A 54,190-nucleotide genomic window follows, 5' to 3' on the forward strand; every position below is an offset into this window, starting at 1 on the left:
GGTCGAGGGCGATCCGCAGGGTCTGCTCGGCGGCGGGGAGCCCGGCCTCGCCGGGGATGTCGAAGCACCAGCGCAGCGCGATGCCGAAGTCGGCCTCGGCCCGCTTGCGGGCGTCCTCGATCGCCTCGCAGAACGCCTCCGCCGGGATGCCCCGGTGCACGTGCGAGTAGGGGGTGACGGTCAGCTCCGCGTACCGGACCTGCTGGCGGGCCAGCTCCCGGGCCACCTCGTGGGTGAGCAGCCAGACGTCGTCGGCGTCGCGGATCAGGTCCACCACGCTCAGGTAGACCTCGATGAAGTGGGCGAAGTCGCGGAACGCGAAGTAGTCGGCGAGCGCCTCCGGGTCGGCCGGGACGGGGCTGCGCCCCTCGTGACGGGCGGCCAGCTCGGCCACGATCCGGGGCGAGGCGGAGCCGACGTGGTGCACGTGCAGCTCCACCTTGGGCAGTCCGGCGATGAAGGTGGGCAGGTCGGTCACGGGTTCTCCTCTGCGCGGGCGCCGGTGCGGGCCACCACGAAGATCCGGCGGAACGGGAAGTACACCTGACCCTGCCGTACCGGGTACGCCTCGGCGAGGCGTACCCCCAGCTCGGTGCGGAAGTCGGCCCAGTCGGCGGCGGCCAGGGCGGCGCGGACCGGACGCAGTGCCGTGCCCTCCATCCAGGCCAGCACCGGGTGGTCCGCGCCGTCGGCCGGCAGCAGGTGCACGTAGGTAGTCTCCCAGGCGTCCACCGCGCAGCCCGCGCCGGTCAGCAGCGTGGCGTAGCCGACCGGCTCGTCCACCGGGGCCGCGCGCAGCAGCCCGGCGAGCCGGTCGCGCCAGCGGTCCCGCCCGGCGACCTCGCGCAACGCCCGGTGCGACGGCGCGGCGAAGTTGCCCGGCACCTGGAACGCCAGCCACGCGCCCGACGGCAGGTCGGCGGCCCACCGGGTGAGCAGCTCGCGGTGGCCGGGCACCCACTGGAGCACCGCGTTGGCGACCAGCACGTCCACGTCCGGCTCCGGCCGCCAGTCGCGGACGTCGCCCACCGCGAAGGCGACCGGGGCGCCCAGGGACCCGGCCCGGTCGATCATCTCGGGCGACGAGTCCAGGCCGGCCAGCCGGCTGCCGGGCCAGCGGTCGGCGAGCGTGGCGGTGAGCGTGCCGGGGCCGCAGCCGAGGTCGACGACCGCGCGGGGGCGCTCGGCGCCGACCCGGGCCAGCAGGTCGTGGAAGGGCCGGGAGCGTTCGTCGCCGTAGCGCAGGTAGGTGCGCGGATCCCACATGGCAGCCTCCTAAACCGTACGTACGTCTTGTTTGACGGTACGGCCCGACGGGCGCGACGGCAACCCGCTGACTAGGCTCGACCGGGTGGAACAGCGCAGCTTCGACCGGCTCGGCCGGCACGTCGGCATCATCGGACTCGGCGCCTGGCAGCTCGGCGCCGACTGGGGCGAGGTCAGCGAGGGCGCGGCGCTCGACGTGCTGGCCGCCGCGGTCGACGCCGGCGTCACCTTCCTGGACACCGCCGACGTCTACGGCGACGGCCGCAGCGAGCAGCTGATCGGCCGGTTCCTGCGCTCCCGGCCCGGGCACGGGCTGACCGTGGCCACCAAGATGGGCCGGCGGGTGCCGCAGACGCCGGAGGCGTACACAGTGGACAACTTCCGGGCCTGGACCGACCGGTCCCGGGCCAACCTGGGCGTCGAGACGCTCGACCTGGTGCAGCTGCACTGCCCGCCCACCGCGGTCTTCGCCGACGACCGCGTCTTCGACGCGCTGGACACGCTGGTCGCCGAGGGGCGCGTCGCCGGTTACGGGGTCAGCGTGGAGACCTCCGAACAGGCGCTCACCGCGATCGCCCGGCCCGGCGTGGCCAGCGTGCAGATCATCGTCAACGCGGTCCGGCACAAGCCGCTGGAGCGGGTGCTGCCGGCCGCCGCGGCGGCCGGGGTGGGCATCATCGCCCGGGTGCCGTTGGCCAGCGGCCTGCTCTCCGGCCGGTACGACGAGCAGACCACGTTCCCGGAGAACGACCACCGCACCTTCAACCGGCACGGCGAGGCCTTCGACGTCGGCGAGACGTTCTCCGGCGTCGACTACGACAGCGGCCTCGCCGCCGTACGCCGGCTCGCGCCGCTGGTCGGCGACGACCGGACGATGGCCCAGTTCGCCCTGCGCTGGGTCCTCGACCAGCCCGGCGTGACCGTGGTGATCCCCGGCGCCCGCTCGGCCGAGCAGGCGCGGCGCAACGCCGAGGCCGCCGGCCAGCCGGCACTGACCGACGTGGAGCTCGCGGCCGTGCGGGCCACCTACGACGAGCTGATCCGGCCGCAGGTGCACGACCGGTGGTGACCCCGACGGCGGGCCCGGCCGGCGCGGCGCCGTCGACGGTCGGCGTCACCGGGCATGCTGGACCGGGGCGGACGTCGGAGGGAGCGCGATGAGGGGTTGGTTCCGGCTCACCATGGGGCTGCTGGCCGTGGTGCTCGGCGCGCTCTGGACCGTGCTGGGCCTCGGCTACGTCGAGGGCAGCGCGCTGTCCGACCAGCGGGTCTGGGCGCTGGTCGGGCCGGCGACCGTCCTGGTCGGACTCGTCGCGCTCTGGTTCGGCATGCGGGCCCGGCGCCGCTGAGTCCCCGGTCGGGACAGGGAGAAGCCCCGCCTCCCGTGCGGGATGCGGGGCTTCGCGCGCCGACCGGCGTGGCCGGTGCGGTGTCAGCTCAGATGGGGCGGACCTGCTCGGCCTGCGGACCCTTCTGACCCTGGGCGATCTCGAACTCCACCCGCTGGTTCTCCTCCAGCGTGCGGTAGCCGCTGGTCTGGATGGCCGAGAAGTGGACGAACACGTCAGCACCCCCGCCGTCGACGGTGATGAAGCCGAAGCCCTTGTCAGCGTTGAACCACTTCACGGTTCCCTGCGCCATGTGTATCTCCTTCTAAAACTGGCGGCCGAGCACGCCGTGCGGCCGATTGGCCGTTTTCGAGCAGCGGCGCCTGAGGCGGCCCCCACGGAGGAGACTTCTCTCAACCCACGCGTCTCTCAACAGCGTGAGAAAGCAAACCACGTACGCAAAAACTCTGCACAGCCTAACCGACGAAATTCTCCGACATGTGACCTGAAGGTTGCGCGCAGACCGCCGGGCGGCCCGGTAGGCGCACGCGAAAGGCCCCTTTCCCACACTCGGGAAAGGGGCCTTGAGCTGCTCGCGGTCAGTCCGGCCAGTGGCCGGTCAGCCGACGGACGCCGACCGCGCCGCCGCGGTCCACCGCCGCCCGGACCGCCGAGAAGATCGCGCCCTGCAGGGCCGCGGCGGCCAGGACCTCGCCCCAGCCGCGCTCCTCGTCGGTGGCGCTCGGGGCGTCGTCGTCACCCGCCGCCAGCTTCCACACCTGGCGGAATACCATCCCGGCGACCGCACCGGCGGCCAGGCCGAGCAGGACCCCCACCGGCTTGTACGCCGCCTTGCCGATCTTGCCGCTCACCTGCGCCTCCCTCGGACGATCGCCAGCACCACCACGGTCACCACGGCGCCGGCCGCGATGGCCGCCCACGGCAACGGGTTGCGCCCGACCGCCCCACCCTTCTCGTACGCCTGCGCCCGGACCAGCCGGGCCCGCTCCGCCGCGCGCCCGCGCACCCGGGCCGCGGTCAGCGCCGCCTGCTCGCGCATCCGCGCCTTCGCCTGCTCGGCGGAGTGCCGCACCAGCGCCTTCGGATCGGCCCTGGCGGCGAGCAGCTCCATCGTCTCACCGAGTTCCACCCGGGTCCGGCGGATCTCCTCACGGAGCGCCGCCACGTCCCCGGTCCCGTTGCCGGTCATGCCCGCCTCCCGTCCTTCACCGCGGCGGTGACCGTGTCGACGTCGGCCCGAACGCTGCGGACCGCCGCCTCCGGCACCGGCGGGACGGCACGGCTGACCTGCTTCTTGCCCACGAGCGCCAGAATGCCGGCGAGCAGGAACAGCGCCACCGCCACGATCAGGGCGGCCAGCCACGCCGGCATGACCAGCGCCAGCAGCAGGATCACGGTGGCGACCAGCGCGCCGGCGCCGTAGAGGGCCATCACCCCGCCGCCGCCGAACAGACCGATCCCGATCCCGGCGTGCTTGCCCTTCTGGGTCAGCTCCGCGCGGGCCAGCGCCAGTTCGTCCCGCACCAGGCGGGTGACCTGCTCGGTGGCCCGTTGCACCAGTTCCGCGGTGGACGGCTCGTTCCCGGTCCGGGACGTGCTGCGACTCGCGACGTCAGCCATGCTGTCCTCCTTTCATCATCACCGCGCTGTATGCCCGGAGTCGCCGCCCGTCAATCCTGCGCGGGGCGGCCGGTCGGCCCGGCCGCCCGCCGCCGGGCCCGGCGTGGCCGGAGTCCGGGGCGTGCGCAGCAGGTCCCCCGGAACGGGCCGGTCAAACCCGACACCGGCGGTGAACCCGTCCGGCAGGCACAACGCGCCGTGCCGGGCCGGGGTCACGACCGCCGACGCGCGGAGCCCCCGGCCACGCCGAGGGCGGCCGGGGGCTCCGATCGGGTACGCGGTCAGCGACGCGCCTCGGCGTGGTCCTCCCGGCCCACGAACACCTCGCTGCGGGCCTCGCCGTCGTCGCTGCCGCCGAAGACGCGCGCGTCGTCGGGGGCCTCGGTGTCGGTCGTGCGGCGCACCGGGCGGCGCGGCTGCACCGACTGCCAGGGAAGCGGGCCGGTGGCGTCGCCCACCTCGGTGCGCAGCCGGGGCAGGGCGGTCGGGCGGTGGTCGCGTACCCAGGTCACCAGCTGCTCGCGGACCAGGCAGCGCAGGTCCCAGAGGCTGCCGGCGTCGGCGGCGCTGACCACCGCCCGGACCTTCACCGTCCCGCCGGTGGCGTCGGTCACCTGGAGCACGCAGACCCGGCCGTCCCACAGCTCGGTGCCCTCGCAGAGCCGCCGCAGCTCCTCCCGCATGGCCTGCACCGGAACGGCCCAGTCGAGGTCGAACTCGGCGGTGCCGAGCACCGCGGCCTCGGTGCGGGTCCAGTTCTGGAACGGCTTGCTGGTGAAGTAGGAGGTGGGCAGGATCAGCCGGCGGTCGTCCCAGATCTGCACCACCACGTAGCTGAGCGTCAGCTCCTCGATCCGGCCCCACTCCCCCTCGACCACCACCACGTCGTCGAGGCGAACCGCGTCGCTGAACGCGAGTTGCAGGCCGGCGAAGACGTTGCCGAGCAGGCTCTGCGCGGCCAGCGCGGCGACGACACCGACCACACCGGCGGAGGTCAGCACGCCCGCGCCGACACCGCGTACGGCCGGGAAGGTCATCAGCATCACGCCGACCGCGAGGATCACGATCACCGCGATGGTCAGCCGGCGCAGCAGCACCACCTGGGTGCGGACCCGTCGGGCGTGCCGGTTGTTCGGCACGTCCACCCGGAAGCGGGCCAGCGCGGTGTCCTCGGCCACCACGAGCAGCGAGGCCACCAGCCAGGCGAGCGCGGCGATCATGGTCAGCACCAGCGTGTGCAGGACGAACCGCCGCCACGGGCTGCCCACCGCGTAGAGCGTGGTGAACCGGACCGCGATCTGCACGGCGACCACTGTCGCGGCGACCTGGAACGAACGGTGCGAGTGCTCGGTCAGCTCGGTCATCAGCAGCGACCGGCGACCGAGCCGCCGGGTGACCCGGTGCACCACCTGGACCAGCACCAACGCGACCGCCGCCGCGGCGAGCGCGGCGGCGACGGTCACGACGTAACTCTGCACGGAAATTGTCTCCCTCCGACCCGGGCGGGAATCGGGCAAAGGCCCAATGGTGCCCGGCGGTCCGGATATCGACCAGGCTCAGACCTTGCGATACCGGGACTGGAAGAAGCAGTAGACGCCGAACGCGGCGATGCCGAGCGCCATCAGCGCCAGCAGCCACGGCCCGTACGGCTGGTCGCGCAGCGTCCGCAGGGCGGCGTCGAGGCCGCGCGCCTTCTCCGGGTCGTACTTGACGGCCGCGACCACGATGAGCAGGCCGGTGATGGCGAAGACCGAGCCCCGGGCGGCGTAGCCGGCCATGCCGAGACGACGGGTCAGCCGGTGGGTCTTCGGGCTCATCTCGCCGGTCTTGAGGTTGCGCTCGAACTTCTTCTTCAGGCCGTAGACCACCATGCCGATGCCGACCGCGGCCAGCACCAGACCGGCCAGGCCGACCAGCCAGCGGCCGCCGTCGGAGGCCATCAGCTTCTCGGTGAGCTGCTGCTGCCGGTTGGAGGCGTTGGCGCTGGCGTCCTGGACCACCTTGATCGCGGTGTAGCCCAGCCAGACGAAGACCACGACCCGGACCACCGAGGCGATCCGCTCGAAGACCTTCTCCTTGCCGGTCTTGGACTGGTGACCGATCACCGCCTGGAAGGCCTGCCAGAGCGCCATGGCGAAGAGGCCGACGGCGATCGCGATCAGGACGAACTTGCCCAGCGGCTGCTCGCCGAGGGTGCGCAGGGCGCCGTTCTGGTTGCCTTCCTCGCCGGAGCTGCCGAAGGCGATCTGCAACGCCAGCCAGGCGAACAGGAGGTGCACGATCCCGTAACCGATGAAACCGACACGGGTCAACAGTTCGAGCCACCTGCTGTTCTTGGCCTGGGCGGCGGTGGCTCCGGGGTTCCGGGTGAGAGACATGGGCCCTCAATCTCCCGGCGGGCGGTTTTCCAAACGTGACCGCCCGCCGCCGCAGGCCGATAGCGATCAGCCGTTGGCGTTGCGCGCCACCCGCAGCACGACGTTCTGGTCGGTGACGCTGTCCAGGCTGACCTGGAAGCCGCCGACCTCGGTGGCCTGCTGGCCGGTGGTGAGCGAGAGCTGCTCCCCGGCCACCTCGACGGTGACCTGGTCGTCCTGGGTGCCGATGAGCTTGGCCTCGACGCCGAGGATGGTGGCGCTGGCGTCCACGCCCCGGTCGAAGGTGATGGTGCAGGCGTCCAGGCCGCAGTCGGTGTCGGCGCCGTTCGAGCTGCAACCGGCGAGCAACGCGGCGCCGAGGGCGAGACCGGCGAGCATCCCGGCGGCGCGTCGGGCGGGGGTCAGGGCGGAAGTGGCGCGTCGGTTCGTCACCTCCCCAAGGGTACGTGGCTCCCACCACCACCCGGCCGGGTGCGCGCTAGGGTGCCGGGATGGCATTCGACGTGGCCCGGGTGCGGGGGCTCTACCCCGCGCTGGGCGAGGGGTTCGTCCACTTCGACGGCGCCGGCGGCACCCAGACCGCCGCCCCGGTGATCGAGGCGGTGGCCGACGCCATGCGCGCCGCGACGGGCAACCGGAGCGCCGCGTTCGCCCCCGGCCGACGCGCGCTGGACCTGGTCGCCGGGGCCCGGGCCGCCGTCGCCGACCTGCTCGGGGTGGACCCGTCGGGGGTGGTGCTCGGCCCGAGCGCCACCGCGCTGACCTACACGTTGGCCCGGACGCTGGGCGCGGCCTGGCGGCCGGGCGACGAGGTGGTGGTCTCCCGGCTCGACCACGACGCCAACGTCCGCCCGTGGGTGCAGGCCGCCGAGGCGGCCGGCGCGACGGTGCGCTGGGCCGAGTTCGACCGGACCACCGCCGAGCTGCCCGCCGGCCAGTACGCCGACCTGGTCACCGAGCGCACCCGGCTGGTGGCGGTGACCGCCGGCAGCAACGCGACCGGCACCGCGCCGGACGTGGCGACGATCGCCAAGACCGCGCACGCGGCCGGCGCGCTGGTCTGCGTGGACGGGGTGCACTCGGTCCCCCACGGTCCCACCGACCTGTCCTCGCTCGGCGCGGACTTCCTGGTCACCAGCGCGTACAAGTGGTCCGGGCCGCACCTGGCGGCGATGGTCGCCGACCCGGCCCGCTGGGAGTCGTTGCGCCCGGCGAAGCTGATCCCGTCGGCCGACGCGGTCCCCGACCGGTTCGAGTACGGCACGCCCAGCTTCCCGCTGCTGGCCGGCGTGACCGCCGCGGTGGACCACCTGGCGTCGCTCGACCCGGCCGCCGGCGGTGACCGGCGGGAGCGGGTACGCGCCGGCCTCGCCGCCGCCCAGGCGCACGAGGAGGCGGTCTTCGACCGGCTGCTCGCCGGGCTGACCGCGCGTTCCTTCGTGACCGTGTACGGCGCGCCGGCCCGGCGCTGTCCCACGGTGTCGTTCCGGGTGGCCGGGTGGACGCCGGCGCGGACCGCGGCGGCGCTGGGCGGGGCCGGGCTCTGCCTGTCCTCCGGCGACTACTACGCCTACGAGTACTTCCAGGCCATGGGCCTGCGCGACACCGGCGGCGCGGTGCGGGCCAGCGTCTACCACTACAACACGGTCGACGAGGTGGACCGGCTGCTGGCCGAACTGGACCGGCTGGCCGAGACCGAGGGGACAATGGTCCGGTGAGCTACCTGGTCGAGGAGAACGCCGCCAAGCACCGCTTCGAGATCCTGGTCGACGACGCGCTGGCCGGGTTCACGGCCTACCTGCCCCGGGGAGAGGTCCTGGTCTTCACGCACACCGAGGTCGACGACCGCTACCAGGGGCAGGGCGTGGGCGCGGCGCTGATCAAGGACACGCTGGACCAGGTCCGGGCCCGGGGCGGCCGGGTGGTGCCCCGGTGCCCGTTCATGGCCGCGTTCATCGAACGTCACAGCGACTACGCAGACCTGGTCGTCGACGCGCCCTGAGACCCGGCCCGACCGGGGGACCTCCCCGCCCGGTCGGGCCGGGGGTTCAGCGGGCGCCGGCCAGCAGCTCGGCGGCGGCCCGGGCCGCCGCCGCGGTGGCGCCGTGGGTGGCGAGGTGCACCGCGCCGGTGACCAGCTCGGGCACGCCCAGTTCGACCACCACCGCGTCCGGCCGGGCGGTCAGGGCCCGGGTGACCGCGTCCCGCATCCAGTCGTGCCGGTGCAGGTCGCGCACGACCAGCACCAGCGGCCGGCCGGCCGGTCCGCCGGCCGGGTCGGCGGGGATCGCGTCGGCGGCGTACCGGGCGGTGGTGGTGCCGGGCGCGAGACGGGTCAGGGGCGCGGCGATGCCCCAGGGCGTCTCCTCGCCGATGGCGATGTTGCGCGGCGGCGCGAACTCCACCACGTGCGCCGGCCCGGCCAGCGGCAGCAGCCGGGAGTCTCCGCTGACCCGCACCGCCCGGCGGGCGGCGGCCAGCCCGATCGGCGAGTCGCCGCGTGACGGCGGGCCGGTGACCCGGTGGGCCCGGGCGGCGACGCTCCAGGCGGCGAGCTGACCGACCCGTTTCGCGGCCTCGGCCAGGCGCTCCTCCGGCAGCTCGCCGCTCACCACGGCGGCCACGATCGCGTCGCGCAGCTCACGGGCGTCGGACTCGGTGGCCCGCTCCCCGCCCACGCAGATCGCGTCCGCGCCGGCGGCCAACGCGCGCACCGCGGCGCCGGCGAAGCCGTACCGGTCGGAGACCGCCCGCATCTCCACCGCGTCGGTCACCACCACACCGCCGAAGCCCATCTCCTCGCGGAGCAGGCCGCCCAGGATGCGCGCGCTCAGGGTGGCCGGCAGCTCCGGGTCCAGCGCGGGCACCAGCAGGTGGCCGGTCATCACCGCCTGCGCGCCGGCCGCCACCGCGGCCCGGAACGGGGCCAGCTCGACCGCGTCCAGCCGGGCCCGGTCGCCGCCGATGCGGGGCAGGTCGTGGTGCGAGTCGACCCGGGTGTCGCCGTGCCCGGGAAAGTGCTTGGCGCAGGCGGCGACGCCGCCGGCCTGCAGGCCGCGGACCCAGGCCGCGGTGTGGCGGGCGACCAGGTCCGGGTCGGCGCCGAACGAGCGCACCCCGATGACCGGGTTGGCCGGGTTGGAGTTGACGTCGGCGTCCGGGGCGTAGTCGAGCGTGACGCCGACCGCGGCCAGCTCGGCGCCGAGGTCGCGGGCGACCTCCTCGGTCAGCGCCGGGTCGTCGACCGCTCCGAGGGCGAAGTTGCCGGGCCGGGAGCTGCCCCGGGCCGACTCGATCCGGGTGACGTCGCCGGCCTCCTCGTCGATCGCCACGATCACGTCCGGCCGCTCCGCCCGCAGGTTCGCCGTCAGCGTGGCGACCTGCTCGTGGTCGACGACGTTGCGGGCGAACAGGACCACCGAACCGAGCCCCTCGCCGAGCCAGCGGCAGACCCACGGCGGCGGCGTGGTGCCGACGAACCCGGGTTGCAGGACGGCGGCGGCGAGCGCCGCCAGGTCTCCGGTCGATCCCACGGTCCGCTCGCTCATGCGCTGTCGTACCCCCGTCTCCCCCACGGACCCGCCAGGGCCGGCGGGTGCTGACATGGTCACACCGCGCAGCGAAATAGTCAACAATCCTTACTGTTAGGCGGTGGCGATCGACGGACACCCGTGGGAGAGTGCGTCCATGCCCGCCCTGCCGCTCGCCGACGCCACCAGCGCCGCGGACATCCCCGGCGTACGCCTGCTCGGCCTGGTGGTCGGCGCCCTGTTCCTGCTGATCGCGATCCGGGCCATGTTCCGCCGCTGACCCCACCGGGTTTAACGCCCCGCCCGGGGGTACGGCTTGCGGTGTCCGGACCCGGCGGAGGGGGCACCATGAAGATCGGCTATTTCCTGTCCAGCGAGGAGTACACACCGGCGGAGCTGCTGGCCCAGGCGCGCGGCGCCGAGCAGGCCGGCTTCGAGGCACTGTGGATCTCCGACCACTACCACCCGTGGGTCGACGCGCAGGGGCAGAGCCCGTTCGTCTGGTCCACCATCGGCGCGCTCAGCCAGGTCTGCCGGCTGCCCGTGACCACCGCGGTCACCTGCCCCACCGTGCGGATCCACCCCGCGGTGATCGCCCAGGCGGCGGCCACCAGCGCGGTGCTGCACGAGGGGCGGTTCGTGCTCGGCGTGGGCACCGGGGAGGCGCTCAACGAGCACATCTTCGGCGACGCCTGGCCGCAGGCCGACGTCCGGCTGGCGATGCTGGAGGAGGCGGTCGAGGTGATCCGCGAGCTGTGGCGCGGCGACTTCGTCAACCACCACGGCCGGCACTACACGGTCGAGCACGCCCGGATCTACACCCGGCCCGAGACGCCCCCGTCGATCTACGTGTCCGGCTTCGGTCCGAAGTCGATCGAGCTGGCCGCCCGGATCGGCGACGGCTACGTCAGCACCATGCCCGACGCCGACATGGTCCGCCGGTTCCGCGAGGCCGGCGGCGGCGACAAGCCGTGCCAGGCCGGCTTCAAGGCCGCGTACGCCGACACCGTCGACGAGGGCGCGCGGATCGCGTACGAGCGCTGGCCGAACGCGGGCGTGCCCGGCGAGCTGTCCCAGGTGCTCCCCTCGCCGCGCCACTTCGAGCAGGCCGCGCAGCTGGTCCGGCCGGAGCAGGTGCGTGAGGCGTTCGTCTGCGGGCGGGACGCCGACGCCCACCTGGAGATGATCGACCGCTACGCCAAGGCCGGGTACGACGAGGTCTACGTGGCCAACACCGGTCCGCACTGGCAGGGGTTGTTCGACCTCTACCAGCGCGAGGTCCTGCCCCGGCTGCGCTGATCCCGGCGCCGGTTTCGGGTCCGGACGCCGGGGGTAGCTGAGGCGCTTGATGAAACTGACCACGCACTCCACCAGCCTGCGCCGCGCGGCGAGGAACCTGTTCGGCTGGACCGCGCTGCGGCCCAACCAGCTGGCCGCCATGCGCGCCGTGATGAAGCGCCGTGACGCCCTGGTGGTGCTGCCCACCGGCGCCGGCAAGTCGGCGATCTACCAGATCCCGGCCAGCCTGATCCCCGGCCCGACAGTGGTCATCTCGCCGCTGCTCGCGCTCCAGCAGGACCAGATCGCCGCGCTCAACGAGCGGCAACGCCCGGAACTGCGCGCGGTGCGGATCAGCTCGGACGAGAGCGCGACCCAGCAGGCGCAGGCGATCGAGGAGATCCGGGCCGGGCGGGCCGAGTTCCTCTTCATCACGCCCGAGGCGCTGAGCAACCCGGACCGGCTCGCCGAGGTCCGCTCGCTCGGGCCGGCCCTGGTCGCGATCGACGAGGCACACTGCATCTCGGCCTGGGGCCACGACTTCCGGCCGGACTACCTGGCGCTCGGCCACCTGATCGACGGCCTGGGCCGGCCGCCGGTGGTGGCGCTGACCGCCACCGCCTCCCCGCCGGTCCGCGACGACATCATCGCCCGGCTGCGGCTGCGCGAGCCCGAGGTGGTGGTCTCCGGGCTGGACCGGCCCAACCTGTTCCTCGAGGTGGCCTACTGCCCCACCGACGACTACCGGTGGCGGCGGCTGGTCGCGCTGCTGCGCGACGACGAGCGGCCCGGGATCATCTACGTGCCGACCCGGCGGGCGGCCGAGGAGCTGGCCGGGCGGCTGACCGACGCCGGTTTCCCGGCCGAGTTCTACCACGGCGGCATGCCCACCGCCGCGCGTCACGAGCTGCACGAGGCGTTCCTCGCCGACCGGGTGCCGATCATGGTGGCGACCTCGGCGTTCGGCATGGGCATCGACAAGCCGAACATCGCCTGGGTGGTGCACATGGCGCTGCCCGACTCGCCGGACAGCTACTTCCAGGAGATCGGCCGGGCCGGCCGGGACGGCTCGCCGTCGCGGGTCCTGCTGCTCTGGCGGTCCGAGGACGTCGGACTGCAGCGCTACTTCAGCGGCGGGCTGCCGGACGAGAAGGAACTGTGCGAGTTGGCCGCGGTGCTGCGGAGCAAGCCCCGCACCCGCAAGGAGCTGCGCGAGCTCACCGGGCTCGGCCCGCGCAAGCTCGGCCAGTACCTGTCCCTGCTGGAGCAGATCGGCGCCGCCGAACCGCGCGCCAAGCAGCGCGTCGGCGCCCCCCGGTACGCCCCGGACGCCGCCGAGTCCGGTCGGGCCGCGCTGGCCGAGGCCGAGCGGCAGCAGACCGTGACCCGGTCGCGGACGGACATGATGCGCGCCTTCGCCGAGACCACCGGCTGCCGGGGGCAGGTGCTGCTGGCCTACTTCGGCGAGCAGATGACCGAGGTCTGCGCCCACTGCGACAACTGCCACGCCGGCACCAGCGTGGCCAACGACGGCGCGGTCGGCCCGTTCCCGGTGCACAGCCAGGTGCGCCACCCGGAGTGGGGGTCCGGACTGGTGCTCAACTACGAGGAGGACCGGATGACGGTGCTCTTCGACGAGGTGGGCTACAAGACGCTGTCCGTGCGCGTGGTGTCCGAACAGGGCCTGCTGGAGCTGGACTAGCCTGACCCGGGCACCGCGTGGTGCCCGTCGACAACGACGACCACGGCGAAAGGGGCCTGATCGTGATCGAGCAGCCGGCGTACACCCGGTTCGGTGTCTCCGACGAGGAGTGGGGGCTGCTGGTCGGTCTGCCGCAGGCGGTGCTCACCGCGGCCGCCGCGGCGGAGTCCGACGGCACCCGGCGCACCATGGCGGAGAACGCCGCCGGGTTGGAGACCATCGCCGCGGGGCGCGAGTCGGCGAGCCCGCTGGTGGCCGCCGTGGCCGGCGAGGTCGTCTCGCGGGTGGGCGACCCGGAGACCGGCGCGGAGCTGCCGGTCATCACGCCGGACGACCCGAAGACCATGATCGAGGACGTGCTCGCCCGGGCCGGCCAGGCGTCCGCCCTGCTCGCCGGCCGGGTGGACGAGGGGCAGGCCGGCGCCTACCGGCACTGGCTGGTGGAGATCGCCGAGCAGGTGGTGGGCGCCGCCTCCACCGGCGGGATCCTGGGGATCGGCGGCGACGTGGTGAGCGACTCCGAGCGCCGGTTCCGGGACCGGCTGTCGCACGTGCTCAACGACTGAGTGACGGAGGTCACGCCCCGCGGTTGCCGCCTTGCCCGGCCCGCGGGGCGTCGTGCTTCATGAGATACGACGAACCCCGGGGGTCGCTCATGGACACGGCGTTGACACGGCAGGTCTTCGACACCGAGCAGGTGCCGGCCGCCGACCGGTTCGGGTTGTGGCTGGAGATGCTCGCCCGGACGCCGACGCTGATGCGGGTCCGCACCGCGCACGCGGACGACTTCACGGCGCGGGCGGAGTTCCTCGAACTGGGCCCGATGCAGCTCATCCGGCACCGTTACCCCCCGCTGCACGGCGTGCGGACCCGCAAGCTGATCCAGCGCTCCGAAGGGGACTGCTACCTGCTCGCGTTGACGCTGCGCGGCACCGGCGTCGCCAACCAGGACGGGCAGCGCGGCATCTGCCCACGGGGCGACTTCACGTTCTACGACTGCGCCCGACCGCAGGAGCTGATCCACCACGCCGACCAGGACGAGCGGGCCGCGTCGATCGTCGCGCTCATCCCGTACGACGCGCTGCCGCTGCCGCACCGCCGGCTCGCGCCCCTGTTCGCCGGTCGGATGTCCGGCGCCGAGGGGATCGGCGCGCTGCTGGCCGACTACCTCATCCGCATCACCGGCCACCCCGAGCAGTACCACGCCGCCGACGCCGAGCGCCTGGGCGGCGTCGCCCTCGACCTGGTCGCCACGCTGCTGGGCCGGAACCTCGTCTCCGAGGACGCCGTGCCCACCGAGATCCGACGCCGCGCCCTGCTCAACCAGGTGCGCGCGTACGTGCGGCAGCACCTCGGCGACGCCACGCTGGACCCCCGGCGCATCGCCGAGGCGCACCACCTCTCGGTGCGCTCCCTGCACCGGCTCTTCGAGGCCGAGGAGACCACGGTCGCGGCGTTCGTCCGGGACGAACGGCTGGCCCGGTGCCGCCGCGACCTCGCCGACCCGGGCCTGGGCGACCGGCCGATCCAGGTCATCGCCGGTCGGTGGGGGTTCCGGGACAAGGCCCACTTCAGCCGCGCCTTCCGGGCCGCGCAGGCGGAGACGCCGCAGGCGTACCGGGCCCGCCACCTGGAACGGGCACGGATCGTCAACACCACGGCGTCCGAAGTCAACCCGGCCCGGGCAGACTGAGGACGGGCCGACGCCGGCAACCGGCCTCAGCCCACTGGTAACGGGGGGCCGTGGCGCGGCGCCCGCGGTGGGTCCCGCCGCGGGCGACCGCCCCCGGTGGTCGCCCGCCACCGTTCAGTCCGCCTCCTCCTCCAGCAACGCCAGGACGGACTTCTCCACCGCCTCCCGCGGCATCTCCGGCTGCACCGGCGCCAGCACCCCGTCGTGGTAGAGGTCGACCACGCGTGGGTCCACGTAGGACGTCCGGGCCACCGTCGGGGTGTTGCCGAGCAGCTCGGCGACCGACCGCATGACCGCGGCGACCGCCCGCCGGCGGCCGGTGACGGACCGCTGCGGGCCCGCCGTGGCCAGTTCGGCGGCGGCCAGGACGGTGGCGTGCCAGGTGCGGAAGTCCTTCGCGGTCATCTCCCCGCCGCTGGCGTCGCGCAGGTAGTCGTTGACCTCGTCGCTGCGCACGTCCCGCCAGGACCGCCCGTCCCAGTAGCCGAAGAGCCGCTCCTGGGCGTGCCGCCGCCGGCGCAGGTTGAGCAGCACCTGGCACAGCTCCGCGTCCTCGATCCGGCGGACCTGCTCGATGCCGCCCTTCGCCGGGAACTCGAAGACCACGCACCCGCCGCGCGAGCGGGCGTGCTCGGGGCGCAGCGTGGCCACGCCGAACGTCGGGTCGTCGCCGGTGGCGTACTGGTCGCTGCCCACCCGGAACGCACCCATGTCGAGCAGCCGGGCCACGGTGGCCAGCACCCGCTCCCGCCGCAGCCCGCGCAGCGCCAGGTCGTGCGCGACCCGGTCGCGCAGCGCGGGCAGCCGGTGGGCCACCTCCAGCACGTGGTCGAACTTCGCCTCGTCCCGCTTGCGACGCCAGTGCGGGTGGTAGAGGTACTGCTTGCGGCCGGCCGCGTCGATGCCGGTGGCCTGGATGTGCCCGTTCGGGAACGGCGAGATCCACACGTCCCGCCAGGCGGGCGGGACGACCAGTTCGCGCAGGCGCGCCAGCTCCGCCTCGTCGCGCACCGGCTCGCCCTTCGCGTCCAGGAAGAGCCAACCCTTGCCGCGCCGCCGGCGCCCGTAGCCCGGCCGGCCCGGGTCGCTACGCCGCAACCGCACCGGAGACCCGTTCCACCTCGGCCACCGCCGCCACCACCTCGTCGATCCCGATGGCACCCAATGTCGGGTGGGTTCCTACCCCGGCGAAACCCGCTGAATCCGGGTCGGGTCCGGCAGCCCGCGTGCCGCCGAGCACCCGGTGCCGGGGCCGGTCGGCCGGCGGACCCCAGCGCGCCGCCGGCACCGGACCGAACAGCACCACCGACGCGGTGCCGTAACCGGTGGCGAGGTGGGCCACGCCGGTGTCGCCGCTGACCACCAGCCGCGCGTCGGCCACCAGCGCGGCCAGTTCGGCCAGGCCGGTGCGGCCGGCCAGCACCGCCTCCGGCGGCAGCCCCGCGTCGCGGGCCACCCGGGCGACCAGCGCCCGCTCGTCCGCCGACCCGGTGAGCACCACCCGGTGCCCGCGCGCGGTCAGCGTCCGGGCCAGCCCGGCGAAGCGGTCCGCCGGCCACCGCTTCGCCGGGACCTTGCTGCCCGGGTGCAGCACCGTCACCCCGGCCGGTACGCGCGGCCCGGCCGGGCGGCGCAGCGCCAGGTCACCCGGGTCGGCCGGCAGCGCGTACGCGTGCAGCAGCCGGCACCAGCGGCGTACCTCGTGCTCGTCGTCGTCCCAGGCCGGACCGGTCGGGTGGCCGCCGGCCGGGTTGCGGTAGGCGAGCAGCCGGTCCGGCCGGATGGCGGCCAGCGCCCGGTGCGACTCGGGCCCTCGGCCGTGCAGGTTCACCGCCACCTCCGGCGGCGGTCCGGTCCAGTCGACCCGGTCCGGCCCGTCGGTGGGCAGCACCCGGTCGACCGCCCCGGTCAGCGCGGCCAGCGGCGCCAGCCAGGCCGGCGCGGCGAGCACCAGCTCCCGTCCGGGCAGCCCGGCGCGCAGGCCGCGCAGCGCCGGGACGGCGGTGGCCAGGTCGCCGACGCCGAGCGCCCGCAGCACCAGGATCACGGGTACGAGGACTCCTGCTCGGCGCAGACCACCATCTCCCGGACCGCGCAGCCGGCCGGTTGGGAGAGCGCGAACATGACCGCGGCGGCGGTGTCGGCGGGTTCGTTGAGCACGGCGTCCGGGCCGGGACGGTACTGGGTGTCCCGCTCGTCGAAGAAGGCGGTGCGCATGCCGCCGGGGATCAGCAGGGTCACCCCGACCGCGCCGGCCAGCTCGGCGGCGAGGGCGCGGGTGAAGCCGACCACCCCGAACTTCGCCGCGCAGTAGGCGGTGGCGTCGCTGACCGCCTTGACGCCGAGCGTGGAGGCGACGGTGACGATGGTCCCCCGGGACGCCTCCAGGTAGGGCAGCGCCGCCCGGATCACCGCCGCCGTGGCGAGCAGGTCCACCGTGACGATCCGCTCCCAGGTCTCGGCCGGCACGTCGATCAGCTTCCCGGGCACGTCCATGCCGGCCGCGGTGACCACGGCGTCCAGTCCCCCGGAGCGTTCCGCGAGGTCCCGCGTGGCGGCCTCGGCGGCGCGGGTGTCGGCCAGGTCGCACTCGGCCCACGGCACCCCGTCGGCGGGACGCTGCCGGTCCAGTACGAGCGGTCGGCCGCCGGAGCGGGCCACGGCGGCGACGACGGCCGCGCCGAGCCCGCTGGACCCGCCGGTGACCAGGACGGTGGGACCGGCTCCGGGCAGGCCGGCGCTCATGCCGCCGCCCGCCGTCCGGTGGTGCCGGACCGGATGCCTCGCTCGCTCATCGTGCTCCCTTCGCCGTGGACCGGACGGTCGTCTCGCCGACGGCCTCCGCCGGGGTCACCGTCGCGGCCGGCCAGCCGCCGTGCCCGCGGCCCGCGCGGGCCGCCGCGATCATGTCGGTGGTGGAGCGCCCGTCCAGGTACGGCACGACCACCGTGTGCCCGCCCCAGCGGGCGAGGACCTCCGCCTCGGGCAGCGTCTCGGTGCCGCCGCCGCTGGCGTAGTCGCCGCCCTTGACCCAGATGTCCGGGCGCAGCCAGGACAGCGCCGCCTGCGGCGTCGACTCGTCGAAGATCAGCACCGCGTCCACGCAGCCCAGCGCGGCCAGCAGCCGACCCCGGTCGCCCTGCGGCACGACCGGGCGCTCCGGCCCCTTGAGCCGGGCCACGCTGGCGTCGGAGTTCAGGCAGACCACCAGGCAGTCGCCGAGCTGCCGGGCCGCCTGGAGGGTCGCCACGTGCCCGGCGTGCAGCAGGTCGAAGCAGCCGCCGGTGGCCACCACGGTGCCGCCGGCCGCGCGTACCCGGGACACCACCTCGCCGGCCGCGCGGGCGCCGATCCGCTCCCCGCCCACGGTGACCACCGCCGGGGCGGCGGTCCGGACCGGCGCCGGCAGCGCCGTCGCCACTCCCCCGTCGGCCACGTACGCGGACGCCTCGGCGACCGCCTCCTGCACCGCCTCGGACACCAGCGCGCCCCGGGCCAGCGCCAGCGTGGCGGTGGCCGCGAACCGGTCCCCGGCGCCGCAGGTGTCCCCCTCGGCGGCCGGCGCCGGCACCACCAGCGGGGTGGAGCCGGCGTGGCAGAGCAGCGCGCCGTCCCCGCCCAACGTCACCGCGACCGCGCCCGCCTGCCAGCGCCGGCGCAACGCCTGCGCGCTGCGGGACGCGGTGGAGAGGCGGGAGCCGCCCGGCGGAACCTTGGCCAGGTCGCGGGCCTCCGGCTCGTTCGGGGTGGCCAGGTGCACGCCCGGCACCGCCGCCGGGCCGCGCGGGTGCGGGTCCCAGACCACCGGCGCCCGGGTGGCGGCGAGCGCGGCACGCAACGCCGGTAGCCCGGCGACCCCCCGGCCGTAGTCGCTGACCAGCACCGCGGACGCGGCGGCGAGCAGCCGCAGGACGGCCTCGCTCGGCTCCCCCGGCACGCCGGTCGCCCCGCCCCGGTCGTGCCGCAGGAGCACCCGCCCCCGGGCCCGCAGCCGGATCTTCTCCGGCGTCGCGCCGGCCAGCGGGAGCGCGTACAGCCGCACCCCGGCGGCGGCGAGCAGGGTGCCCAGCCGCGCCCCGCCGGCGTCGTCGGCGACGGCGGTGACCAGCGCGACCTCGGCGCCCTGCGCGGCCGCGAAGACCGCGGCCAGGCCGGCGCCGCCGGGACGGTCCACGGACGTGGTCTCGTCCAGTACCGGCACCGGGGAGTCCGGGCAGAGCCGGTTCACCAGCCCCTCGACGTCCCGGTCCAGCAGCGTGTCACCGAGCACCACCACGGGTCCCGCCATGCTCGACCTCCTCATCGGGTCTGCACCTCCGGATCCGGGTCGTCGAGCACCACCTCGACGCCGGCGCGCACCGGTCCGGCCGGGGCGCGGGCGGCGAGCGCCGCGGGCAGCGCCCGGTCGACGTACTCGCAGAGCACATGCACGGCCACCAGGTGCAGCTCCTGCACCACCTGCCCGTCCGGCGAGTCGATGGCGAGCCGTTCGTGGCAGAGGTCGGCGAGGGGGTTGGGGGCGGGGCCGGTGAAGGCCCAGCAGCGCAGTCCGCTGTCGTGGGCGGCGTGGGCGGCGGTGAGGAGGTTGGGGCTGGTGCCGCTGGTGGACAGGAGGAGAAGGAGGTCGTCGGGTCGGCCGTGGGCGCGGACCTGGCGGGCGAAGATTTCGTCGTATCCGTAGTCGTTGCCGATGGCGGTGAGGGCGCTGGTTTCGGCGTGCAGGGCGATGGCGGACAGGGGTTGGCGGTCGTGGCGGAGTTTGCCGACGAGTTCGGCGGTGAGGTGTTGGGCTTCGGCGGCGCTGCCGCCGTTGCCGGCCACCAGCAACCGCCCGCCGGCGGCGAGCCGGTGCGCCACCTCCTGACCCCAGCGGGCCAGCAGGTGCTCCGCGTCCCGCAGCGGCAGCAGCGCGGCGGCCAGCCGGGTCAGGTGGTCCTCCAGCACCGTCCCGCCGGCGGCCGGCGCGGCCGCCATCAGGCGACCACCCGGGTCGGCCGGCGCACGGTGGCCACCTCGCCGTACAGCTCGCCCAGCCGGTCGGCGGCGGTGGCCCAGGAGTAGCGAGCCCGGGCGCGCTCCAGCGCCGCGGTGGCGTAGGCGAAGCGGCGGATCCGGTCGCCGAGCAGGCCGCGGATCGCCGCGCCGAGCGCCGCCGGGTCGCGGGCGGGCACCAGGTCGCCGGTACGTCCCGGCACCACCGTGTCGATCAGCCCGCCGACCGCGGTACCGACCACCGGCACGCCGCACGCCATCGCCTCCAGCGGGGTGAGCCCGAACGGCTCGTACCAGGGGGCGGCGACCAGCACGTCCGCCGAGCGGTACCAGCGCCCCATCTCCTCGCGGGGCACCGCGCCGACGAGGCGGACCCGGTCGGCGAGGCCGAGCGAATCGGCCAACGCCCGCAGGCGCAACGCGTACGGGTCGGTCTCCAGCAGGCCGGCCGGAGGTCCGCCGACCACCACGCACTCGGCGTCGGGAACCGACGCGACGGCCTGGATGACGTCCTGGAAGCCCTTGCGCTCGACCAGTCGGCCGACGGTGAGGATGCGGGCCCGGCCGCCGTCCCGCTCGGCGACCGGGCCGAGCGGACCGAAGGTGGACAGGTTCACCCCCGACGGCACGACGGTCATCCGGGAGCGGGGCACGCCCATCCGGACCAGCTCGGCGACCTCGTCCTGGCACTGGGCGACCACCCGGTCCACCGCGCGGCCCAGGTCCCGTTCGTGGTCGATCCGGCCCGGCGGGCTGGTGTCCTGGGCGCCCTGGTGGCGGCGCTTGACGGTGCCCAGCGCGTGGTAGGTCTGCACCACCGGCACGCCGGTGCGCCGGGCGGCGGCGAGCCCGGCCAGTCCGCTCATCCAGAAGTGCGCGTGCACGACCTCGGGCTGCCAGTCGCCGGTGCGCCACCGCTCGGCCAGCCAGTCGGAGAACGCCGGCATGTACGGCAGCAGGTCGTCCTTGGCCACCGGCTCGGCCGGGCCGGCGGGCACGTGGACCACCTCGTACCCGTCCGGGGCACGGACGGTCACCGGCAGGTCCACCGCGTCGAGCCGGGTGTAGACCCGGACGTCGTGACCGGCGGCCGCGAGCGCGGCGGAGAGCTCGGCGACATGCGTGTTCTGGCCGCCGGCGTCCTCCCCGCCGAGGACGGCGAGCGGGCTGGCGTGTTCCGAGATCATCGCGATGCGCATACTTCCTCCTCCAGCAGCCGGTCCCAGTCGGCGAGGAATCGCTCCAGGCCGTAGCGGTCACGGGCGGCGGCCCGGGCCGCGGCGCCCGCCCGGCGGGCGGCCGCCGGGTCGTCCAGCAGGCCCCGGGCGGCGTCGACCAGCACGTCGACCCGGGTGGAGAGCGCGCCGGCGGCGGGTGGCACCGCCTCCACCGCCTCGGTGGTGGCCAGGGCCACCACCGGCATGCCCATGGTCATCGCCTCGATCAGGCTGAGCCCGAGTGAGGTCCAGCGGCACAGGTGCAGGTAGGCGCGGCGTCGGGCCAGTTCGGCGTGCATGGCGTGCTGGGGCACGTCGTCGTGGCCGGTCAGGCGGTCCTCGGGCAGCCCGAGGTGGGCGGCGAGCCCGGCCACCTTCATGCCGTAGACGTCCAGCGGCGCCAGCGCGGCGAACCGGGCGAGCAGGTCGGTGCCGGTGACCCGCCAGCGGCGTACCGGCTCGTTGATGACCACGGCGAGGCGGTCGAGTTCGCCGGTCCATTCGACGGTGGGGGTGACGACGCCGTGTTCGATGACGGCGGTGCGGGTGGCGCCGTTGTCGTAGAAGAGTTCGTTGAAGTGGGTGACGTGGGTGAGTAGGAGGTCGTCGCGGTCGGCCATGGGGTGGCGGGTGTTGGGCACGTCGCCCTTGGGGGTGTTGTGTTCGACGTAGATCGCGGGCAGGTCGCGTCCGGGGCGGCGGCGCAGCCATTCGGTGGCCAGGTCGAGTTCTTCGGGGCGTTGCAGGATGACCAGGTCGACGTGGGTGTGGGCGAGGTCCTCGGGGGTGATTTCGACGGCGTTGTCGGGCCAGGGGTAGGTGCGGGCGCGGCCGAGTCCGTAGGGGCCGCGGTCGGGGGTGACGGGCACCAGGTAGCGGTGCTTGCCGTGGACGAACGAGGTGGTCCACGAGCCGTGCACGTGCCACAGCAGGATGTTCATCCGACCACCCCGCCGGGGACGGGCGCCGGCACGGCGGCGGGTACGCCGAGCAGTCGCAGCGCCTCCAACACCCGGCCCGGCTCGACCGCCGACAGGCAGGGGTGGCCGGGGACCGGGCAGGCGGTGGCCCGGGTGTCGCGGCAGGGCGCGGCGGCGTCGCCGAGGCGGACCGTGGGCACCCGGTAGGGCCCCCACTGCCCGAACGGGACGGTCGGCGCGAAGAGGCTGACCACCGGCACGCCCAGCGCCGCGGCCAGGTGCGCCGGGCCGGTGTTGCCGACCACCAGCGCGCCGGCCCGGGCGATCACGCCGGCCAGCTCGGCGAGTCCGGTACGCCCGCCCAGGTCGACCCCGCCGGCCGCGGCGACCCGGGCGGTCAGCTCCCGCTCGTCGGGACCGCCGGTGACCAGCACCCGGTGCCCGGCCGCGCCGAGCACCCGGACCACCCGGGTGGCCAGCTCCACCGGGCAGGCGCGGGTCTCCACCGAGGACCCCGGGTGCAGCACCACGTAGCCGGGCGGCCCGGCGGCGGCCGGCGCCGGCGGCAGCCGGTCGGTGCGCAGCCGGAGTCCGGGTTGGTCGTCGGGGGGCAGCGGGTAGCCGGCGGCGGCGGCGAGGGAGAGGGCGCGTTCGGGTTCGGGTACGCCGGCGGGGACGCGGTGGCGGACGTCGAGCAGGGCGCCGGGGTAGTCGTCGCTGATGGCGCTGATGTGGGCGACGCCGGCGAGGCGCAGCAGCAGGGCCAGGGGCAGGGGTGACTGGTGGAAGCTGGTGAATATGACGGCCTCGTCGGCGCCGACGGCGGCGAGCCGGGCGGTGAGGGCCTGGATGGCGTCGGGGTCGACGGGTGGGGCGGGGGCGTCGATCCACGGCAGCGGCCATTCGATGATCTCGTCGACGCCGGGCAGCAGCTCGGCGGCGGCGCGGCCACGGGGGCCGCACAGGAGCACCACCCGGTCCGCGCCGGCCGCGACCGCGCGAATGCCCGGGCCGGTGACCAGCACGTCCCCGGCCGCGTCGCTGCGGACCACCAGCACGGTCCCCCGGGCCGCCCGACGCGCGGGCGCCGGGGCGGCCACCAGCCGCATCCGGGCCAGCACGGTGTCCACCGCGTCCGGCAGGTCGGCGGCGACCGTCGGCGCCGCGGCCACCTCGGCCGCCCGGGTGGCCGGTGTGGGCACCAGGACGGCGGCGGCACCGGCCGCGGCGGCGGCGGACATGTCGGCGCCGATGTCACCGATCAGCACGCACCGCGTCGGCGTGGTGCCGAGCACGCGGGCGGCCGCGTGCACCAGGCCGGGCGCGGGTTTGCGGCAGGCGCAGCCGTCGGCCTCCGCGTGCGGGCAGATCGCCCAGTGGTCGAACGGACCGAGCAGCTCCTCGACCCGGGCGTGCACCCGACGCATGTCCTCGGCGCTGAAGTACCCCCGCGCCAACCCCGACTGGTTGGTCACCACGGCCAACCGCAACCCGGCCGCCCGCAACCGGTCCAACGCCTCCCGCGCCCCCGGCACCGGCCGCACCTTCTCCGGATCCCCGTTGTACGGCACGTCCTCCACCAGCGTGCCGTCCCGATCCAGCAGCACCGCGTCGTACAGGCCGGACGGGGGCCGGCCAGAACCCGGGCCAACCCCGGCTGACCTGCACTGATCCCGCTCGTGGTCCGGTTGCACGGGCGGCGGGTTCCCGAGCCCCCGAGGAGTAAACGTCACCTTCGGCGGAGCCCACCCCGCCGGCGCCGCACGGGCCGTTCCACGCCTACCACGCCCGGCCCGGTGCGGCGATACCCGCCGCCCCGGAGAAGCTAACCCGTCCGCCGTTAGCGGCGGCTCCGGCGGGGGTACCGGACAGTGGTGGCAGTTGTGGAGAAAGTGATCGACGCACCCCCGGACCAGGTCTTCGAGGTGCTCGCCGACGGATGGACGTACAGCGACTGGGTGGTCGGCACCGTGCACGTGCGGGACGTGGACGACGACTGGCCGCGGGTCGGCAGCCGGTTGCACCACCGGGCCGGCCCCTGGCCGTTCTCGCTGCAGGACGCGTCCACCGTGCTGGAGTGCCGCGCGCCGCACCGGCTCGTGCTCCGGGCCGGGCTCTGGCCGGCGGGTGAGGCGATCGTGGCGTTCGTCCTGGAGCCGGTGGACGACGGGCGGACCCGGGTGACGATCGGCGAGGACTTCGCCGCCGGTCCGCTGCGCTGGGTCCGCACCAAGCTGAACGATCTGGTGCTGCACCAGCGGAACAAGGAGACGCTGGCCCGGTTGTCGGACATCGCCACGCGACAGCGGCCGGACCGGTGATCGGGCGGTCGCGGGGCGTCTGCGCGGAGCCGGTCAGGTGGACTGGCTACCCTCTCTGGTGAACCTGTCGGCCGACCGAGGAAGTCCGTGATGATCGAACCCGTGCAGTTGCCCTCCCCGTGGGCGGACGCGCGCCTGACCGTCGTCGTTCCGACCTACAACGAGGCGGGCAACCTCCCGGTGCTGGTCGAGCGCCTCCTCGCGCTGCCGCTGCCGGGGCTGAAGGTGCTCGTCGCGGACGACAACTCCCCCGACGGCACCGGTGAGGTGGCCGACAAGCTGGCCATCGAGCACCCCGACCGGGTCCTGGTGGTGCACCGTCCGGGCAAGGAGGGCCTCGGCCGGGCGTACGTGGACGGGATCAGCCGCGCGATCGACGACGGCGCGGAGTTCGTCGCCCAGATGGACGCCGACCTGTCGCACCCGCCGGAGGCGCTGCCCGGCATGCTCGGCGCGCTGCTCTCCACCCAGGCGGCCGTGGTCATCGGCTCCCGCTACGTGCCCGGCGGCGAGCTGGACGAGAACTGGCCGCTCTACCGCCGCGCGCTCAGCGGCTGGGCGAACCTCTACGTGCACACGCTGCTGCGGGTGCGGATCCGGGACCTGACCGCCGGCTTCAAGATCTGGCGGGCGGACGCGCTGCGCGCCATCGGGCTGGACCGGGTGCAGTCCAACGGCTACAGCTTCCAGGTGGAGATGCACTACCTCGCCACGAAGCTCGGCCACACCATCCTGGAGGTGCCGATCCGCTTCGAGGAGCGCCGCGAGGGCGACTCGAAGATGACCACCGCCACCAAGATCGAGAGCGCGTTGATGCCGTTCAAGCTGCGCAGCCGGCACCGCAACCTCGACTCCTGACCGGCCCTCCGGCCCCTCGCTCGCCGACAGATGCACGCTGCGTCACCGTGACGCGGCGTGCATCTTCCTATCTCGGGTGGACCGGCGCCTGCGGGTCAGCGGTAAACCGAGCGGTGGGCCGCGGCGATCGTCCGGGCGTACACCCCGCCCGTGACGGCCCGGTCGCGGGCCAGGGCCGCGCGGGCCGCGTTCGCGCCCGGCGCGCCGTGCACGCCGCCGCCCGGGTGCGCCGAGGCGCTGGCCAGGTAGAGCCGGTCCACCGGGGTGTCCGCCCGGCCCAGGCCGGGGATCGGCCGCAGGAAGAGCTGCTGGTACGCCGCCGCGGTGCCGCCGCCCAGCGCGCCGCCGACCAGGCTCGGCTCGGCCTCCTCCAGGTCGGCCGGACCGGCCACGTGCCGCCCGACGACGGACGCGCGAAAACCCGGCGCGGCCGCCTCCAGCACCTCCTCCATCCGTTCCACGTGCGCCGCCACCTCCTCGGCCCGCCAGTTCCGTCGGAACGGCAGGTGGGTGTAGGACCAGAGCGACTCGGTGCCCGGCGGTGAGTGGCTCGGGTCGGCCACCGTCATCTGGCCGACCAGCAGGAACGGGTCCGCCGGCACCTCACCGCGGGCCAGCGCGGCGGCGTACGTGGTGAGCCCGTCCAGGTCCGCGCCGAGATGCACGGTGCCGGCGCCGGCCAGCTCGCGGTTCTGCCACGGCATCGGCGCCGACAGCGCCCAGTCGACCTTGAGCGTGGAGCCGTCCCACCGGAAGTGCGCCAGGTCCTCCACCAGCCGGGGCGGCAGCGCCGCCGCGCCCACCAGGTCCAGGTAGAGCGCCGGGGCGGGGACGTCGGCGAGCACGGCACGTCGGGCGCGCCAGTCGGTCCCGCCGGCGGTCCGCACGCCCATCGCCCGCCCCCGCGCGGTGAGCACCCGCTCGACCCGGGCGCCGTACTCGATCCGGCCGCCGCGGGCGACGAGCCGGGCCACCAACGCGTCGGTGATCCGCTGCGCGCCGCCGACCGGCACCGGCCAGCCGACCTGCTGGCCGAGCATGGCGAGCAACCAGCCGTACACCCCCGAGCCGGCCTCCTCCGGGGACAGGTCGGTGTGCAGGGCGCAACCGGCCAGCAGCGCCGGCCCGCCCTCGCCGTCGAAGAGCTCCGCGCCGAGCTTGCGCACCGGGAGCACGAGCCGTCGGGCCAGCCGCAGCGCGCCGGCGACCCGGAGCCGGCGCAGCAGGCCCAGCCCGCCGCGCACCGGCGGGAACGGGCTGGTGATGGCGTCCAGCATCGGCTCGGCCACCTGGCACCAGTCCGCGTACGCGTGCCGCCAGCGCTCCCCGTCGCCCGGGGCGAACGTCTCCATCGACGCGGCCGTGCGGTCGAGATCGCGGTTGACCACCGCGGCCCGGCCGTCCGGGAGCAGGTGCGCCAGCACGTCCGGCGCGTTGGTCCAGGACAGCCCGTGGCGCTCCAGGTCGAGCCCGCCCAGCACCGGGGAGGCGTAGCCGAGCGGATAGAACGAGCTGTAGAGGTCGCTCAGGTAGCCGGGCGCGGTCACCTGCGCCGAGCGCACCGCTCCGCCGGGCGCCTCGGTGGCCTCCAGCACGAGGACGTCCCAGCCCGCGTCGGCCAACAGATTCGCGGCCACCAGACCGTTGTGCCCGGCCCCGATGACGACGGCGTCGGCGGTCGAAATCATCCGATCCGCCTACCCGGCCGGTCACCGGGCGAAACGCGTTTGCCTCGCCCGGACCGGGGCATCCATGGCCGCATGTACACGGTTGCGCAGCTCATAGGTGGGGTGTGGGGCGCCGGTGGCGAGGGCGGCGAACTGGTCGTCCACGACCCGGCCGACGGATCGCCCGTGACCCGGGCGCCGGTGGCCACGGCGGACGAGGTGGCCAAGGCGGTCGAGGCCGCCCGGGGCGCCGCCGCGGAGTGGGCGGCCACCGCGCCGGCGGAACGGGCCGCCGCGCTGCACCGGGCGGCGGACGCGGTCGAGGCCGCCGCGGCGGAACTCGCCGAGGCGACCACCGCGGAGATGGGCAAGCCCCTGGACGACGCGCGGGGCGGCGTGGCGGCGGGCGTCGGCACGCTGCGACAGTACGCCGAGCTGGCGCCGGTGCGGGGCGGACGGACCCTGCACGGCAGCCACCCGGCGCTGGACTTCATGGCTCCCGAGCCGCGCGGCGTGGTCGCCGCGATCACCCCCTGGAACGACCCGGTGGCGGTCTCCTGCGGCCTGCTCGGCGCGGCGCTGGTGACCGGGAACGTGGTGCTGCACAAGCCGAGCGAGCGCACCCCGGCCACCGGGTGGCTGCTGGCCCGGGCGTTGGACTCGGCGTTGCCGGCCGGGGTGCTGTCGCTGCTCACCGGCGGCGCGGAGGTGGGCGCCGCGCTGGCCGGTCAGGAGCTGGACGTGGTGGCCCACGTCGGGTCCACCGCGACCGGCCGGGCGATCGCCGCGGCGGGCGCGCGCACCGGCGCGAAGGTGCTGCTGGAGAACGGCGGCAGCGACCCGCTGGTGGTGGACGCGGACGTCGACCCGGTCTGGGCCGCCGAGCAGGCGGCGCTGGGCTGCTTCGCCAACGCCGGCCAGATCTGCGTCGCGGTGGAGCGGATCTACGTGCACCGCGACGTCGCCGAGGACTTCGTCGACGCGCTGGTGGCCCGCGCCGAGGCGCTCGCCACCGGACCTGGCCGTGACCCCGACACGCAGCTCGGCCCGCTCGTGGACCGGCGGCACCGGGACCACGTGCACGGGCAGGTCACCGCCGCGGTCGCCGAGGGCGCCCGGGTCCGCACCGGCGGCACGATCCCGGACGGGTCGGGCGCGTTCTACCCGGCCACGGTGGTGGAGGGCTGCCGCCACGAGATGGCGCTGGTCCGCGAGGAGACGTTCGGCCCGGTCGCCCCGGTGGTGGTGGTCGACTCGTTCACCGAGGGGCTGCGCTGCGCGGCCGACTCCCCGTACGGTCTGGCGGCCACCGTGCTGACCAGCTCGATGAGCCACGCCCAGCGGGCCTGGCGGGAACTGCCGGTCGGCACCGTCAAGGTCAACGCGGTGTTCGGCGGCGCGCCGGGCGGCGCGGCCCAACCGCGCCGGGGCAGCGGCCAGGGCTTCGGGTACGGCCCGGAGCTGCTCGACGAGTTCAGCACGGTGAAGGTGGTGCACCTGGAGGCGCCGGGCGGCGGCCACTGGTGAGCCGACAGCGTCGAGCCCGGGACCTGCGCGGTCCCGGGCTCGACGTCGTACGGTGGCGGTTCAGCGACCGCCGCGCGCCTTGCGGGTGGCGGTGTCGTTGGCCTTCTCGATCGCCTTCACCAGCTCCGGCTTGGTCATCCGCGACCGGCCGCGCACGTCCAGCTTCTTCGCCACCTCCATGAGGTGGTCCTTGGTGGCGTTGGCGTCCACGCCGCCGGCCGTGGGCGCGCGGCGGGCCGGTCCACCGCCGGCGGCCTGCTTGTCGCTCGGCCCCTTGCGGCCCTTCGGCTCCCAGTGGTCGCCGACCTTCTCGAACTCGTGCTTGACCGCGGCGAAGGCGGCGCGGTGCGCCCGCTCCCCCTCGCCGTACGTCTCGACCGCCGAGTCGTGCGTCTTCTCCCAGGTCCGCTGCGCCTTGGCCGGGGACCGCTTCAGCGTGCTGGGCAGCACCTCACGCCCGGGCATCTCGTCCACCTCCGTCTCGATCGGGTGTCCCCTGTCGTTCCCTTTCGCTCCGGGGACAAACCGGCGCACGGTTTGTCGATTTCCGCCGTGGGGTACCGCCGGGCCACGCCCGGTGGCGCGGCCGGCGCGTGGAGGAGGCGGTCATGACGGCGACGACACCACCCGCGGTCGGTGACCGGCCCCGGTCCCGCTTCCCGCGACGCATCCGTCAACTGAACTGGCGCACCTGGCGGGGCGTGCTGGTGCGCAGCGGCCAGGGCTTCGTCAAGGACAACTGCGCCGACTGGGCGGCCGCGCTCACCTACTACGGTGTGCTGGCGCTCTTCCCGTCCACGGTCGTGGTGGTGGCGCTGGTCGGGCTGGTCTCCGACGGTCCGCGCACGGTGGACACCGTGATCGACCTGGCACGCGAGATCGGCGCCGGCTCGGTGGTCGGCAACGACGCGTTCATCGGCGTGGTGCGCAACGTGGTCGAGCAGCAGGGGTCGGCGAAGGTGCTGCTGAGCTTCGGCCTGCTCGGCGCGCTCTGGTCCGCCTCGGGCTTCATCGGCGCGTTCACCCGGGCCTCCAACGCGATCTACGGGGTCGAGGAGGGACGGCCGTTCTACCGCCTGCGCCCGCTGCAGATCGGCATGGCCGCGATCACCCTGCTGCTGCTCGCGGTCGTGGCGACCGGGCTGATCGTCAGCGGCCCGGTCACCGACGCGGTGGGTGACCTGCTGCACGCCGGCGCCCTGGCCCGGACCACCTGGTCGGTGACGAAGTGGCCGCTGCTGGCCCTGGTCGCGATGACGTTGCTGTCGCTGCTGTTCTGGATCGCGCCGAACGTGCGTCAGCCCCGTTTCCGCTGGCTCACCCCCGGCGGCGCGCTGGCGCTGCTGGTGTGGGTGGCGTCCTCCTTCGGCTTCGGCCTCTACGTGGCCAACTTCGGTTCCTACGACGTCACCTACGGCAGCCTCGGCGCGGTGATCGCGTTCCTGGTCTGGCTCTATCTGTCGAACTGCGCGTTGATGCTCGGCGTGCAGGTCAACGCGGAGCTGCAACGGGGCCGGGCGATGCAGGCCGGGGTGGACGAGCCGGCCGATCCGGTGCTGCCGCCGCGCGCGCCGGCCGACTGAGACCGGCCGCCCGGTTCCGCCCCGGGTGACCGGGTCCCCCGACCCGCGCCGGTTTACCGGCGATCCCCCGGGGCATGTCTGTGGGCATGGAACGTGGCAGCAGCAAGCACTCGCCCAGGGTCGACGATCAGATGAGCAGCGAGGTCAGCGGTCTCGTCCAGGGGCCGGGCACCGGGGGCTCGCGGGTCGACGAGTTCCGCGTCCCCGAGCCGGCCGGCGAGGACCAGCCCGAGGCCACCACGGCCCCGGCCGGAGAGCTGCGCACCGGCGCTCCGCAGGGGATGAGTTCCCAGGACGTGGAGGCGCGCAGCCGCCTCGGCCGGTTCATCGGCATGGCGGCGCTGCCCGGCGACCGCGACACGCTGGTGGCCAACGCCCGGGAGAACGAGGCGCCCGCGGACGTCGTCGCGGCGCTGGAGAGCCTGCCGGAGGGCACGCGTTACCAGACGGTTTCCGAGGTGTGGGCCGCACTCGGGCACAAGAACGAGACGACGCGCTGGTGAGCGGACCGGCCCACGGTCCGCACCACGACACCGGCGGAACAGGAGGAACCCCGACATGAGCGGCGTTATGGAACACGTGGACGTGGACGTCCCGATCCGGACCGCGTACGACCAGTGGACCCAGTTCGAGGAGTTCCCGCACTTCATGGAGGGCGTGCAGGAGGTCCGGCAGCTCTCCGACACGATGACGCACTGGACCGTGGAGATCGCGGGGGTCAAGCGCGAGTTCGACGCCGAGATCACCGAGCAGCTGCCGGACGAGCGGGTCGCCTGGCGCTCCACCGGGGGCACCCAGCAGGCCGGCGTGGTGACCTTCCACCGCCTGGACGAGGGGCACACCCGGGTCACGCTGCAGATGGAGTTCGAGCCGCACGGCGTGGTCGAGCAGGCCGGCGACAAGCTGGGCGTGGTCGACCGCCGGGCCAAGGGCGACCTGGCGCGGTTCAAGACGTTCATCGAGCGGCGCGGTCAGGAGACCGGCGCCTGGCGCGGTGAGGTCGACCGGCCGACTCCCTGAGTCCCCGCTTCCCCCCGTACCGAAGCTTCGATGGCCGCCGGCTCGCCCGGCGGCCATCACGCTGTCCGGCGGCCGTTTGCGATCATTCCGCCCGGGTACCGCAGGGAAATGACCGACAACGACCGCCACGTGTGGCGCGACGAGGACCGCACTCCCCTGCACGAGCTTGACCAGGCGATCGCCCGGTCGACGCTGGACGGCCAGGCCGACGACGCCACCGGCAACGACGCCGGCGAGGAGGCCGCGTTCGGCCACGGTCCCGAGGCGGTGGACCGGGGCGCCGGCCCGGAGGCCGAGCGGCGGGAGATGACCGACGCGGACCGGGCGTACCGGCCGTCGACCACCGGCCGGACCGGGCCGGACACCATGTGAGGCGCCGGCTCCGGGGGCCGGAAGCTACCCGGAGCCGGTCACCCTACGCTCGACCGAAACGACAAAAAGTGAGGTACGGGCGGTCGGGAAAACGGACAGCCCATCCAGAATCGGCCGAACGGCTGACGGCACTCCCCCCGTGGCGCGTAAGACTTTCGGGATGGATCAGGGCTCCGCTTTCCTCTCCACCCGTCAGCGCCGCCTCGCCTGGTTGGGCTTCCTGCTCGCCGCCGTCCAGGCGCCGGTCGCCGCGAAGTTCACCGACGACAGCTCCTGGCTCTTCAGCCTGGTGGTCGCGTTGATGGTCGCGACCGTGATCATCGCCGACGACGGCGCGCGCCGCCGTCCGGCCGACGCGCGCTCCTCGGACTGACTCCTCGCTACGCCGGGCGCGCCTCGTGCCCCGGCCGGCCCCGGGTACGGCGGCGCTCCTTCATCTCCGCCTCGTAGAGGTGCCGCCGACCGCCGACCAGGTCGTCCCGGGCCTGCCGGTCCATCTCCCGGAACAGCGCGTAGTAGCCGTCGTCGAAGTCCTCGACGATCTGGAAGGTCCACCGCCCGGCGATGACGTTGCGACCGAGCAGGTCGCGGTCGATCCGCTCGGCGAGGGCCGGGTGCCCGGCGGAGCGGAACAGCTCCACCGCGTCGTCCAGCATCAGGTCGGCGTGGCCGATCAGCTGGTGCAGTTCGTAGAGGTGGCCGCGGGCCCGCTCGACGCACTCCAGGGCCTCGCTGAGCTTGCCCAGCGCCTCGACCGTGGCGTCACTCACCCCGTCCGGGCGGCGGTGCGCCCGGTCCGGTCCGTCGTGCGGCTGTCCCATCCTGTTCCTCCACGGGCTCGCTGCGCCGTCCGCGCGGTTTCCTTCTGCCCCGGGACGGGCGGCTCAATCCCGCCGGACGACACCGCCGGTCACCCGGCCGATCCGGGCATCGGCCGGTCGGCCGAGGTCACCCCGCTCCCGCCGGGGCTAGCCTCGGTCACCATGCGCGTGCCGAACAACCGGGTCGCGACCCCCTCCGCGGCGGTGGCCGCACGGTCGACCCTCACCACGCTGACCACCGCCGTCGGCACCGCCGGGCTCGCCGCGGCCTTCGCGAACCCCGGGCTGCTCGCCGAGGTCGACCAGCACGCCGCCGGCGTACGCGACAGCCTGCACGGCGACCGCCGGCCGCTGAGCGTGGCGGCGCTCGCCGGCTATGCCGAGGGGCTGCGCGACGCGGCGACGGAGCACGGCTGGACGCCCCCGGAGGGGCCGGTCGACTGGTCGGCGCCGGGCTGGTTGCTCACCCGCCTGCTCGCGGTCTGCCTGCTGGCCCGCGCGCTGGACCCGCGACACCTGGCCTGAGGCACGGCGACGGGGTGTCCGCGATCGCCCCGCGAACACCCCGGTCATCCGCCTCCGTCAGCCGTTGGGCCGGCGGAACTGCTGCGTCTGGTCGCCCGACTGCCCGGAGCGGTAGGTGCCCGCCCCCGACATCGACTCCGGCCCGGTCGGGGTCGGCTGTCCGCCCCGGTCGGCCATCTGCCGCTCGTAGTCGCCGCGACCCGCCTGCTGCGCCTGCCGCTGCTCCCGGAACGCCCGGGACTCCTCGGCGGCCCGGTGCAGCCAGCCGTCCCAGCGGTCCTGCATCGGCTTGATCAGACCACCGCCGACACCCACGATCAGGATGCCCGCCACGGTGGCGAGGAAGGCCACGAGCACCGGTGTGGTCACCGTGGTCGCGATGCCCACCTGGTTGAGCGCGGCGATGATGCCGAGCGCCAGGATGAAGATCGCGGTCACGTCGGCCAGCACCCGGCCGTACGAGAGCCCGCCGAGCGCGCCGGAGACCAGGTCCCGGACGGCGTTGGCGATGGCGGCGGCGATCACCACGATGACGATCGCCACGAAGGCCCGCGGCAGCCAGGACACCACCCCACGGATCAGGTCGCTGATCGCGTTGGGCCCCCACACGCCGAAGGCGAACTGCAGGGTGAACAGCAGGACCGCGTAGTAGGCCAGTCTGGCCAGGATGTCGCTGGCGTCGTACCTGGTGCGTTCGAGGGCGCGTTTGATCCCGCCGCGTTCCACGGCGCGGTCGAACCCGACCCGTTCCAGTGCCGCGTCCACGATTTTGAGGACGGCTCGGGCGATGAGCCAACCCACCACGAGGATCGCGATGAACGCGATGGCCCTCGGTACGAAGAGCAGCACCGACCTCCAGAAGTCGGTCCAGGCCGCACCGATGTCGACCTGACCGACCGCGAGGGTTTTCGGCATGATGTCCCTCCTGTCGCGTGAACTGCGCCGCCCGCATACCCGATGACCTCGGCAGCACGCCGAGCCGGACCCGGCCAATTTCCCGACATGCCCTGCCGAACCGGACCTGACCTGCACTAACGTCCGGCCGCCCGAGGACCGGGGGCGGCTCGGGCCACACGATCGGAACCGGACCGCCACGCTCCGGTTAGGCTGCGGTCATGCCAGGCACCGTCGGTCGGGTTCCCACGCCCTCCGTCCCCACTCCGGGAGCGCCCGCCGGCCCGGTCGCCACCGGGCCGGCCGCCGCGACCGCCCACCCGTGGGCCGACACGCCGCTGGGCGCGCCGGAGAACTGGGACCCCGCGGTCCGCGCCGTGATGGACGTGGTGCTGGACTCGCCGGTGCCGATGGCGCTGCTTCTCGGCGACGACCTCGTCCTGCACTACAACGAGGGGTACGCGGAGCTGATCGGCGACCGCCACCCGGACGCGCTCGGCCGGCCGGCGGCGGAGGTGTTCGCCGAGGTGTGGCGGGAGGCCGGCGCCGGCGAGGCGCTGGAGCGCGTCTACCGGCGGGGCGAGCCCTTCCTGGAGCGGGAGGCGGTGCTGCCGGCCGACCGGCAGGGCGGGGGCCCGGCCGAGCCGGCCGTGTTCACCCGCGGCCACTCCCCGGTCCGCGACTCCACCGGCCGCATCGTCGGCGTGCTCACCGTGTCGGCGCAGACCACCCAGCTCACCCAGCAGCTGCAGAGCCTGAGCGACTTCGCCGCGGCGCTCTCCGGCACGCTCACGTTGGACGACGTGGCCCGGGTGACGCTGCGCTACTGCCTGCACTCGTTCGACGCCGACCGGGTCTCCCTCGCGGTGGACGAGGGCGCAGCGTGGCGGTTGGTCCGGCGCATCCGGGGTGAGCTGCTCGACGAGGCCGACGAGCGACTGCCCCCGCTGTGGCGTCGGATCGGCGCCGACTCGGCGCTGCCGGCGGTGGTGACGGCGCGCAGCGGTGTGCCCTCGTTCGCCGCCGACGGGCAGCCGCTGCGCGACGTCGCGGCGGACCGGCACGACGAGAAGATCCGGGCGCTCGCCGCGCTGCCGCTGCGCTCCTCGGTGATCCGGGGCGCGCTCACCGTGGGCTACCAGGCGCCGCGGCCCTGGTCCCCGGCGGAACGGGCGCTGCTCGCCGCGTCGGCCGAGCTGATCGGCCAGGCCGCCGAACGGGCCCGCCGGTTCGAGACCCAGCACGGCACCGCCCAGTTGTTGCAGCGCAGCATGCTGCCGGAGCAGCTGCCCGACCTGCCCCGGCTGCGCATCGCCGCCCGCTACGAACCGGGCGTCGACGGCAACGCCGCCGGTGGCGACTTCTACGACGCGTTCCTGCTGCCCTCCGGCGCGCTGGGCGTGGTCCTCGGCGACGTGGCCGGCCACGACGTGCAGGCCGCCGCCCGGATGGGTCAGGTACGCGCCGCGCTGCGCGCGCTCGCCCTGTCCGACTCCCGCCCGGACGCGGTGCTCGGCGGGCTGGACCGGCTGGTCGGGAGTCTCGGCACCGAGGGCGGCACGCACGAGCTCTTCGTGACCGTGGTGTTCGGCGTGGTCGACGTGGACCGCGAGGTGCTCACGCTGAGCAGCGCCGGTCATCCCGCGCCGCTGATCCGGCGCGGCGGTCCCGACGCCGACGCCGAGTTCGTCGAGGTGCCACCCGGCCCGCCGCTGGGCCTCGGCGGCCGGGCCCGGACGGTCACCGTGCCGTTCCGTCCCGGCGACACGCTGCTGCTCTACAGCGACGGGGTGGTGGAACGACGCTGGCAGGACCTGGCGAGCGGGCTGGCCGGGCTGGGCGCGGCGGTGAGCGCCGCGAGCAGTGGCGACCCCCGCGCGCTGTGCGCGGTCGCGACCGCCGCCGTGCCGGGCGCGACCGAGGACGACGTGGCCGTGCTGGCGGTGGAGCACGCGGTCCGGCCCAGCCGGTCGGCCGGCATGGAGGTGCCGGCCGAGCCGACCGCGCCGAGCCGGGTCCGGCACTGGCTGACCGCCCAGCTCACCGAGTGGCAGGTCCCCGAGGCGGTGGTCGGCGCCGCGGTGCTCTGCACCAGCGAGCTGACCACCAACGCGCTGCTGCACGCCGGCACCGCCGCCCGGGTGGAGATCGACCTCAGCGCGGAACGCCTGCTGGTCTCGGTCGCCGACTCCGGCACCCGGGGGCAGGTCACCCGGGCCCAGACCGACACGCTGAGCAGTCGTGGCCGTGGGCTCGGCCTGATCGAGGAGCTGAGCGACGCCTGGGGCACCGACCCGACGGTGCGGGGTTCGACGGTCTGGTTCGAGATCCTCATCCCCGGGGCGGGTCACGCGTCGACGCCGCCGCGGCGGGGTAGGAGGCACCCATGGCCGACGACACGCGCCGCGGCGTCCTCTTCGACGTGGACGGCACCCTGATCGACTCCACCTACCTGCACACGGTGAGCTGGTGGGAGGCGCTGCGTCAGGCCGACCACCGGGTGCCGATGGCCCGGATCCACCGGTCCATCGGCATGGGCTCGGACAAGCTCCTCGACCACCTGCTCGGCGCCGAACGGGACCGTGACGCCGACGGCCGGCTGCGCGACGCGCACGACGCGCTCTACGCCGAGTACTGGGAGCGGCTGGCGCCGTTGCCCCGGGCGCGGGAGCTGCTGCACGCCTGCGCGGAGCGCGGGTTGCGGGTGGTGCTGGCCACCTCGGCCGCCGCGCACGAGGTGACCGCGCTGCGCGCCGCGCTGGACGCCGACGAGGTGATCGACACGGTCACGTCCTCCGCCGACGCGCAGGAGAGCAAGCCGGCGCCGGACATCCTGGAGGCGGCGCTGGACCAGTCCGGGCTGACCGCCGACCGGGTGGTCTTCGTCGGCGACTCGGTCTGGGACGTGGCCGCCGCCGGCAAACTGGACATCCCCTGCATCGGCCTGACCTGCGGCGGCACCGGCCGCGCCGAGCTGGCCGGCGCCGGGGCGGTGGCGGTGTACGAGGACCCGGCGGACCTGCTGGACGCCCTGCCCGAGAGCGCGATCGGCACCCTCGGCTGAACCGCCGCCGAACTCGGCCGCACCGCCAGGCTTAGCCCGACCCCCGACGGGGCACTGCTGGCACCACCGCCCGGCCCACGGGCGGCCGAAAGGTGGTGCCGTGGAACCGGTCGATGTCGCGTTCGCTCTGCTGGGCGTCGGTGCGCTGCTGGCGGGGATCCTGCCCCGGATGCTGGAGAAGCGACCGCTGTCCATGCCGATCGCGTTCCTCGGGCTGGGCATGCTGGTCTTCCTGCTGCCGACCGGGCTGCCCACGCCGGATCCGCTGCGCTCACCGGAGTTGACCACCCACCTCACCGAGGTGGGAGTCATCGTCGCCCTGATGGGCGCCGGCCTGAAGATCGACCGGCCGTTGAGCTGGGCCCGCTGGTCGTCGACCTGGCGGCTGTTGGCCATCGCCATGCCGCTGTGCATCGCCGCCGTCGCGCTGCTCGGCTGGTGGTGGGCCGGCCTGGTGCCCGCGGCGGCGCTGCTGCTCGGCGCGGCGCTCGCCCCGACCGACCCGGTGCTCGCCTCGGACGTGCAGGTGGGCGAGCCGACCGACGCGGAGGACTCGGAGGACGAGGTGCGCTTCGCGCTCACCTCCGAGGCGGGCCTCAACGACGGCCTGGCCTTCCCGTTCGTCTACGCCGCCATCGCGATCGCCACCACCAGCCTCGCCCCCTCGGACTGGCTGGTCCACTGGCTGAGCGTCGACGTGGTCTACAAGCTCGCCGTCGGTGTGGGCGGCGGGCTGCTGGTCGGCTGGTTGCTCGGCAAGCTGTTCTTCCGCGCCCCGAGCACGCTGCGGCTGGCCCGGCACTCCGAGGGCTTCCTCGCCCTGGCCGCGACGTTCCTCGCGTACGGGCTGGTCGAGGTGGTCGGCGGCTACGGCTTCCTGGCCGTGTTCGTGGCCGCGCGGGCGATCCGGGCCGCCGAGCGCACCCACGAGTTCCACTCGGTGCTGCACGACTTCGCCGAGCAGGTGGAGCGGCTGCTCACCGTGTTGTTGCTGCTGCTCTTCGGCGGCGCCGTGGCCACCGGTCTGCTCGCCCCGCTCACCTGGCCGGCGGCGCTGGTCGGGCTGGCCCTGGTGCTGGTGATCCGGCCGCTGGCCGGCTGGCTGTCGCTGCGGGGCGCGCCGGGCTGCGCCACCGAGCACTGGGTGATCTCGCTGTTCGGCATCCGCGGTGTCGGGTCGTTCTACTACCTGGCGTACGCCACCAGCAAGACCGACTTCCCGCAGGCGGAACTGCTCTGGGCCACCGTCGGCCTGGTGGTGGTGGTCTCGGTGGTGGTGCACGGCGTCGCCGCGACCCCGGTGATGCAGCTGCTGGACCGGGCCGGCGAGCGTACCCGCGACGGCGCGGAGGAGGGCCGGGCCGCGCAGCCGGTGCTCGACGGCGCCCGGGGCTGACCCGCCCGGGGTCAGCCGGCGCGCAACCGGTCGGCGAGCGCGCGACCCAGGTCCCGGCCGGACCGCCAGGCGCTCTGCACCCGGGGCCGCCCGAACGCGTCGCCGGCCAGACCGATCCCGTCGGCGTCCAGGTGGTACGTCCCGCCCTCGGCCACCCGCACCGGCCGGGCGTACGTCCACCGGTGCACGTGGGTCGACGTGGCCGGCTCGGGCAGGCCGAGCAGGTCCCGCACCGCCTGTTCGACGGCCGGCCGGGCGGCGGTGGGTTGGAGCAGGTGCCCGGCGGCGAACTCGGCGGTGGTGTGCGCGACCAGCACCGGGGCCCCGTCGCCGCGCCGGTCGCCGTCGTCGCAGACCAGGCTCAGCACCGGGTGGTCGTTGACGAACGCGCCCCGGAAGTCGGGCCAGCGACGGGACGGGAAGTGCAGCACGGCGGAGAGCGTGGACGCCCAGCGTTGCGCCGCCACCGCCCGGGTGGCCTCGGCGAACGCCGGGTCCAGCAGCAGGGCGGCCTGCGGCCCGGGCATGGCGAGCACCACCGCCTCGGCCGCCCGCCCGTCCACCCGGGGTCCCGGCTCGACGGTCATGACCAGCCGGTCGTGGGTCACCGGAAGGTCGGCGGCCAGGTGTTCGACGAGCGAGCGCAGCCCGCGCGGGGCAGCCCAGCGCACCGGGCCGGTCACCTCCTCGCGTCCGCGCGGCCCGTACGCGACCAGGGTGTCGGTCCACTCCCGCACCAGCCCGGCGGCCTGCCAGTCGGCGACCACGGCGGCGAAGTCCGGATCGTCGACGGTGAAGTAGGCGGCGCCCAGGTCGGCGGGGCGGCCGTCGAAGCGCTTGCTGGCCATCCGCCCGCCGGTCACCCGACCGCGCTCCCGGACCTCCACCGGCACGCCGGCGCGGACCAGCTCGGTCGCGCACGCCACCCCGGCGATCCCCGCGCCGACCACCACCACACCCGCCCGGTCCGCCGTCATGTCGTGATCGTAGGCGGCGGACGGCATGAACCGGCCGGCACGGGGGTAGTGGAACACCTGTTCGAGGAGAGGTGATCAGCATGACCGACCGCAACAACAACCCGGACGCCGCCGTCAAGGACCCGGACGACTGGGTGACCGGCGACGAGCCGCCGACCGCGGCCCAGGAGTCCTACCTGCACACCCTGGCCCAGGAGGCGGGCGAGCCGGTGCCGGACGGGCTGACCAAGGCCGAGGCGTCCCGCCGGATCGACGAGCTCCAGGCGGAGACCGGCCGGGGGCGCTGAGGTCAGCGCGGGGGCAGGCGGTGCAGCTCGACCCGGTCGAGCCGCCCCGCCGCCACCCGCGCGGTCAGATAGGTCGCGTACGGCTGGGCCCGCCGGTCGGTCGGGGAGCCCGGGTTGAGCAGACGCGGCCCGCCCGGCGCGACGCTGTCCCACGGGATGTGCGAGTGGCCGAACACCAGCAGGTCGCGGTCGCCGTACGCGGCGGCGCAGCGCTCCTCGCGGCGGGTCTTCGGGCCGGTCTCGTGCACCACCGCGACCCGCAGCCCGTCCAGCTCGACCCGGGCCACCTCGGGCAGCCGGGCGCGCAGCGGCGGGCCGTCGTTGTTGCCGTACACGCCGACCAGCCGGCGGGACCGGGCCTCCAGGGCGTTCAGCAGCGACTCGTCCACCCAGTCGCCGGCGTGCAGCACCACGTCGGCCGCGTCGACCGCCGCCCACAGCGCGGCCGGCAGGTCCTTCGCCCGCTTCGGCACGTGCGTGTCCGCCATGATCACCAGGTCCATCCCCCCATCCTCCCCCACCCCTCGCCACCGGACCGCGATCAAGGAGTGCGCGACGACGCGGTCTCGTTGATCAACCCCCGGGGCCGGTGGGCCTAGGATGAGGGGGTGGGCGAGGTCGGCGGGCTGCTGCGGGAGTGGCGGACCCGGCGGCGACTCAGTCAGCTCGCGCTCGCCCACGAGGCGGAGATCTCCCCCCGGCACCTGAGCTTCCTGGAGACCGGGCGCTCCGCGCCCAGCCGGCAGATGGTGCTCCGGCTGGCCGAGCACCTGGACGTGCCGCTGCGCGACCGCGACCAGCTGCTGCTCGCCGCCGGCTACGCGCCGGTCTACCCCCGACGCGCCCTCGACTCCCCCGAGCTGAGCCGGGTCCGCGCGGCGGTCCGACTGGTGCTGCGGGCGCACGAACCCTGGCCCGCGGTGGCGGTGGACCGACGGTGGCGGCTGGTCGACGGCAACGCGGCGGTGCCGGTGCTCACCGCCGGCGCGGCGCCCCACCTGCTGCGGCCGCCGGTGAACGCGCTGCGGCTGACCCTGCACCCGGACGGGCTGGCGCCCCGGGTGCTCAACCTCGGGCAGTGGCGGGCGCACCTGCTGGCCCGGCTGCGCCGGCAGGCGCAGCTCACCGCCGACCCCGATCTCACCGCGCTCCTCGACGAGCTGCGCGGCTACCCGGGCGGGGCCGGGCCCGAACCGGTCGAGCCGGGGCCGGGTGACGTGGTGGTGCCGCTGCGACTGCGGCACGGCGACGGCGTGTTGACCCTGCTCAGCACGGTGTCCACCTTCGGCACCCCGCTCGACGTCACCGTGGAGGAGCTGTCCATCGAGACGTTCCTGCCCGGCGACGACGCCACCGCCGCCGCGTTGCGCGCCGCGGCGGCGGCCTGAGCGCCGCTCAGGCGCCCTGGCCCTGGTTCTGCATCAGCCCACCGTCCATGAAGTAGGTCGACCCGGTGACGTAGTCGGCGTCGTCGCTGGCGAGGAAGACGGCCAGCTTGGCGATCTCGGACGGCTGCGCGGCCCGCTTCCAGGGGATGCTCTGCACCTGCTCCTCCAGGTACTTCGGGTCGTCGATCGCCTCCTGGTTGAACGGGGTGAGCACCATGCCGGGCCCGATGTTGTTGACGTTCATCCGCATCGGCGCGACCTCCAGCGCCAGGCTCTTGGCGAACTCCAGCATCGCGCCCTTGCTGGTGTCGTAGTCGGCGCCGCCGGCCCGGGCCACCTCCTGGTGGATCGAGGTGATATTGATGATCCGGCCGCCGCCCCCCTGCTCCTTGCGGTGGCGCACGAAGCGCCGGGAGCAGAAGAACGTCCCGTAGACGTTGGTCCGGATGCACCGGTCCCACGTCTCGGTGTCCAGGTCGGCGACCGGGATGCCGGAGGCGTCCACGCCGGCGTCGTTCATCAGCACGTCCAACCTGTCGAACTCGGCGAGCGCCTCGTCGAACATGGCCTCGACCTGGTGCTCGACGCTGATGTCGCCCTGCACGACCACGGCCCGGCGACCGACCTTCTCGATCTCGGCCCGGGTGTGGTTCGCCCCGGCGTGGTCGTGCAGGTAGTGCACCACCACGTCGGCGCCCTCCCGGCCGAACTCGATCGCGGTGGCCTGCCCGATGCCCGAGTCCGAGCCGGTGATCAGGGCGGTCTTCCCCGCCAGCCGTCCGGTCATCCGGTTGCTCCCTCCGTGTGGGCCGCGCCGGTCGGCACGGCCGCTCGGTCGCCGGCGCGTCGCGCCACGGCGTCGGTGATCCGGCCCGCGGCGATGATCAGGCCGATGTGCGAGAACGCCTGCGGGAAGTTGCCGAGCTGCTCGCCGGTGACCTGGTCGATCTGCTCGGCGTAGAGGCCGAGGTCGTTGGCGCGGGCGGCGAGCTGCTCGAACATCTGCCGGGCCCGGTCGATCTCGCCCGCCTCGGCCCGGCAGGCGGCCAGCCAGAACGAGCAGATCACGAACCCTGCCGGGTCGTCGTCCCAGCGGCGCAGCAGCCCGTCCCGGGACAACCGGCGCTCCACCACGTCCATGGTGGCGCGCATCCGCGGATCGTCGGCGGGCAGGAAGCCGACCAACGGCATGATCAGCACCGAGGCGTCCAGGTCGTCGGAGTCGAACGCGCCGGTGAACGCGCCGACCCGCTCGTTCCACCCCCGGTCGAGCACCGTCGCGCGCACCTCGTCCCGGGCGGCGGCCCACCGCGCCACGTCGGCGGGCCCGCCGATGCGCGGTCCGAACCGCACGGCCCGGTCCAGCGCGGTCCAGCACTGGACCTTCGACGAGACGTAGTGCCGCTCCGCGTCGCGCGCCTCCCACATCCCGGCGTCGGGCCGGTGCCAGTCGAGTACCGCCTGGTCGGCGAGCGTGTGCAGCAGGTGGCGGACCTCGGGCGACATCGGGTCGAGGTAGTGGCGCATCAGCCAGGCCGCGTCGAGCACCTCGCCCAGCACGTCGTTCTGCCGCTGCCGCCACGCGTCGTTGCCGACCAGCACCGGCCGGCTGCCCTCGTAGCCGGCGAGGTGGTCGAGGTCGTGCTCGGTGAGGTCCCGCTCCCCCTCGACGCCGTACATGATCGGCACCGGGGCGTCGCCGATCCGGCCGATCGCCCGGGCCACCCAGGTGAACTGCCGGTCCGCCTCGTCCGGGCAGGCGGCCCGCCAGAGCGCCTGGAGGGTGAGGCTGAAGTCGCGGAGCCAGACGAAGCGGTAGTCGTAGTTGCGGTCCCCGCCGATCTGCTCCGGCAGTGAGGCGGTGGCCGCCGCGACGACCGCCCCGCTCGGCCCGTACGTCATGCCCTGCACCACCATCGCGCTGCGCCGGACCTGGTCGCGGTACTCGCCCCGGTAGTCGTGCAGGTCCGCCCAGGAGCGCCAGCCGGTGACCGCGTCGGCCACCACCCGCGCGGCGTCGGGCAGCGCCGGTTCGGTGCCGGAGTACGTCGGGGCGTACCCCAGGGTGAACCGGTGGGTGCTGCCGGCGCGGGCGGTGAACCGCCCGACGGCGGCCGCGTCGGTGAGGGTGAGCGGAACGTCGGCGCGCAGGTCCAGGCGGCACACGCCGGCCGCCGCGCTGATCACCCCGTCGCGTTCGACGAGGTAGGCGCGGACCCGGCCGTACTCGAAACGCGGCACGTAGTCGGTCCGCATCGGCACCTCGCCGCTGAGCCCCTCGACCACGCGGGCGAGCACACGCGGCGGTCGCAGCCCGATCTCGTGGCCGCGCGCGCCGGGCTCCAGCGCCAGCGTGTCGGTGACGGCCGCCGTGCCGGTCGCGGTGGTGAAGACGGTACGCAGGACCAGCGTGTCGTCCAGATAGGAGCGGGTGCTGGTGAACTCGCCCTCGGGCCGGACGCTCCAGTACCCCGCGTCGCCGCCGAGCAGCCGACCGAAGACCGACGGCGCGTCGAAGCGGTGCGGGCACCACCAGTTGACCGCGCCGGCCCGGTCCACCAGCGCCGCGCTGCACCCGTCGGCGAGGAAGCCGTGCTCGCTGATCCGTCCGGTCCGCACGGTCGTGGCTACCCGCCCGGGCCGGAGCCATGCCTGGCCGCATCCGTGCCGTCGACCGCGTTACCGCCCGCCGCCGACGGGAACGCGGCGGGTCGACGAAGGAGGATGCTCATGACCAGACCCTCGACTCCGACCGCGGCCTGGCGACCCGGAATGCCGGGCGGCGACAACCTCCCGTCCGGCCCGGGCGGTCGCCCGACGCCGCCGAGCGGGGACGGGCACGGGCCGCAGGCCGGTGCGCCGACCGTCACGATCGGTTCGTACCCGGACTATCCGTCCGCCCAGCGCGTGGTGGACTATCTGGCCGACAACCGGTTCCCGGTGGAACGGACCTCGATCGTCGGCACGAACCTGACGCTGGTGGAGACCGTGATGGGGCGGCTCACCACGGGGCGGGCGGCCCTGCTGGGCGCCGGCACCGGCGCCTGGTTCGGCCTGTTCATCGGGTTGCTGTTCGGCATCTTCACCGCGGGCAACTGGTTGGCGGTGATCCTGGTCGGGCTGGTCATCGGCGCGATCTGGGGTGCCGTGTTCGGCGCGGTCGCGCACGCCATGACCGGTGGGCAGCGCGACTTCACCTCGGCCAGCTCACTGCGCGCCGGCCAGTACGCGGTCACCGTGGAGGCGGAGGTGGCGGAGCAGGCGCGGCAGCTGCTGGGCCGGATGCACCTCACGCCGACCGGCGCCACCGCCCGCTGAGCGGCGCGACACGGCGAGGGAGGGCCCGCTGCGGGTCCTCCCTCGGCGCGTCAGTCGTGGTAGGCCCGCTCGCCGGCGCGCAGCGGCACGTCGACGCGGTTCTCCGGCGGGGCGAGCGGGCAGGCCCACCGGTCGTCGTAGGCGCAGCTCGGGTTGTAGAGGTAGTTCGCGTCCAACCGCACCCGGCCGCCGGGCAGCACCGTCAGGCCGCGGCCGAACGTGCCCTTGACCGTGTCGGTGAGGTACCGACCCCCGCCGTACGCCCCGTCGCCGCAGGTGGCGTCGCGCACCGGCAGGAACAGCCCACCCCCGTACGCCTCGATCCACCAGAGCGTCAGCGGCCCCCAGGGGGTCTCGGCGGCCGCCACCCGGCGGTAGGAGACCACCCCGTCGGGGCCGCCGGTGTCGATGCTCAGCTCGCCCGAGGCGGGCCGCAGCGGCGCCTCGACCACGGCGTCCGGGTCGGGCGGGAACCAGCGCAGCCCGGTGAAGCCGGGCCGGTCGTCCGGCGGCACCGGGCTGCTCGGGTGGGTGCGGAACAGCTCGTCCCGGGCCGCCCGGAAGCCGGCCAGGTCGAGGTCCGAGAGGTAGAGCCGGGCCACCCGCTCCCGCCAGTCGAGCACGTCGAGATCGTCCATACCCCCGACCCTAGCCGGGTGGTCAGTTCAAATTTCGACCGACACCTCATGCCAGCTCTCTGAGACCCGCTCCGCCGCGCAGCAAGGCACTTGTTTAAATTTTAAATAGTGCTACTCTCGGAGCCATGACGGAGAGCCTGGACGCGGAGCGGACGGCCTGCTGGCGCGCGTACATCGAGTCGAGCCAGCGGCTGTTCACCCAGCTGGAGGACGACCTGCGCACGGACAGCGACCTCAGCTTCGCCGACTACCACGTGCTGGTGCTGCTCTCCGAGGCGCCCGGGCAGCGCCTGCGCATGGGTGAGCTGGCCGACCGGCTGGTCTTCTCACCGAGCCGCCTGACCTACCAGATCACCACGATGCAGAAGCGCGGCCTGGTGGCCAAGGAGTCCTGCCCGGCCGACCGGCGCGGCAGCGAGGCCGTCCTCACCGCGACCGGGCTGCTGGCCCTGCGCGAGGCCGCGCCGCACCACCTGCGCTCCGTGCGCACCCACCTGATCGACGACCTCGACGACGCCGAGGTCGCCTGCCTCACCCGGGTCTTCGAGCGGCTCGGCCGGCGCCTGCGCGCCGACCGCACCGCGTCGTCCACCCCGGCCGACAACTAGGGAGCCCGCGATGCCCGCGATCACCGTCGACGACGTCCTCGTCCTGCCCCGCCTGCCGAGGCTGGACGAGTCCACCACCTACCGCCCGGTCCGCCGGGTCACCACCGCGCCCAGCGGCTACGAGGGCGAGGGCTTCCCGGTCCGCCGGGCCTTCGCCGGGGTCGCGATGACCGACCTGGACCCGTTCATCCACCTCGACCAGATGGGCGAGGTCGACTACGCGCCCGGCGAGCCGAAGGGCACCTCGTGGCACCCGCACCGGGGCTTCGAGACGGTGACCTACATGATCGACGGGATCATGGACCACCAGGACTCGACCGGTGGCGGCGGCACCATCACCGACGGCGACACTCAATGGATGACGGCCGGCAGCGGCCTGTTGCACATCGAGGCGCCGCCGGAGCACCTGGTGATGAGCGGAGGGCTGTTCCACGGCCTCCAACTCTGGGTCAACCTGCCCCGGGTGGCCAAGATGAGCGCGCCCCGCTACCAGGACATCCGCGGCCGGGAGTCGGCGCTGCTGACCACGCCCGACGGCGGCGGCCTGATCCGGGTCATCGCCGGCGAGGTCGCCGGGCACCGCGGCCCGGGCTCGACGCACACGCCGATCACCATCGCGCACGTCACGTTGCAGCCCGGCGCGGAGCTGAGCCTGCCCTGGCGGCCGGACTTCAACGCACTGGTCTACGTGCTGGCCGGCCGCGGCACGGTCGGCACCGACCGGCGGCCGATCCACCTCGGCCAGCTCGCCGTGCACGGGCCCGGCGACGCGCTGCGGATCACCGCCGACCGGACGCAGGACGGCAACACCCCGGCGCTGGAGCTCTACCTGATGGGCGGGCAGCCGATCCGCGAGCCGGTGGCCCACTACGGCCCGTTCGTGATGAACACCCGGGCCGAGCTGATCCAGGCGGTCGAGGACTTCCAGGCCGGCCGGCTCGGGGTGATCCCGAGCGGCCGGGTGCCGCACAGCGACGGGCAGGGCGACCGGCCCTGACCTGCTACGGGCGCCCCGGTCCACCGGGGCGCCCGGGCGCGGTCTCAGGAGACGGCGAAGATACCGGCCACGCCGAGGATCACCATCAACAGCACCGCCACCAGCGCACCCCGCTCCCCCTCCACCGCCTGGTCGCGGTCGTCGGTCACGGTGTTCGTCGTCTCGGCGGGCATGTCGGTGCCTCCTCGGTTTCGCGTTCCAGGGGTCCGGGGTACCCCAGGCGCGTGCCACCGCCGCCGACCTGCTGCGTCGTGGTGCGGGGCCCGTCCGGGGGTCCTACCGTGTGAGGACGTCGTCGACCTCGGGAGGCTGGAACGTGACCCTGCGGGACTGGTTCCTCACCGCACAGGAACGCGCCAACCCAGGCTCAGAATTACCCGTCTGGACGAGCGGAAACCTCGCCGAGCCGTTGATTCACGGTGCCGCGTACTTCGACCGGCTGGTCCGGGAGGTGGAGGCGCTGACGGCCGGTGACCACCTGTTCTTCACCGACTGGCGGGGCGACCCGGACGAGCGGATGCGCCCGGACGGCCCCACGGTGGTGCAACTGTTCGCGCAGGCCGCCCAGCGCGGGGTGGTCGTCAAGGGCCTGCTGTGGCGCTCCCACCTCGACGCGCTCTCCTACAGCGAGGAGGAGAACCGCGACCTCAGCGAGGCCGTCTGCGCGGCCGGCGGCGAGGTGCTGCTCGACCAGCGGGTCCGGCGCGGCGGCTCGCACCACCAGAAGCTCGTCGTGCTGCGCCATCCCGACGACCCGGAACGCGACGTCGCGTTCGCCGGCGGCATCGACCTGTGCCACAGCCGGCGCGACGACGCGACCCACGCCGGCGATCCGCAGGCGGTGGCCATGTCCCCGCGCTACGGCTCGACGCCGCCCTGGCACGACGTCCAGCTCGCGCTGCGCGGGCCGGTGGTCGGCGCGCTGGACACCACGTTCCGCGAGCGCTGGACCGACCCGATGCCGCTGGACTCGGAGAACCCGATGGCCTACCTGCGGGACCGGCTGCGCGGTTCGGACCTGCGCCCGGACCCGCTGCCCGACCAGCCCGCCGACCCGCCGCCCTGCGGGCCGCACCACGTGCAGGTGCTGCGCACCTACCCGGCGGTGCGTCCGCGCTACTCCTTCGCGCCGGACGGCGAGCGCACCGTCGCCCGCGGCTACACCAAGGCGGTACGCCGGGCGCGCCGGCTGATCTACCTGGAGGACCAGTACCTCTGGTCGAACGAGGTGGCCGAGCTGTTCGCCCAGGCGCTGCGCGAGCACCCGGACCTGCACCTGGTGGCGGTGGTTCCCCGGCACCCGGACGTCGACGGCCGGCTCGCGCTGCCGCCGAACATGGTGGGCCGGGAGCAGGCGCTGTCGCTCTGCCACCGGGCCGCCCCGGACCGGGTGCACGTGTTCGACGTCGAGAACCACGAGGGCACCCCGGTGTACGTGCACGCCAAGGTCTGCGTGGTGGACGACGTCTGGGCCAGCGTGGGCAGCGACAACTTCAACCGCCGCTCCTGGACCCACGACAGCGAGCTGTCCTGCGCGGTGCTGGACGACACCCACGACGAGCGGTCGCCGGCCGACCCGGCCGGGCTGGGCGACGGCGCCCGGGTCTTCGCCCGCGACCTGCGGCTGCGGCTCTGGCGGGAGCACCTGGACCGCGACCCCGACGGCACGCAGGACGACGACCTGCTGGACCCGGCGGAGGCGGTGGCGGCGATCAGCGCCGCGGCCGAGGAACTGGACCGCTGGCACGCCGGTGGGCGGGTCGGCCCCCGACCGCCCGGCCGGTTGCGGCCGCACCGACCGGAGCGGCTGCCCTGGCGTACGCGGCTCTGGGCGCTGCCGGCGTACCGGCTGGTCTACGACCCGGACGGCAGGCCGCTGCGCGCCCGGCGCGCCGGCACCTGGTGAAGGTTTCCCGCCTCGTCCGGCACCTTGGGGCGGGCGGGATAGGCGAACGACACCCGGGGCGAGTAGAAGCCCCAGCAGACGTGCAGCGGGTTGGCCGGCCGGAGCGCGTAGACCGGGTGCTCCGGCGCCAGGAACTCCACCGACTCGACCTCGAACGGTGACACCGGCTCGGCCACGTAGGGGTAGTCGGTCACGATCAGCTCGCCGTCGCGACGGGTGAGGTAGCGGTGGTGCCCGTTGTGCGCCTCGGTGCCGGTGTGCCCGACGCGGGCGGTGACCCGGATCAGCGGCCGGCCGTCGGCCCGGGTCTCCGCGGTGAGCCGTCCGCCGCGTACCTCCAGGTGGGTCTCGCCGTCGGTGGCCGGGGCACCGCGGGCGGCGGCGTACTGCCGGACCCGGGGGCTGGAGGCCAGGTAGTGCGTCCACCAGCCGCCCGGGGTCTCGCCGTCCGGCGCGTCCATGTCCGCCAGCGAGACACCGAGGAAGGTGAGCGAGTAGGCGCCGAAGCCGGAGGTCTGGGTCCCGTCGTCGACCACGTACTGACAGAGGAAGACCTGCCGCTGCGGGTGCGCCCGGAGGCCGGTCGGCACCAGCGCCTCCGCCGCGCCGGGGTCCGCCGGGATCCAGCTGAACAGCAGCGTCGGGGCGTTGATGACGAGTTGCGGCGCGGCGGGATCGAGCACGGTGCCTCCGTAGACGTGTACCTACGGACGCTACGGGCGGTCCCGTTGGTGGGACAACGACGGAAAGGCGACACTTCGACCGACTGTCGGGTTCTGCGTTGACCGGTCGGATCGAGCGGGCCGACCGACCGGACATGGGCCACCGCTGCGCAATATGCCCCGATCCAGGCCGTTGATACCCCGATAAGCCTTAAGTACATCATACTTTCGGCTAGATTTCTGTCCGCCGGTCAGGCTAAGGTGGCTTCCGAACGGACCAACTGAAGCTAAACCTAAGCGTCTCTTCTTTTTTTCCGCGGACGAGGTGCAGGGAGGACCACCATGACCGCCCACACGATCAGTGCTCCGGCGACATCCGCGCCGGCCGGCTCCGCGAAGCTCGACCCCCGTGCGCTCACCGACAGCGCCGCCGACCTGCTCGCCGCGATGGCCGCGCTGCCCGCGAACCACCCGTCGCGACCGGCCCTGCGCGACCGCGCCATCGAGGCCTGGCTGCCGCTGGCCAACCACCTCGCCCACCGCTACAGCGGGCGGGGCGAGCCCAACGACGACCTGGCGCAGACCGCCGCGATCGGCCTGATCAAGGCGATCGACAAGTTCGACCCGTCCCGCGGCGTCGACTTCGCCGGTTACGCCATCCCGACCATCATCGGCGAGCTGAAGCGGCACTTCCGCGACCGCACCTGGGACATCCGGGTGCCGCGCCGGCTCCAGGAGCTGCGGCTGGCGATCTCCGACGCCAACAGCACGCTGCTGCAGACCCTCGGCCGCTCGCCGACGGTCGCCGACATCGCCGCCCACCTCAAGCTCACCGAGGAAGAGGTGCTGGAGGGCCTGGAGGGCGCCCGCGCCTACAACGCGGTGTCGCTGTCCACCCCGACCGGGGACGGCGAGCGCGCCACCGAGCTGGGCGACCTGCTCGGCGGCGAGGACGGCGAGTTCGAGCTGGCCGAGATGCGGGTCGCTCTCGGCCCGGCGTTGGCCACCCTCGACCAGCGCGAGCAGAAGATCCTCACGCTGCGCTTCTACGGCAACCTGACCCAGTCGCAGATCGCCGAGCAGATCGGCGTCTCGCAGATGCACGTGTCCCGGCTGCTGGCCCGGGCGCTGACCAAGCTGCGCGGGCAGCTCGACGGAACGTACTAGGGGGTGGCGGCGGCCGGGTCGGCGGGCCCGGCGTCGCGAGCCACCCGGCCCGGTCGGCGGTGCGCCGGCCGGGCCGTTCCGCGTCCGGCACCGGGGCGATCCGGCCGGCCCGCTGTTCGCCCGACGCCGCGCATGGACGCGCACGCCCCCAGGCCGACACGCATACCGGCGGGGGACGCACGGGCGGGCATGCCCAACCCGGGGGCCAGGCACGGGCGGGCACGCGCACCCGGGGGGCACGCACGGGCGGGCACGCACGGGCACCGGGACGCGCACAGACGCGGGTGCGGGCAAGGCCCGACGCGACGGACTTCAACCAGCCGCCGACCGGCCGACCAGCCGCCGACCGGCCGGCCGGACGGCCGGACAAGCATGCCCCGTGACAGGCGATATACCGCCTGGTCATAACTATACCGCTGAGGTATATCGCACTCGGCGCAATCATCGCCTCGACGGCGACACGCCCACGATGCGGGACGCCCGGCGCGGAACGCCCCAGCCGGGACGCTCGAGAAACCGCTGGGGCGACAGGCGTCTACCTCACCCAGGGTGGCCGTTCGCCGCTGACCGAGTCGCGTTGCGATCAGGCTGACAGGCACGCGAGCACCGTTCCGCGCCGGCCCGATCGTCAAACGAGGACGGGCGACCGGCAGCGGCAGCGGCAGCGGCAGCGGCAGCGGCAGCGGCAGCGGCATGAGAGTGCGCGGCCGGAACGCAAGGCACGAGCGAGCCGGGGCCGGTGCCGGGCGGGGCAGCGCGGGTCCTCCGGCGGCGGGGTGCGAGAGTGGGGCCGTGCTCGCCGACGTACCGCTCGACCTGCCGGTCCGACCGGTGCTGCCGGCGTTGGTCGAAGCGCTGCGGGAGCGGGGCGCCGGCATCCTGGTCGCGCCGCCGGGCACCGGCAAGACCACCACCGCGCCGCTCGCGGTCGCGGACGCGGTCGCCGGTCGGGTGGTGATCGCGCAACCCCGGCGGGTGGCCGCGCGCGCCGCCGCGCACCGGATGGCCGCGCTGCTCGGCGAGCGGGTCGGCGACCGGATCGGCTACGCCGTGCGCGGCGAGCGCCGGGGCGGGCCGCGTACCCGGGTCGAGGTCGTCACCACCGGCCTGCTGGTGCGCCGGCTCCACCACGACCCGGAGCTGCCGGGGGTGGGCGCGGTGCTGCTCGACGAGTGCCACGAGCGGCAGCTCGACGCCGACCTGGCGCTGGCGTTCACCGTGGAGGCCCGGGCCACGCTCCGCCCCGACCTCTGGCTCCTCGCGATGTCGGCGACGCCGCGGGCCGACCGGTTCGCGGCACTGCTCGGCGGGGACGCCCCCGCGCCCGTGGTGCGGGCGCAGGCCGCGCTGCACCCGGTGGAACGGGTCTGGGCGCCGCCGCCGCGTCCGGTGACCCCGCCCGGCGCCGGCCGGGTGGACCCGATGCTGCTGGACCACGTGGCCGCCACGGTCCGCCGGGCGTTACGCGAGCGGGACGGCGACGTGCTGGTCTTCCTGCCCGGCGCGGGCGAGATCGCGGCGGTCGCGGGCCGGCTGGGTGGCCTGCCCGACACCGTCGTCCTGCCGCTGCACGGCCGGCTGCCCGGATCCGCCCAGGACGCCGCGCTCGCCCCGGCCCCGGGCCGCCGCCGGGTGGTGCTGTCCACCGCGGTGGCGGAGAGCAGCCTGACCGTGCCCGGGGTACGGGTGGTGGTGGACGCCGGGCTGAGCCGGGTGCCCCGCACCGATCTGGCCCGTGGGCTGGGCGCGCTGGTCACCGTGCCGGTGTCCCGGGCGGCCGCCACCCAGCGCGCCGGACGGGCCGGGCGGGAGGCGCCGGGCGCGGTCTACCGCTGCTGGTCGGAGGCGACGCACGCCCGGCTCGCCCCGCAGCCGGAGCCGGAGATCGCCACCGCCGACCTGACCGGGTTCGCGCTGGAGCTGGCGGCCTGGGGCGCGCCGGACGGCACCGGTCTGGCGCTGCCCGATCCCCCGCCGCCGGCCGCGCTCACCGTGGCCCGGGAGACGCTGGCCACGCTCGGCGCGGTGGACGCCGACGGCCGGATCACCGCGCGGGGCCGGGCGGTCGCGGCGGTCGGCACCCATCCCCGGCTGGCGCGGGCGCTGCTGGACGGTGCGCCCCGGGTCGGCGCGGACCGGGCCGCCGAGGTGGTGGCGGTGCTCGCCGAGGAGACGCTGGGCGGCGCGGGGGACGACCTGCCGGCCCGGTGGCGCCGACTGCGCGCCGGCGCGGACCCGGCCGCCACCGCCCGCTGGCGGATCGAGGTACGCCGGCTGCGCGCCGCCCTGCCCGCGGGCGGTCCGGAACCCGCGCCCCGCACCACGGGGTCGCGACGACCGGAGCGCCCGCTTCGTGCCGCGTCGCCCGGCGGCGGGTCGCCAGGGCCGGAGCGACTGCCCGACGATCTGGCCGCGGGGCTGCTGGCCGGTCTGGCGTACCCGGAACGGCTGGCCCGGGCGCGGCGGGCCGGCGGGACCGCGTACCTGATGGCCGGCGGGACCGCCGCGGAGCTGGCGGCCGGGTCGGGGCTGACCGGATCGTCGTGGCTCGCCGTCGCGGTGGCCGACCGCTCCCCCGGCGCGCCGGCCGCGCGGGTGCGGCTGGCCGCGCCGATCGACGAGGCGACCGCGCGGGAGGCCGGCGCGGGGCTGCTGCGCACCGACCGGGAGGTCGTCTGGTCCGCCGGGGACGTGGTGGCCCGGGAGGTGGTCCGCCTCGGCGCCGTCGAGCTGGTCGACCGGCCGTTGACCGCGCCGGACCCGGAGCTGGTCGCCGCGGCGGTGCGCGACGGCCTGCGCCAGGAGGGCCTCGGCCTGCTCGGCTGGTCGCCGGAGGCGACGGCGCTGCGCCGCCGGCTGGCCTTCTGCCGGTCGGCGCTCGGCGACGACTGGCCGGACGTCTCCGACGTCGCGCTGCTCGACGCCGCGCCGCTCTGGCTCGGGCCGGAACTGGGCCGGGTCCGCCGCCGGGGCGACCTCGTGCGGGTCGACGTGGCGGGGGCGCTGCGTCGGCTGCTCGACTGGCGGCAGGCGGCCCGGCTGGACGAGCTGGCGCCGGAACGGCTGCCGGTGCCCAGCGGCTCGCGGATCCGGGTCGACTACACCGACCCGGCCGCCCCGGTGCTGGCGGTGAAGCTGCAGGAGACGTTCGGCTGGCGGGACGCCCCCCGGATCGCCGACGGCCGGGTGCCGGTGCTGCTGCACCTGCTCTCCCCCGCCGGGCGGCCGGTGGCGGTCACCGCGGACCTGGCCTCGTTCTGGCGGACCGGGTACCCGCAGGTGCGGGCGGAACTGCGCGGGCGCTACCCGCGTCACCCGTGGCCGGAGGACCCGACGACGGCGGAGCCGACCCGGCGGGCCAGCCCGCGCCGGCGCTAGGCGCGGTCACTCCTCGACGACGTCGGCGATCACCACGGTGATGTTGTCCGGGCCGCCGGCGCGCAGCGCGAGGTCGATGAGCCGGGCCGCGCAGGCGTCCCGGTCCAGGCCCTCGCCGAGCACCTCGGTGAGCGTGTCGGCGCGGACCACGTTGGAGAGGCCGTCGCTGCACAGCAGCCACCGGTCGCCGGCCCGGGGCACCATGGTCGCGTACGTCGGGGAGACCTGGTCGCCCTGCAACGCCTGGGTCACCACGGCGCGCCGGGGGTGGCTGCTCGCCTGCTCGGCGGTGATCACACCCTGGTCGACGAGCATCTGCACGAACGTGTCGTCGCGGGTGACCTGCTTGAGCACGCCCTCGCGGAACAGGTAGGCCCGGGAGTCGCCGACGTGCGCCAGCGCCAGGCAGCTACCGGTGCGGGCGAACAGCAGCGCGGTCAGCGTGGTGCCCATGCCCTGGCGCTCCGGGTCCTCCTCGACGGCCCGGCGGATCCCCTCGGTGGCCCGTTCGATGGCCCCCTGGAGCGCGGCGACCAGCGCGTCCTCCGGCGTCTCCACGTCCAGCGGGGCGATCGCGTCGATCGCGATGCGGCTGGCCAGGTCGCCGGCCGCCATGCCGCCCATGCCGTCGGCGACCGCGACCAGCCAGGCGCCCGCGTGCTGCGCGTCCTGGTTGCCGCTGCGGATCAGCCCACGGTCGCTCGCTCCGACGGAACGAAGCTTCAGGGTCATGGGTCGCAGCCTGCCAGGTCGAGGGCTCGGTTGTCTCTAGGAGATCACCACCATCGTACGTGGCGCGGTGGACCCTCCTGCGCACGGGCGCACGCGGGCCATCGGGTCGGATCGATTGACAGAGGCGGAACGCGATGGA

59 protein-coding genes (1 of these 59 running past the window's edge) are annotated in these 54,190 nt (G+C 74.9%); 29 read left to right on the top strand and 30 right to left on the bottom strand.

Going from position 1 to position 54,190, the window contains the following annotated elements; all coding sequences use genetic code 11:
* A protein-coding gene (locus CO540_RS08455) for an adenosine deaminase (protein ID WP_099161593.1) crosses the window boundary here: on the bottom strand, positions 1-478 show its beginning. 548 nt of this gene lie to the left of the window's left edge; 478 of the gene's 1,026 nt are visible here — the first part of the coding sequence; it begins with the start codon at positions 476-478; its stop codon lies off the left edge, out of view.
* Positions 475-1,266, bottom strand: coding sequence for a trans-aconitate 2-methyltransferase (locus tag CO540_RS08460; RefSeq protein ID WP_099161594.1), 792 nt, complete (start codon positions 1,264-1,266; stop codon positions 475-477). The genes CO540_RS08455 and CO540_RS08460 overlap by 4 nt, the downstream gene beginning before the upstream one ends.
* A gap of 85 nt (positions 1,267-1,351) precedes the next feature.
* Here CO540_RS08460 and CO540_RS08465 point away from each other — a divergent pair, with 85 nt between their 5' ends.
* Together CO540_RS08465 and CO540_RS08470 are read left to right on the top strand one after the other, a co-directional pair.
* Positions 1,352-2,335 carry an aldo/keto reductase gene (locus CO540_RS08465; protein ID WP_099161595.1) on the top strand — a complete coding sequence of 328 codons (984 nt, stop codon included), beginning with the start codon at positions 1,352-1,354 and terminating at the stop codon, positions 2,333-2,335.
* 88 nt (positions 2,336-2,423) lie between these two features.
* Positions 2,424-2,615 carry a hypothetical protein gene (locus tag CO540_RS08470; protein WP_091578265.1) on the top strand — a complete coding sequence of 64 codons (192 nt, stop codon included), beginning with the start codon at positions 2,424-2,426 and terminating at the stop codon, positions 2,613-2,615.
* Between the two features lie 88 nt (positions 2,616-2,703).
* Here CO540_RS08470 and CO540_RS08475 read toward each other — a convergent pair whose 3' ends face one another.
* The 7 genes from CO540_RS08475 to CO540_RS08505 form a co-directional block, all read right to left on the bottom strand.
* Complete coding sequence (locus CO540_RS08475) at positions 2,704-2,907, bottom strand: cold-shock protein (RefSeq protein WP_007075740.1); 204 nt, start codon at positions 2,905-2,907, stop codon at positions 2,704-2,706.
* Between the two features lie 286 nt (positions 2,908-3,193).
* Entirely contained in the window at positions 3,194-3,466 is a 273-nt protein-coding gene (locus CO540_RS08480) for a DUF4235 domain-containing protein (RefSeq protein WP_091578268.1), read from the bottom strand.
* Positions 3,463-3,804, bottom strand: coding sequence for a DUF3618 domain-containing protein (locus CO540_RS08485; protein WP_091578270.1), 342 nt, complete (start codon positions 3,802-3,804; stop codon positions 3,463-3,465). The genes CO540_RS08480 and CO540_RS08485 overlap by 4 nt, the downstream gene beginning before the upstream one ends.
* Positions 3,801-4,235: a phage holin family protein gene (locus tag CO540_RS08490; protein ID WP_043325014.1), complete on the bottom strand. Its 435-nt coding sequence runs from the start codon at positions 4,233-4,235 to the stop codon at positions 3,801-3,803. The genes CO540_RS08485 and CO540_RS08490 overlap by 4 nt, the downstream gene beginning before the upstream one ends.
* 281 nt (positions 4,236-4,516) lie before the next feature.
* Positions 4,517-5,713: a mechanosensitive ion channel family protein gene (locus tag CO540_RS08495; RefSeq protein ID WP_099161596.1), complete on the bottom strand. Its 1,197-nt coding sequence runs from the start codon at positions 5,711-5,713 to the stop codon at positions 4,517-4,519.
* A gap of 78 nt (positions 5,714-5,791) precedes the next feature.
* Positions 5,792-6,613 (bottom strand): DUF1206 domain-containing protein, encoded by an 822-nt coding sequence (locus tag CO540_RS08500; RefSeq protein WP_099161597.1) that lies wholly within the window; start codon positions 6,611-6,613, stop codon positions 5,792-5,794.
* 66 nt (positions 6,614-6,679) lie between these two features.
* Entirely contained in the window at positions 6,680-7,045 is a 366-nt protein-coding gene (locus CO540_RS08505) for a hypothetical protein (RefSeq protein ID WP_099161598.1), read from the bottom strand.
* A gap of 59 nt (positions 7,046-7,104) precedes the next feature.
* Between CO540_RS08505 and CO540_RS08510 the strand changes: the two genes are divergently transcribed.
* Together CO540_RS08510 and CO540_RS08515 are read left to right on the top strand one after the other, a co-directional pair.
* The gene (locus tag CO540_RS08510; protein ID WP_099161599.1) at positions 7,105-8,331 is read left to right on the top strand and encodes a cysteine desulfurase-like protein; all 1,227 of its coding nucleotides are present in this window, start codon (positions 7,105-7,107) and stop codon (positions 8,329-8,331) included.
* Entirely contained in the window at positions 8,328-8,615 is a 288-nt protein-coding gene (locus CO540_RS08515; RefSeq protein WP_099161600.1) for a GNAT family N-acetyltransferase, read from the top strand. Before CO540_RS08510 ends, CO540_RS08515 begins: the two co-directional genes overlap by 4 nt.
* A 46-nt stretch (positions 8,616-8,661) precedes the next feature.
* On the opposite strand, the gene CO540_RS08520 is transcribed toward CO540_RS08515, so the two are convergent.
* The gene (locus CO540_RS08520) at positions 8,662-10,161 is read right to left on the bottom strand and encodes a glycoside hydrolase family 3 protein (protein ID WP_099161601.1); all 1,500 of its coding nucleotides are present in this window, start codon (positions 10,159-10,161) and stop codon (positions 8,662-8,664) included.
* Between the two features lie 103 nt (positions 10,162-10,264).
* Here CO540_RS08520 and CO540_RS30135 point away from each other — a divergent pair, with 103 nt between their 5' ends.
* From CO540_RS30135 to CO540_RS08540, 5 genes are all read left to right on the top strand, one after another.
* Positions 10,265-10,423, top strand: a complete 159-nt coding sequence (locus CO540_RS30135; RefSeq protein ID WP_157779084.1) for a hypothetical protein — start codon at positions 10,265-10,267, stop codon at positions 10,421-10,423.
* A 68-nt stretch (positions 10,424-10,491) separates the two neighbouring features.
* Positions 10,492-11,442: a TIGR03557 family F420-dependent LLM class oxidoreductase gene (locus CO540_RS08525; RefSeq protein ID WP_091578288.1), complete on the top strand. Its 951-nt coding sequence runs from the start codon at positions 10,492-10,494 to the stop codon at positions 11,440-11,442.
* A gap of 49 nt (positions 11,443-11,491) precedes the next feature.
* Complete coding sequence (locus tag CO540_RS08530) at positions 11,492-13,123, top strand: ATP-dependent DNA helicase RecQ (RefSeq protein WP_099161602.1); 1,632 nt, start codon at positions 11,492-11,494, stop codon at positions 13,121-13,123.
* A 62-nt stretch (positions 13,124-13,185) separates the two neighbouring features.
* Positions 13,186-13,689 carry a hypothetical protein gene (locus CO540_RS08535; RefSeq protein ID WP_099164664.1) on the top strand — a complete coding sequence of 168 codons (504 nt, stop codon included), beginning with the start codon at positions 13,186-13,188 and terminating at the stop codon, positions 13,687-13,689.
* 59 nt (positions 13,690-13,748) lie between these two features.
* Positions 13,749-14,816, top strand: coding sequence for a helix-turn-helix domain-containing protein (locus CO540_RS08540; RefSeq protein WP_253866558.1), 1,068 nt, complete (start codon positions 13,749-13,751; stop codon positions 14,814-14,816).
* Positions 14,817-14,930: 114 nt separating this feature from the next.
* Here CO540_RS08540 and CO540_RS08545 read toward each other — a convergent pair whose 3' ends face one another.
* From CO540_RS08545 to CO540_RS08580, 8 genes are read right to left on the bottom strand one after another with little or no spacing between them, the layout of a single operon-like run.
* Positions 14,931-15,920, bottom strand: a complete 990-nt coding sequence (locus CO540_RS08545) for a DNA topoisomerase IB (protein ID WP_099161604.1) — start codon at positions 15,918-15,920, stop codon at positions 14,931-14,933.
* Complete coding sequence (locus CO540_RS08550) at positions 15,904-16,863, bottom strand: glycosyltransferase family 9 protein (protein ID WP_099161605.1); 960 nt, start codon at positions 16,861-16,863, stop codon at positions 15,904-15,906. The genes CO540_RS08545 and CO540_RS08550 overlap by 17 nt, the downstream gene beginning before the upstream one ends.
* Positions 16,860-17,561: an SDR family oxidoreductase gene (locus CO540_RS08555; protein WP_099161606.1), complete on the bottom strand. Its 702-nt coding sequence runs from the start codon at positions 17,559-17,561 to the stop codon at positions 16,860-16,862. Before CO540_RS08555 ends, CO540_RS08550 begins: the two co-directional genes overlap by 4 nt.
* A 46-nt stretch (positions 17,562-17,607) precedes the next feature.
* The gene (locus tag CO540_RS08560; RefSeq protein WP_371682294.1) at positions 17,608-19,089 is read right to left on the bottom strand and encodes a PfkB family carbohydrate kinase; all 1,482 of its coding nucleotides are present in this window, start codon (positions 19,087-19,089) and stop codon (positions 17,608-17,610) included.
* A gap of 26 nt (positions 19,090-19,115) precedes the next feature.
* Positions 19,116-19,790: an SIS domain-containing protein gene (locus CO540_RS08565; RefSeq protein WP_099161608.1), complete on the bottom strand. Its 675-nt coding sequence runs from the start codon at positions 19,788-19,790 to the stop codon at positions 19,116-19,118.
* Complete coding sequence (locus tag CO540_RS08570; protein ID WP_099161609.1) at positions 19,790-21,007, bottom strand: glycosyltransferase; 1,218 nt, start codon at positions 21,005-21,007, stop codon at positions 19,790-19,792. The genes CO540_RS08565 and CO540_RS08570 overlap by 1 nt, the downstream gene beginning before the upstream one ends.
* Positions 20,992-21,966, bottom strand: coding sequence for a glycosyltransferase (locus tag CO540_RS08575; RefSeq protein ID WP_099161610.1), 975 nt, complete (start codon positions 21,964-21,966; stop codon positions 20,992-20,994). Before CO540_RS08575 ends, CO540_RS08570 begins: the two co-directional genes overlap by 16 nt.
* The gene (locus CO540_RS08580) at positions 21,963-23,639 is read right to left on the bottom strand and encodes an HAD-IIIA family hydrolase (protein ID WP_099161611.1); all 1,677 of its coding nucleotides are present in this window, start codon (positions 23,637-23,639) and stop codon (positions 21,963-21,965) included. The genes CO540_RS08575 and CO540_RS08580 overlap by 4 nt, the downstream gene beginning before the upstream one ends.
* A gap of 180 nt (positions 23,640-23,819) precedes the next feature.
* Here CO540_RS08580 and CO540_RS08585 point away from each other — a divergent pair, with 180 nt between their 5' ends.
* Positions 23,820-24,266 carry an SRPBCC family protein gene (locus CO540_RS08585; RefSeq protein ID WP_099161612.1) on the top strand — a complete coding sequence of 149 codons (447 nt, stop codon included), beginning with the start codon at positions 23,820-23,822 and terminating at the stop codon, positions 24,264-24,266.
* A 90-nt stretch (positions 24,267-24,356) separates the two neighbouring features.
* Entirely contained in the window at positions 24,357-25,124 is a 768-nt protein-coding gene (locus CO540_RS08590) for a polyprenol monophosphomannose synthase (protein ID WP_099161613.1), read from the top strand.
* A gap of 95 nt (positions 25,125-25,219) precedes the next feature.
* Here CO540_RS08590 and CO540_RS08595 read toward each other — a convergent pair whose 3' ends face one another.
* Positions 25,220-26,812: an NAD(P)/FAD-dependent oxidoreductase gene (locus tag CO540_RS08595; RefSeq protein WP_099161614.1), complete on the bottom strand. Its 1,593-nt coding sequence runs from the start codon at positions 26,810-26,812 to the stop codon at positions 25,220-25,222.
* A 72-nt stretch (positions 26,813-26,884) separates the two neighbouring features.
* Between CO540_RS08595 and CO540_RS08600 the strand changes: the two genes are divergently transcribed.
* On the top strand, positions 26,885-28,318 hold the full coding sequence (locus CO540_RS08600) for an aldehyde dehydrogenase (RefSeq protein ID WP_099161615.1): 1,434 nt from the start codon (positions 26,885-26,887) through the stop codon (positions 28,316-28,318).
* A gap of 60 nt (positions 28,319-28,378) precedes the next feature.
* Here the strand turns inward: CO540_RS08600 and CO540_RS08605 are convergent, their stop codons facing one another.
* Positions 28,379-28,783 (bottom strand): ChaB family protein, encoded by a 405-nt coding sequence (locus CO540_RS08605; protein ID WP_091583766.1) that lies wholly within the window; start codon positions 28,781-28,783, stop codon positions 28,379-28,381.
* Positions 28,784-28,926: 143 nt separating this feature from the next.
* Between CO540_RS08605 and CO540_RS08610 the strand changes: the two genes are divergently transcribed.
* From CO540_RS08610 to CO540_RS08630, 5 genes are all read left to right on the top strand, one after another.
* Entirely contained in the window at positions 28,927-29,901 is a 975-nt protein-coding gene (locus CO540_RS08610) for a YihY/virulence factor BrkB family protein (RefSeq protein WP_099164665.1), read from the top strand.
* An 86-nt stretch (positions 29,902-29,987) separates the two neighbouring features.
* The gene (locus CO540_RS08615; RefSeq protein WP_099164666.1) at positions 29,988-30,404 is read left to right on the top strand and encodes a DUF2795 domain-containing protein; all 417 of its coding nucleotides are present in this window, start codon (positions 29,988-29,990) and stop codon (positions 30,402-30,404) included.
* 55 nt (positions 30,405-30,459) lie between these two features.
* On the top strand, positions 30,460-30,921 hold the full coding sequence (locus tag CO540_RS08620) for an SRPBCC family protein (RefSeq protein ID WP_091578334.1): 462 nt from the start codon (positions 30,460-30,462) through the stop codon (positions 30,919-30,921).
* 108 nt (positions 30,922-31,029) lie between these two features.
* Positions 31,030-31,293: a hypothetical protein gene (locus tag CO540_RS08625; RefSeq protein ID WP_091578336.1), complete on the top strand. Its 264-nt coding sequence runs from the start codon at positions 31,030-31,032 to the stop codon at positions 31,291-31,293.
* A gap of 160 nt (positions 31,294-31,453) precedes the next feature.
* Complete coding sequence (locus CO540_RS08630) at positions 31,454-31,666, top strand: hypothetical protein (RefSeq protein ID WP_091578338.1); 213 nt, start codon at positions 31,454-31,456, stop codon at positions 31,664-31,666.
* 7 nt (positions 31,667-31,673) lie between these two features.
* On the opposite strand, the gene CO540_RS08635 is transcribed toward CO540_RS08630, so the two are convergent.
* Positions 31,674-32,114, bottom strand: a complete 441-nt coding sequence (locus CO540_RS08635; RefSeq protein WP_099161616.1) for a hypothetical protein — start codon at positions 32,112-32,114, stop codon at positions 31,674-31,676.
* A gap of 162 nt (positions 32,115-32,276) precedes the next feature.
* Between CO540_RS08635 and CO540_RS08640 the strand changes: the two genes are divergently transcribed.
* The gene (locus CO540_RS08640; protein ID WP_099161617.1) at positions 32,277-32,639 is read left to right on the top strand and encodes a DUF6401 family natural product biosynthesis protein; all 363 of its coding nucleotides are present in this window, start codon (positions 32,277-32,279) and stop codon (positions 32,637-32,639) included.
* Positions 32,640-32,696: 57 nt separating this feature from the next.
* Here the strand turns inward: CO540_RS08640 and CO540_RS08645 are convergent, their stop codons facing one another.
* Entirely contained in the window at positions 32,697-33,554 is an 858-nt protein-coding gene (locus tag CO540_RS08645) for a hypothetical protein (protein WP_099161618.1), read from the bottom strand.
* 200 nt (positions 33,555-33,754) lie between these two features.
* Between CO540_RS08645 and CO540_RS08650 the strand changes: the two genes are divergently transcribed.
* From CO540_RS08650 to CO540_RS08660, 3 genes are all read left to right on the top strand, one after another.
* On the top strand, positions 33,755-35,971 hold the full coding sequence (locus tag CO540_RS08650; protein ID WP_099161619.1) for a SpoIIE family protein phosphatase: 2,217 nt from the start codon (positions 33,755-33,757) through the stop codon (positions 35,969-35,971).
* Positions 35,920-36,597 (top strand): HAD family hydrolase, encoded by a 678-nt coding sequence (locus CO540_RS08655; protein ID WP_099161620.1) that lies wholly within the window; start codon positions 35,920-35,922, stop codon positions 36,595-36,597. Before CO540_RS08650 ends, CO540_RS08655 begins: the two co-directional genes overlap by 52 nt.
* A gap of 100 nt (positions 36,598-36,697) precedes the next feature.
* The gene (locus CO540_RS08660; RefSeq protein WP_099161621.1) at positions 36,698-37,993 is read left to right on the top strand and encodes a sodium:proton antiporter; all 1,296 of its coding nucleotides are present in this window, start codon (positions 36,698-36,700) and stop codon (positions 37,991-37,993) included.
* Positions 37,994-38,004: 11 nt separating this feature from the next.
* Here the strand turns inward: CO540_RS08660 and CO540_RS08665 are convergent, their stop codons facing one another.
* Positions 38,005-38,970: an NAD(P)/FAD-dependent oxidoreductase gene (locus tag CO540_RS08665; protein WP_172967811.1), complete on the bottom strand. Its 966-nt coding sequence runs from the start codon at positions 38,968-38,970 to the stop codon at positions 38,005-38,007.
* Between the two features lie 80 nt (positions 38,971-39,050).
* Here CO540_RS08665 and CO540_RS08670 point away from each other — a divergent pair, with 80 nt between their 5' ends.
* A complete protein-coding gene (locus CO540_RS08670) occupies positions 39,051-39,257 on the top strand; it encodes a DUF3072 domain-containing protein (protein ID WP_099164667.1) in 207 nt (68 codons plus the stop codon).
* Positions 39,258-39,259: 2 nt separating this feature from the next.
* Here the strand turns inward: CO540_RS08670 and CO540_RS08675 are convergent, their stop codons facing one another.
* Positions 39,260-39,760, bottom strand: a complete 501-nt coding sequence (locus CO540_RS08675) for a metallophosphoesterase (protein WP_099161623.1) — start codon at positions 39,758-39,760, stop codon at positions 39,260-39,262.
* Between the two features lie 105 nt (positions 39,761-39,865).
* Here CO540_RS08675 and CO540_RS08680 point away from each other — a divergent pair, with 105 nt between their 5' ends.
* A complete protein-coding gene (locus CO540_RS08680; protein WP_099161624.1) occupies positions 39,866-40,645 on the top strand; it encodes a helix-turn-helix transcriptional regulator in 780 nt (259 codons plus the stop codon).
* A gap of 7 nt (positions 40,646-40,652) precedes the next feature.
* Here the strand turns inward: CO540_RS08680 and CO540_RS08685 are convergent, their stop codons facing one another.
* Together CO540_RS08685 and CO540_RS08690 are read right to left on the bottom strand one after the other, a co-directional pair.
* The gene (locus tag CO540_RS08685) at positions 40,653-41,432 is read right to left on the bottom strand and encodes a glucose 1-dehydrogenase (protein WP_091578364.1); all 780 of its coding nucleotides are present in this window, start codon (positions 41,430-41,432) and stop codon (positions 40,653-40,655) included.
* The gene (locus tag CO540_RS08690) at positions 41,429-43,264 is read right to left on the bottom strand and encodes a glycoside hydrolase family 15 protein (protein ID WP_099161625.1); all 1,836 of its coding nucleotides are present in this window, start codon (positions 43,262-43,264) and stop codon (positions 41,429-41,431) included. The genes CO540_RS08685 and CO540_RS08690 overlap by 4 nt, the downstream gene beginning before the upstream one ends.
* 111 nt (positions 43,265-43,375) lie before the next feature.
* Here CO540_RS08690 and CO540_RS08695 point away from each other — a divergent pair, with 111 nt between their 5' ends.
* The gene (locus CO540_RS08695) at positions 43,376-43,963 is read left to right on the top strand and encodes a general stress protein (protein WP_091578369.1); all 588 of its coding nucleotides are present in this window, start codon (positions 43,376-43,378) and stop codon (positions 43,961-43,963) included.
* Between the two features lie 50 nt (positions 43,964-44,013).
* On the opposite strand, the gene CO540_RS08700 is transcribed toward CO540_RS08695, so the two are convergent.
* Entirely contained in the window at positions 44,014-44,601 is a 588-nt protein-coding gene (locus CO540_RS08700) for a DUF1684 domain-containing protein (RefSeq protein ID WP_099161626.1), read from the bottom strand.
* Positions 44,602-44,726: 125 nt separating this feature from the next.
* Between CO540_RS08700 and CO540_RS08705 the strand changes: the two genes are divergently transcribed.
* Both CO540_RS08705 and CO540_RS08710 read left to right on the top strand, forming a co-directional pair.
* Complete coding sequence (locus CO540_RS08705; RefSeq protein WP_091578374.1) at positions 44,727-45,209, top strand: MarR family winged helix-turn-helix transcriptional regulator; 483 nt, start codon at positions 44,727-44,729, stop codon at positions 45,207-45,209.
* 10 nt (positions 45,210-45,219) lie between these two features.
* Positions 45,220-46,206, top strand: coding sequence for a pirin family protein (locus tag CO540_RS08710; RefSeq protein WP_099161627.1), 987 nt, complete (start codon positions 45,220-45,222; stop codon positions 46,204-46,206).
* Positions 46,207-46,250: 44 nt separating this feature from the next.
* Here the strand turns inward: CO540_RS08710 and CO540_RS31130 are convergent, their stop codons facing one another.
* Complete coding sequence (locus CO540_RS31130) at positions 46,251-46,379, bottom strand: hypothetical protein (RefSeq protein ID WP_255292629.1); 129 nt, start codon at positions 46,377-46,379, stop codon at positions 46,251-46,253.
* 143 nt (positions 46,380-46,522) lie between these two features.
* Here CO540_RS31130 and CO540_RS08715 point away from each other — a divergent pair, with 143 nt between their 5' ends.
* The gene (locus CO540_RS08715; RefSeq protein ID WP_099161628.1) at positions 46,523-48,112 is read left to right on the top strand and encodes a phospholipase D-like domain-containing protein; all 1,590 of its coding nucleotides are present in this window, start codon (positions 46,523-46,525) and stop codon (positions 48,110-48,112) included.
* Here CO540_RS08715 and CO540_RS08720 read toward each other — a convergent pair.
* Positions 48,061-48,795 (bottom strand): hypothetical protein, encoded by a 735-nt coding sequence (locus CO540_RS08720; protein ID WP_099161629.1) that lies wholly within the window; start codon positions 48,793-48,795, stop codon positions 48,061-48,063. The two genes, CO540_RS08715 and CO540_RS08720, sit on opposite strands and share 52 nt — an antisense overlap.
* 321 nt (positions 48,796-49,116) lie before the next feature.
* Between CO540_RS08720 and CO540_RS08725 the strand changes: the two genes are divergently transcribed.
* Both CO540_RS08725 and hrpB read left to right on the top strand, forming a co-directional pair.
* Entirely contained in the window at positions 49,117-49,941 is an 825-nt protein-coding gene (locus CO540_RS08725; protein ID WP_099161630.1) for a SigB/SigF/SigG family RNA polymerase sigma factor, read from the top strand.
* Between the two features lie 792 nt (positions 49,942-50,733).
* Positions 50,734-53,319 (top strand): ATP-dependent helicase HrpB, encoded by a 2,586-nt coding sequence (hrpB, locus tag CO540_RS08730; protein ID WP_099161631.1) that lies wholly within the window; start codon positions 50,734-50,736, stop codon positions 53,317-53,319.
* 6 nt (positions 53,320-53,325) lie between these two features.
* On the opposite strand, the gene CO540_RS08735 is transcribed toward hrpB, so the two are convergent.
* Positions 53,326-54,051 (bottom strand): PP2C family serine/threonine-protein phosphatase, encoded by a 726-nt coding sequence (locus tag CO540_RS08735; protein ID WP_091578389.1) that lies wholly within the window; start codon positions 54,049-54,051, stop codon positions 53,326-53,328.
* Positions 54,052-54,190: the final 139 nt, after the last annotated feature.

Source organism: Micromonospora sp. WMMA2032, from assembly GCF_002688545.1.
GTDB classification, from domain to species: Bacteria; Actinomycetota; Actinomycetes; order Mycobacteriales; family Micromonosporaceae; genus Micromonospora; species Micromonospora sediminicola.

Coding starts and splice junctions, on each gene's coding strand:
- CO540_RS08665 (WP_172967811.1), bottom strand. CDS start 38,970: ATGACGGCGGACCGGGCGGGTGTGGTGGTGGTCGGCGCGGGGATCGCC.
- CO540_RS08555 (WP_099161606.1), bottom strand. CDS start 17,561: ATGAGCGCCGGCCTGCCCGGAGCCGGTCCCACCGTCCTGGTCACCGGC.
- CO540_RS08460 (WP_099161594.1), bottom strand. CDS start 1,266: ATGTGGGATCCGCGCACCTACCTGCGCTACGGCGACGAACGCTCCCGG.
- CO540_RS08575 (WP_099161610.1), bottom strand. CDS start 21,966: ATGAACATCCTGCTGTGGCACGTGCACGGCTCGTGGACCACCTCGTTC.
- CO540_RS08510 (WP_099161599.1), top strand. CDS start 7,105: ATGGCATTCGACGTGGCCCGGGTGCGGGGGCTCTACCCCGCGCTGGGC.
- CO540_RS08565 (WP_099161608.1), bottom strand. CDS start 19,790: ATGGCGGCCGCGCCGGCCGCCGGCGGGACGGTGCTGGAGGACCACCTG.
- CO540_RS08500 (WP_099161597.1), bottom strand. CDS start 6,613: ATGTCTCTCACCCGGAACCCCGGAGCCACCGCCGCCCAGGCCAAGAAC.
- CO540_RS08735 (WP_091578389.1), bottom strand. CDS start 54,051: ATGACCCTGAAGCTTCGTTCCGTCGGAGCGAGCGACCGTGGGCTGATC.
- CO540_RS08640 (WP_099161617.1), top strand. CDS start 32,277: ATGCGCGTGCCGAACAACCGGGTCGCGACCCCCTCCGCGGCGGTGGCC.
- CO540_RS08620 (WP_091578334.1), top strand. CDS start 30,460: ATGAGCGGCGTTATGGAACACGTGGACGTGGACGTCCCGATCCGGACC.
- CO540_RS08655 (WP_099161620.1), top strand. CDS start 35,920: ATGGCCGACGACACGCGCCGCGGCGTCCTCTTCGACGTGGACGGCACC.
- CO540_RS08605 (WP_091583766.1), bottom strand. CDS start 28,783: ATGCCCGGGCGTGAGGTGCTGCCCAGCACGCTGAAGCGGTCCCCGGCC.
- CO540_RS08595 (WP_099161614.1), bottom strand. CDS start 26,812: ATGATTTCGACCGCCGACGCCGTCGTCATCGGGGCCGGGCACAACGGT.
- CO540_RS08685 (WP_091578364.1), bottom strand. CDS start 41,432: ATGACCGGACGGCTGGCGGGGAAGACCGCCCTGATCACCGGCTCGGAC.
- CO540_RS08600 (WP_099161615.1), top strand. CDS start 26,885: ATGTACACGGTTGCGCAGCTCATAGGTGGGGTGTGGGGCGCCGGTGGC.
- CO540_RS08540 (WP_253866558.1), top strand. CDS start 13,749: ATGAGATACGACGAACCCCGGGGGTCGCTCATGGACACGGCGTTGACA.
- CO540_RS08705 (WP_091578374.1), top strand. CDS start 44,727: ATGACGGAGAGCCTGGACGCGGAGCGGACGGCCTGCTGGCGCGCGTAC.
- CO540_RS31130 (WP_255292629.1), bottom strand. CDS start 46,379: ATGCCCGCCGAGACGACGAACACCGTGACCGACGACCGCGACCAGGCG.
- CO540_RS08725 (WP_099161630.1), top strand. CDS start 49,117: ATGACCGCCCACACGATCAGTGCTCCGGCGACATCCGCGCCGGCCGGC.
- CO540_RS08650 (WP_099161619.1), top strand. CDS start 33,755: ATGCCAGGCACCGTCGGTCGGGTTCCCACGCCCTCCGTCCCCACTCCG.
- CO540_RS08490 (WP_043325014.1), bottom strand. CDS start 4,235: ATGGCTGACGTCGCGAGTCGCAGCACGTCCCGGACCGGGAACGAGCCG.
- CO540_RS08570 (WP_099161609.1), bottom strand. CDS start 21,007: ATGCGCATCGCGATGATCTCGGAACACGCCAGCCCGCTCGCCGTCCTC.
- CO540_RS08470 (WP_091578265.1), top strand. CDS start 2,424: ATGAGGGGTTGGTTCCGGCTCACCATGGGGCTGCTGGCCGTGGTGCTC.
- CO540_RS08530 (WP_099161602.1), top strand. CDS start 11,492: ATGAAACTGACCACGCACTCCACCAGCCTGCGCCGCGCGGCGAGGAAC.
- CO540_RS08610 (WP_099164665.1), top strand. CDS start 28,927: ATGACGGCGACGACACCACCCGCGGTCGGTGACCGGCCCCGGTCCCGC.
- CO540_RS08520 (WP_099161601.1), bottom strand. CDS start 10,161: ATGAGCGAGCGGACCGTGGGATCGACCGGAGACCTGGCGGCGCTCGCC.
- CO540_RS08645 (WP_099161618.1), bottom strand. CDS start 33,554: ATGCCGAAAACCCTCGCGGTCGGTCAGGTCGACATCGGTGCGGCCTGG.
- CO540_RS08700 (WP_099161626.1), bottom strand. CDS start 44,601: ATGGACGATCTCGACGTGCTCGACTGGCGGGAGCGGGTGGCCCGGCTC.
- CO540_RS08525 (WP_091578288.1), top strand. CDS start 10,492: ATGAAGATCGGCTATTTCCTGTCCAGCGAGGAGTACACACCGGCGGAG.
- CO540_RS08625 (WP_091578336.1), top strand. CDS start 31,030: ATGACCGACAACGACCGCCACGTGTGGCGCGACGAGGACCGCACTCCC.
- CO540_RS08475 (WP_007075740.1), bottom strand. CDS start 2,907: ATGGCGCAGGGAACCGTGAAGTGGTTCAACGCTGACAAGGGCTTCGGC.
- CO540_RS08710 (WP_099161627.1), top strand. CDS start 45,220: ATGCCCGCGATCACCGTCGACGACGTCCTCGTCCTGCCCCGCCTGCCG.
- CO540_RS08675 (WP_099161623.1), bottom strand. CDS start 39,760: ATGGACCTGGTGATCATGGCGGACACGCACGTGCCGAAGCGGGCGAAG.
- CO540_RS08630 (WP_091578338.1), top strand. CDS start 31,454: ATGGATCAGGGCTCCGCTTTCCTCTCCACCCGTCAGCGCCGCCTCGCC.
- CO540_RS08670 (WP_099164667.1), top strand. CDS start 39,051: ATGACCGACCGCAACAACAACCCGGACGCCGCCGTCAAGGACCCGGAC.
- CO540_RS08590 (WP_099161613.1), top strand. CDS start 24,357: ATGATCGAACCCGTGCAGTTGCCCTCCCCGTGGGCGGACGCGCGCCTG.
- CO540_RS08635 (WP_099161616.1), bottom strand. CDS start 32,114: ATGGGACAGCCGCACGACGGACCGGACCGGGCGCACCGCCGCCCGGAC.
- CO540_RS08485 (WP_091578270.1), bottom strand. CDS start 3,804: ATGACCGGCAACGGGACCGGGGACGTGGCGGCGCTCCGTGAGGAGATC.
- CO540_RS08615 (WP_099164666.1), top strand. CDS start 29,988: ATGGAACGTGGCAGCAGCAAGCACTCGCCCAGGGTCGACGATCAGATG.
- CO540_RS08695 (WP_091578369.1), top strand. CDS start 43,376: ATGACCAGACCCTCGACTCCGACCGCGGCCTGGCGACCCGGAATGCCG.